General features: G+C 66.1%; 53 protein-coding genes (1 of these 53 running past the window's edge). 2 read left to right on the top strand and 51 right to left on the bottom strand.

Features of this window, described 5'->3' with window-relative positions; all coding sequences use genetic code 11:
* The 38 genes from ACTIIH_RS02390 to ACTIIH_RS02205 all read right to left on the bottom strand — a co-directional run.
* A protein-coding gene (locus tag ACTIIH_RS02390; protein ID WP_441450296.1) for a carboxyl transferase domain-containing protein crosses the window boundary here: on the bottom strand, positions 1 to 4 show its 5' portion. It extends 1,499 nt beyond the left edge of the window; the window shows 4 of its 1,503 coding nt (coding positions 1–4); the start codon lies at positions 2 to 4; the stop codon falls past the left edge of the window.
* A gap of 12 nt (positions 5 to 16) precedes the next feature.
* On the bottom strand, positions 17 to 1,222 hold the full coding sequence (locus ACTIIH_RS02385; RefSeq protein WP_101553484.1) for a CaiB/BaiF CoA transferase family protein: 1,206 nt from the start codon (positions 1,220 to 1,222) through the stop codon (positions 17 to 19).
* A 2-nt stretch (positions 1,223 to 1,224) separates the two neighbouring features.
* Positions 1,225 to 1,659, bottom strand: coding sequence for a PH domain-containing protein (locus ACTIIH_RS02380; protein WP_240811957.1), 435 nt, complete (start codon positions 1,657 to 1,659; stop codon positions 1,225 to 1,227).
* Positions 1,660 to 1,666: 7 nt separating this feature from the next.
* Positions 1,667 to 2,506 (bottom strand): ATP phosphoribosyltransferase, encoded by an 840-nt coding sequence (gene hisG, locus ACTIIH_RS02375; protein WP_101593429.1) that lies wholly within the window; start codon positions 2,504 to 2,506, stop codon positions 1,667 to 1,669.
* 53 nt (positions 2,507 to 2,559) lie between these two features.
* Positions 2,560 to 2,823: a phosphoribosyl-ATP diphosphatase gene (locus ACTIIH_RS02370; RefSeq protein ID WP_127364396.1), complete on the bottom strand. Its 264-nt coding sequence runs from the start codon at positions 2,821 to 2,823 to the stop codon at positions 2,560 to 2,562.
* Between the two features lie 94 nt (positions 2,824 to 2,917).
* Positions 2,918 to 3,583 (bottom strand): nicotinamide mononucleotide transporter family protein, encoded by a 666-nt coding sequence (locus ACTIIH_RS02365; protein WP_127364397.1) that lies wholly within the window; start codon positions 3,581 to 3,583, stop codon positions 2,918 to 2,920.
* Between the two features lie 50 nt (positions 3,584 to 3,633).
* Complete coding sequence (rpe, locus tag ACTIIH_RS02360) at positions 3,634 to 4,296, bottom strand: ribulose-phosphate 3-epimerase (protein WP_101553479.1); 663 nt, start codon at positions 4,294 to 4,296, stop codon at positions 3,634 to 3,636.
* Positions 4,297 to 4,299: 3 nt separating this feature from the next.
* Positions 4,300 to 5,814, bottom strand: a complete 1,515-nt coding sequence (locus tag ACTIIH_RS02355; RefSeq protein ID WP_441450295.1) for an RsmB/NOP family class I SAM-dependent RNA methyltransferase — start codon at positions 5,812 to 5,814, stop codon at positions 4,300 to 4,302.
* Positions 5,815 to 5,819: 5 nt separating this feature from the next.
* Complete coding sequence (fmt, locus tag ACTIIH_RS02350; protein WP_441450294.1) at positions 5,820 to 6,752, bottom strand: methionyl-tRNA formyltransferase; 933 nt, start codon at positions 6,750 to 6,752, stop codon at positions 5,820 to 5,822.
* 29 nt (positions 6,753 to 6,781) lie between these two features.
* Positions 6,782 to 8,836 carry a primosomal protein N' gene (locus ACTIIH_RS02345; protein WP_441450293.1) on the bottom strand — a complete coding sequence of 685 codons (2,055 nt, stop codon included), beginning with the start codon at positions 8,834 to 8,836 and terminating at the stop codon, positions 6,782 to 6,784.
* Between the two features lie 12 nt (positions 8,837 to 8,848).
* Positions 8,849 to 10,054, bottom strand: coding sequence for a methionine adenosyltransferase (gene metK / locus ACTIIH_RS02340; protein ID WP_441450292.1), 1,206 nt, complete (start codon positions 10,052 to 10,054; stop codon positions 8,849 to 8,851).
* Positions 10,051 to 11,331, bottom strand: coding sequence for a bifunctional phosphopantothenoylcysteine decarboxylase/phosphopantothenate--cysteine ligase CoaBC (gene coaBC, locus ACTIIH_RS02335; RefSeq protein WP_441450291.1), 1,281 nt, complete (start codon positions 11,329 to 11,331; stop codon positions 10,051 to 10,053). Before coaBC ends, metK begins: the two co-directional genes overlap by 4 nt.
* On the bottom strand, positions 11,328 to 11,663 hold the full coding sequence (rpoZ, locus tag ACTIIH_RS02330) for a DNA-directed RNA polymerase subunit omega (protein WP_227492527.1): 336 nt from the start codon (positions 11,661 to 11,663) through the stop codon (positions 11,328 to 11,330). Before rpoZ ends, coaBC begins: the two co-directional genes overlap by 4 nt.
* 12 nt (positions 11,664 to 11,675) lie before the next feature.
* Positions 11,676 to 12,239, bottom strand: coding sequence for a guanylate kinase (gene gmk, locus ACTIIH_RS02325; RefSeq protein ID WP_025777824.1), 564 nt, complete (start codon positions 12,237 to 12,239; stop codon positions 11,676 to 11,678).
* A 19-nt stretch (positions 12,240 to 12,258) separates the two neighbouring features.
* A complete protein-coding gene (mihF, locus tag ACTIIH_RS02320; RefSeq protein ID WP_025777825.1) occupies positions 12,259 to 12,570 on the bottom strand; it encodes an integration host factor, actinobacterial type in 312 nt (103 codons plus the stop codon).
* A 175-nt stretch (positions 12,571 to 12,745) separates the two neighbouring features.
* On the bottom strand, positions 12,746 to 13,591 hold the full coding sequence (gene pyrF, locus ACTIIH_RS02315) for an orotidine-5'-phosphate decarboxylase (protein ID WP_441090005.1): 846 nt from the start codon (positions 13,589 to 13,591) through the stop codon (positions 12,746 to 12,748).
* The gene (gene carB / locus ACTIIH_RS02310) at positions 13,591 to 16,866 is read right to left on the bottom strand and encodes a carbamoyl-phosphate synthase large subunit (RefSeq protein WP_441450290.1); all 3,276 of its coding nucleotides are present in this window, start codon (positions 16,864 to 16,866) and stop codon (positions 13,591 to 13,593) included. Before carB ends, pyrF begins: the two co-directional genes overlap by 1 nt.
* A 12-nt stretch (positions 16,867 to 16,878) precedes the next feature.
* Entirely contained in the window at positions 16,879 to 18,039 is a 1,161-nt protein-coding gene (carA, locus tag ACTIIH_RS02305; RefSeq protein WP_441450289.1) for a glutamine-hydrolyzing carbamoyl-phosphate synthase small subunit, read from the bottom strand.
* Complete coding sequence (locus tag ACTIIH_RS02300) at positions 18,036 to 18,530, bottom strand: PH-like domain-containing protein (RefSeq protein WP_441090008.1); 495 nt, start codon at positions 18,528 to 18,530, stop codon at positions 18,036 to 18,038. The genes carA and ACTIIH_RS02300 overlap by 4 nt, the downstream gene beginning before the upstream one ends.
* Entirely contained in the window at positions 18,515 to 19,828 is a 1,314-nt protein-coding gene (locus ACTIIH_RS02295; protein ID WP_441450288.1) for a dihydroorotase, read from the bottom strand. The genes ACTIIH_RS02300 and ACTIIH_RS02295 overlap by 16 nt, the downstream gene beginning before the upstream one ends.
* A complete protein-coding gene (locus ACTIIH_RS02290) occupies positions 19,821 to 20,801 on the bottom strand; it encodes an aspartate carbamoyltransferase catalytic subunit (RefSeq protein WP_441450287.1) in 981 nt (326 codons plus the stop codon). The genes ACTIIH_RS02295 and ACTIIH_RS02290 overlap by 8 nt, the downstream gene beginning before the upstream one ends.
* Positions 20,798 to 21,349, bottom strand: a complete 552-nt coding sequence (pyrR, locus tag ACTIIH_RS02285; RefSeq protein ID WP_441450286.1) for a bifunctional pyr operon transcriptional regulator/uracil phosphoribosyltransferase PyrR — start codon at positions 21,347 to 21,349, stop codon at positions 20,798 to 20,800. Before pyrR ends, ACTIIH_RS02290 begins: the two co-directional genes overlap by 4 nt.
* A 110-nt stretch (positions 21,350 to 21,459) precedes the next feature.
* A complete protein-coding gene (gene nusB, locus ACTIIH_RS02280) occupies positions 21,460 to 21,870 on the bottom strand; it encodes a transcription antitermination factor NusB (protein ID WP_441450285.1) in 411 nt (136 codons plus the stop codon).
* Complete coding sequence (gene efp, locus ACTIIH_RS02275) at positions 21,871 to 22,431, bottom strand: elongation factor P (RefSeq protein ID WP_025777834.1); 561 nt, start codon at positions 22,429 to 22,431, stop codon at positions 21,871 to 21,873.
* A 148-nt stretch (positions 22,432 to 22,579) separates the two neighbouring features.
* On the bottom strand, positions 22,580 to 23,701 hold the full coding sequence (aroB, locus tag ACTIIH_RS02270) for a 3-dehydroquinate synthase (protein WP_169252367.1): 1,122 nt from the start codon (positions 23,699 to 23,701) through the stop codon (positions 22,580 to 22,582).
* 171 nt (positions 23,702 to 23,872) lie between these two features.
* Positions 23,873 to 24,511: a shikimate kinase gene (locus tag ACTIIH_RS02265; RefSeq protein WP_441090013.1), complete on the bottom strand. Its 639-nt coding sequence runs from the start codon at positions 24,509 to 24,511 to the stop codon at positions 23,873 to 23,875.
* Positions 24,508 to 25,707, bottom strand: a complete 1,200-nt coding sequence (gene aroC / locus ACTIIH_RS02260; RefSeq protein WP_441090014.1) for a chorismate synthase — start codon at positions 25,705 to 25,707, stop codon at positions 24,508 to 24,510. Before aroC ends, ACTIIH_RS02265 begins: the two co-directional genes overlap by 4 nt.
* 10 nt (positions 25,708 to 25,717) lie before the next feature.
* A complete protein-coding gene (locus ACTIIH_RS02255; RefSeq protein ID WP_441090015.1) occupies positions 25,718 to 26,497 on the bottom strand; it encodes a prepilin peptidase in 780 nt (259 codons plus the stop codon).
* A 13-nt stretch (positions 26,498 to 26,510) separates the two neighbouring features.
* A complete protein-coding gene (locus tag ACTIIH_RS02250) occupies positions 26,511 to 27,431 on the bottom strand; it encodes a shikimate dehydrogenase family protein (RefSeq protein WP_441450284.1) in 921 nt (306 codons plus the stop codon).
* A gap of 3 nt (positions 27,432 to 27,434) precedes the next feature.
* A complete protein-coding gene (gene mltG / locus ACTIIH_RS02245; RefSeq protein WP_441450283.1) occupies positions 27,435 to 28,571 on the bottom strand; it encodes an endolytic transglycosylase MltG in 1,137 nt (378 codons plus the stop codon).
* Entirely contained in the window at positions 28,568 to 29,044 is a 477-nt protein-coding gene (ruvX, locus tag ACTIIH_RS02240; protein WP_441450282.1) for a Holliday junction resolvase RuvX, read from the bottom strand. Before ruvX ends, mltG begins: the two co-directional genes overlap by 4 nt.
* On the bottom strand, positions 29,041 to 31,695 hold the full coding sequence (alaS, locus tag ACTIIH_RS02235; RefSeq protein WP_441450281.1) for an alanine--tRNA ligase: 2,655 nt from the start codon (positions 31,693 to 31,695) through the stop codon (positions 29,041 to 29,043). Before alaS ends, ruvX begins: the two co-directional genes overlap by 4 nt.
* Positions 31,696 to 31,901: 206 nt before the next feature.
* Positions 31,902 to 32,543 (bottom strand): 30S ribosomal protein S4, encoded by a 642-nt coding sequence (rpsD, locus tag ACTIIH_RS02230; protein ID WP_441450280.1) that lies wholly within the window; start codon positions 32,541 to 32,543, stop codon positions 31,902 to 31,904.
* A gap of 273 nt (positions 32,544 to 32,816) precedes the next feature.
* On the bottom strand, positions 32,817 to 34,406 hold the full coding sequence (locus ACTIIH_RS02225; protein ID WP_441450279.1) for a cation:proton antiporter domain-containing protein: 1,590 nt from the start codon (positions 34,404 to 34,406) through the stop codon (positions 32,817 to 32,819).
* 66 nt (positions 34,407 to 34,472) lie between these two features.
* A complete protein-coding gene (locus tag ACTIIH_RS02220) occupies positions 34,473 to 35,876 on the bottom strand; it encodes a replication-associated recombination protein A (protein WP_441450278.1) in 1,404 nt (467 codons plus the stop codon).
* A complete protein-coding gene (gene aspS, locus ACTIIH_RS02215) occupies positions 35,873 to 37,657 on the bottom strand; it encodes an aspartate--tRNA ligase (RefSeq protein ID WP_441450277.1) in 1,785 nt (594 codons plus the stop codon). Before aspS ends, ACTIIH_RS02220 begins: the two co-directional genes overlap by 4 nt.
* Before the next feature lie 58 nt (positions 37,658 to 37,715).
* On the bottom strand, positions 37,716 to 39,050 hold the full coding sequence (gene hisS, locus ACTIIH_RS02210; RefSeq protein WP_441450276.1) for a histidine--tRNA ligase: 1,335 nt from the start codon (positions 39,048 to 39,050) through the stop codon (positions 37,716 to 37,718).
* 150 nt (positions 39,051 to 39,200) lie between these two features.
* Positions 39,201 to 39,845, bottom strand: a complete 645-nt coding sequence (locus ACTIIH_RS02205; protein ID WP_441090023.1) for an MBL fold metallo-hydrolase — start codon at positions 39,843 to 39,845, stop codon at positions 39,201 to 39,203.
* Positions 39,846 to 39,964: 119 nt separating this feature from the next.
* Between ACTIIH_RS02205 and ACTIIH_RS02200 the strand changes: the two genes are divergently transcribed.
* Together ACTIIH_RS02200 and ACTIIH_RS02195 are read left to right on the top strand one after the other, a co-directional pair.
* Positions 39,965 to 41,317, top strand: a complete 1,353-nt coding sequence (locus ACTIIH_RS02200; protein WP_441450275.1) for a DUF349 domain-containing protein — start codon at positions 39,965 to 39,967, stop codon at positions 41,315 to 41,317.
* Between the two features lie 120 nt (positions 41,318 to 41,437).
* Positions 41,438 to 41,992 carry a hypothetical protein gene (locus tag ACTIIH_RS02195; protein WP_441090025.1) on the top strand — a complete coding sequence of 185 codons (555 nt, stop codon included), beginning with the start codon at positions 41,438 to 41,440 and terminating at the stop codon, positions 41,990 to 41,992.
* Here the strand turns inward: ACTIIH_RS02195 and ACTIIH_RS02190 are convergent.
* From ACTIIH_RS02190 to ACTIIH_RS02130, 13 genes are all read right to left on the bottom strand, one after another.
* Positions 41,971 to 44,268, bottom strand: a complete 2,298-nt coding sequence (locus tag ACTIIH_RS02190; RefSeq protein WP_441090026.1) for a RelA/SpoT family protein — start codon at positions 44,266 to 44,268, stop codon at positions 41,971 to 41,973. The two genes, ACTIIH_RS02195 and ACTIIH_RS02190, sit on opposite strands and share 22 nt — an antisense overlap.
* A 20-nt stretch (positions 44,269 to 44,288) precedes the next feature.
* A complete protein-coding gene (secF, locus tag ACTIIH_RS02185) occupies positions 44,289 to 45,305 on the bottom strand; it encodes a protein translocase subunit SecF (RefSeq protein WP_441090027.1) in 1,017 nt (338 codons plus the stop codon).
* The gene (gene secD, locus ACTIIH_RS02180; RefSeq protein ID WP_441450274.1) at positions 45,302 to 47,446 is read right to left on the bottom strand and encodes a protein translocase subunit SecD; all 2,145 of its coding nucleotides are present in this window, start codon (positions 47,444 to 47,446) and stop codon (positions 45,302 to 45,304) included. Before secD ends, secF begins: the two co-directional genes overlap by 4 nt.
* 38 nt (positions 47,447 to 47,484) lie before the next feature.
* Positions 47,485 to 48,039: a preprotein translocase subunit YajC gene (yajC, locus tag ACTIIH_RS02175; protein WP_240811955.1), complete on the bottom strand. Its 555-nt coding sequence runs from the start codon at positions 48,037 to 48,039 to the stop codon at positions 47,485 to 47,487.
* A gap of 81 nt (positions 48,040 to 48,120) precedes the next feature.
* Positions 48,121 to 49,197, bottom strand: a complete 1,077-nt coding sequence (gene ruvB / locus ACTIIH_RS02170) for a Holliday junction branch migration DNA helicase RuvB (protein ID WP_101553447.1) — start codon at positions 49,195 to 49,197, stop codon at positions 48,121 to 48,123.
* Complete coding sequence (ruvA, locus tag ACTIIH_RS02165; RefSeq protein ID WP_441450273.1) at positions 49,194 to 49,790, bottom strand: Holliday junction branch migration protein RuvA; 597 nt, start codon at positions 49,788 to 49,790, stop codon at positions 49,194 to 49,196. Before ruvA ends, ruvB begins: the two co-directional genes overlap by 4 nt.
* Before the next feature lie 65 nt (positions 49,791 to 49,855).
* Positions 49,856 to 50,452: a crossover junction endodeoxyribonuclease RuvC gene (ruvC, locus tag ACTIIH_RS02160; protein WP_101553445.1), complete on the bottom strand. Its 597-nt coding sequence runs from the start codon at positions 50,450 to 50,452 to the stop codon at positions 49,856 to 49,858.
* Complete coding sequence (locus ACTIIH_RS02155) at positions 50,452 to 51,204, bottom strand: YebC/PmpR family DNA-binding transcriptional regulator (protein WP_101553444.1); 753 nt, start codon at positions 51,202 to 51,204, stop codon at positions 50,452 to 50,454. Before ACTIIH_RS02155 ends, ruvC begins: the two co-directional genes overlap by 1 nt.
* A 137-nt stretch (positions 51,205 to 51,341) precedes the next feature.
* Positions 51,342 to 51,821 (bottom strand): NUDIX hydrolase, encoded by a 480-nt coding sequence (locus ACTIIH_RS02150; protein ID WP_101553443.1) that lies wholly within the window; start codon positions 51,819 to 51,821, stop codon positions 51,342 to 51,344.
* A gap of 130 nt (positions 51,822 to 51,951) precedes the next feature.
* On the bottom strand, positions 51,952 to 53,994 hold the full coding sequence (locus ACTIIH_RS02145) for an alpha/beta hydrolase family protein (RefSeq protein WP_441450272.1): 2,043 nt from the start codon (positions 53,992 to 53,994) through the stop codon (positions 51,952 to 51,954).
* Positions 53,991 to 54,596 carry an HIT family protein gene (locus ACTIIH_RS02140; protein WP_025777862.1) on the bottom strand — a complete coding sequence of 202 codons (606 nt, stop codon included), beginning with the start codon at positions 54,594 to 54,596 and terminating at the stop codon, positions 53,991 to 53,993. The genes ACTIIH_RS02145 and ACTIIH_RS02140 overlap by 4 nt, the downstream gene beginning before the upstream one ends.
* A complete protein-coding gene (thrS, locus tag ACTIIH_RS02135; RefSeq protein ID WP_101553553.1) occupies positions 54,593 to 56,599 on the bottom strand; it encodes a threonine--tRNA ligase in 2,007 nt (668 codons plus the stop codon). Before thrS ends, ACTIIH_RS02140 begins: the two co-directional genes overlap by 4 nt.
* A gap of 195 nt (positions 56,600 to 56,794) precedes the next feature.
* Positions 56,795 to 57,671 (bottom strand): DUF4190 domain-containing protein (locus tag ACTIIH_RS02130; RefSeq protein ID WP_441450271.1); only part of this gene is annotated, 877 nt, incomplete at its 5' end.

The raw sequence follows: 57,671 nt of genomic DNA, 5'->3' as shown, positions 1-57,671 counted from the left end.
GCATGAGGTCTCCCCCTCAGTTTCCGTCGGCGAGCCACGCCACGATGGATTCCGCGTCTTCGTCGAGCAGCGGCGGGGCGTCGTGAGCGGTGCGGGTGGTTTCGACCTCACCGGAGGCGTCGGCGTCGAAGAAGCGCAGCGGCGGTCCGGGCAGGTCGATGTCGCCGAGCACCGGGTGGTCGACGGAGACCTTGAGTCCCTGGCTGAGTGCCTGGTCCCACTGGTAGACCTCGGGCAGGGTGCGCACCGTGCCGGACGGGATTCCCGCCTCGGTGAGTCTGTGCAGCAGATCGGCGGCGTCGTAGGCGGAGAAGCGGTCCTCGATGAGTTCGATGAGGGCGGGCCGGTTGGCCACGCGTGAGGCGTTGTCGGCCAAGCCCTCGGTGGCGGGATCGATGTCGAAGGCCGCACAGAACTTCTGCCACAGGTTCTCGTTGCCCACGGAGATCTGCACGGCGCCGTCGCGGCAGGTGAAGAGTCCGTACGGAGACAGCGACGGGTGGTGGTTGCCGCCCGGCTGCGGTTCCTGACCGGCCACGGTGGCACGGGTTCCCTGGAAGGCGTGGACGCCGACCATTCCGGCGATGAGCGAGGTGCGCACGACCTTGCCCTTGCCGGTGCGTTCGCGTTCGAGCAGGGCCGCCAGCACCCCGTACGAGCCGTAGATTCCGGCGAGCAGGTCGGCGATCGGCACACCCACGCGCTGCATGTCATCGGGCCCCGAGCCGGTCAGCGACATCAGTCCGGCTTCGCCCTGGGCGATCTGGTCGTAGCCTGCCCGGGAGGCTTCGGGGCCGTCATGGCCGAATCCGGTGATGGAGAGGATGACCAGGCGGGGGTTGATCTCCATGCAGCGGGCGGTGGAGAAGCCGAGGCGGTCGAGGACACCGGAGCGGAAGTTCTCGATGAGCACATCGGCGCGTGCGATGAGTCCGGTCAGGGTGTCTCTGCCCGTGTCGGATTTGAGGTCGAGGGCGATGGATTCCTTGTTGCGGTTGCACGAGAAGAAGTAGGTGGCCTGAGGGTTGTCCGCAGGCCCGACGAAGGGAGGTCCCCAGGACCGCGAATCATCGCCCTTGCCGGGGTTCTCGACCTTGATCACGCGCGCACCGAGGTCGCCGAACATCATTCCCGCATGAGGGCCTGCGAGGGCTCGGGAAAGGTCGACGACGGTATATCCGGTCAGGGGTCCCGCCGTGGTCTCGGGTGTCTCGTTCGCCATTCCTAGTCCTCCTTGAAGTGGGTGCGTCTCTTGATGAGCATACGCAATCGTGCGACCTCCGCATGGGCGCGGCGACCGTCTGCATGCTGGATCGCCATCACCGCACAGGTGGTGCCGTCGGTGAGATCCAACAGGGGCCACGGGTCATCGCCCTCGGGTGAGAACGTCACACCGAGGATCTGCCCCCAGTCGAGCCGCCGAGTGCGCACCATGTTCTTGACGACCAGGCCCTCCTCGGTGGGCCGAGCCTGGATGTCCGAGATGCGCAGCAGGGCGGCTCCGAAGAGAATGCCCAGCAGGTTCATCCATACCATGTCGAGCACTGTCCACGGTTCCCAGTCCACGACGAACAGCGCCACGGACAGGACCGCGAACCCTGCGGTCACGGCAACGGCACCGACGATGCTGATGATGCGCACCTGCCGAGGCCGGAACACGGCAAGATCAGATTCGGCAGGCGCCAATGTTCGTCACCAGAATCGCACGCGCCCCGACTCCGTAGAGACGGTCCATGACGTTGTTGACTTCCTTCGCTTCGACCATGACGCGCACTGCGACCCACCCGGTCTCCTGCAGCGGTGACACGGTCGGGGATTCGAGCCCCGGGGTCAGCGAGATCGCCTCGGGAACCAGGCGCTGTTCGATGTTGTAGTCGACGAGCACGTACTGGCGGGCGACCATGACCGATTCGAGGCGGCGTTTGAGCACGCCGATGCGGGATTCGGCGCCGGCGCGCTGGATGAGCACGCCTTCGGATTCGAGCAGCGGCTCGCCGAAGGTCTCGAGTCCCGCGGCCCGCAGAGTGGAACCGGTCTCGACGACATCGGCGATGGCGTCGGCGACTCCGAGCTGGATGGAGACCTCGATCGCTCCGTCGAGCTGCACGGTCGTTGCGGCGATGCCGCGCCGCTGCAGGTCGGCATCCACGAGATTCGGGAAGCTCGTGGCGATGCGGGCACCGGCCAGCTGGTCGGGCGAGGTGAAGGAGCCGGTGGTGCCGGCGTAGAAGAAGCGGGACGCGCCGAATCCGAGTCCGAGCACCTCATCGGCTTCGGCCTGCGACTCGAGCAGCAGGTCACGGCCGGTGATTCCGGCGTCGAGGATGCCGGAGCCGACGTAGATGGCGATGTCGCGGGGGCGCAGGTAGAAGAATTCGACTCCGTTGACCTCGTCCTGATGGACGAGTGTCTTGGTTCCGCGTCGAGTGGAGTATCCGGCCTCGCTGAGCATGTCAGAGGCGGCTTCGGACAGTGCGCCCTTGTTGGGCACGGCTACACGCAGCATGGGGTCCCTTTGGAGTTCGATGGCGGCGGGTCGGTCAGGTTCGTGAAAGGCACTTACAGGTGGGTGTTGACGTCGTCGAGGGTGAGCCCCTTGGCGATCATCATCACCTGCACGTGGTAGAGCAGCTGCGAGATCTCCTCGGCGAGCTCGTCGTTGGTTTCGTATTCGGCGGCCATCCACACTTCGGCGGCCTCTTCCACGACCTTCTTGCCGATCGCATGGACTCCGGCGTCGAGTTCGGCCACGGTCTTCGAACCGGCCGGTCGATCGAGGGATTTCTGCTGGAGTTCGGCGTAGAGAGAATCAAAGGTCTTCACCTCTCCAGCCTAATGCATGCCTCTCGACCGCAGCGTTCGGGGTCTCATGTTCCAAAACGCGGCAGTCAGCCGACGGCACTGCGGCCGCCGCCTCTCAGTCCTCGGGATCGCGGCCGATGTCGGTGGCCGGTCGGTGGGGTGCCGAGATCGTCTGGCGGGAGCGCTTCGACCAGTCGATGAGTCCGAGGATGACCATGACGAGGAAGAACAGGTACACGGCGCCGGAGAAGACGAGTCCCCCGGAGATCGCCAGCGGGATGCCGACGAGGTCGACGGCGAGCCAGACGAACCAGAATTCAACGATGGCCCGGCCCTGGGCGTACATGGCCACGATCGAGCCGATGAAGATGTACGCGTCGGGGTACGGGTTCCAGGACCATCCGCCCAGGGCGAGGACCCAGCCGAAGATTCCGGTGCCGATGACGAGAGCCGCGAGGAGGATCGCCCGCTCTTTCCAGGTGGCCCAGCGGACGAGGACTTCACCGGAGGCGGCCTTGGACTTCTTCCACTGGGTCCACCCCCAGATCGCGGCGACGATGATGACGACCTGTCGGGAGGCGTTGCCGCCGAGGCCGGCGGAGATGCTGGCGGAGAAGAGCAGGATGGAGCCGAGGATCTGCACCGGCCAGGACAGGATGTTCCGCCGCAGTGCCAGGACGACCGTGGCCAGCGCGCAGATGTTGCCGAACAGGTCGGAGTACGGCACGGGTTTGCCCAGCAGTTCGAATGCCGGGGTGTTCAACCAGTCGAACAGGTCCATCGCAGGCTCTCTTCAGGTGTGGGCCGCAGGCAGCATCCGGCCCGGATCGGTCAGTGGGTGTGTGCGGCGGCGAGAGTGCGCAGCTCGCTGATGGCCGCTGCGGCATCGTCGGCACCGTAGACGGCGGAGCCGGCGACGAGGACGTCGGCGCCGGCGTCGACGACGCGGTCGATCGTCGCCGCGGAGACTCCCCCGTCGACCTGCAGCCGGATCTCGAGTCCGGCAGCCGAGATCGCTTCGCGAGTCCGGGTGATCTTCGGCAGGCACACATCGAGGAACTTCTGCCCGCCGAATCCGGGTTCGACGGTCATGATGAGGATCTGATCGAACTCGCCGAGGAGGTCGATGTAGGGTTCGATCGGGGTGGCCGGTTTGAGAGCGAGGCTCGCCTTGGCTCCGAGGCGGCGCAGTTCCCGGGCGAGACGGACGGGCGCGGCAGCCGCCTCGGCGTGGAAGGTCACCGAGGCACAGCCGATCTCCGCGTACACGGGAGCGTTGCGATCGGCGTCGGCGATCATGAGGTGGGCGTCGAGTGGGATCGGCGAGATCGCCTGGATGCGTTCGACGACGGGCGGGCCGAAGGTGAGGTTCGGGACGAAATGGTTGTCCATGACGTCGATGTGGGCCATATCGGCGGTGCTGATCTTGTCGAGCTCACCGCGCAGATCGGCGAAGTCCGAGGACAGGATGGAAGGGTTGATGTCGATGGGCATGGGTCATTTCGCCTTTCGCAGGAGGGCCAGGAACATTCCGTCGCTGTTGTGGACGTGGGGCCAGAGCTGAGCGTATCGCCCGCCGGCCCGGCTCACCGAGGCGAACGACTCCGCCTCGGTGCCGGTGATCGCCGACAGCACGGCCGGGGTGTCGAGGATCTCCACGTCAGCGCTTCCCGACTTGGCTCGCAGGCGCAGCACTTCGTCGACGATGAGTACGGTCTCCGCGTAGTGCGGCGAACACGTCGAGTAGGCGACCACTCCCCCGGGCGCGCAGGCGTCGAGGGCTGCGGTCAGCAGTTCGCGCTGGAGTCCGGACAGGGCCGTGATGTCCTCGGGCCGTCGGCGGTAGCGGGCTTCGGGACGACGGCGCAGGGCCCCGAGTCCGGAGCAGGGCACGTCGACGAGGATTTTCGAGTAGGGGCCGCGGGCGTCGCGTCCGTCGCGGAGGGCCGCGGTGACGTTGCTCAGTGCCTTCGTCGAATCGCGGACGAGGTCGACGCGGTGCTCGCTGGAGTCGAAGGCCTCGAGGGTCAACGCTTCGCCGGCGGCTGCGGCTCCGAGGACGGCGGCCTTGCCTCCGGGGCCGGCGCACAGGTCGGCCCAGGTGCCGGCGGGTGCGTCGACCTCGGCCAGGGCGAGGGCGACGAGAGCAGACCCCTCGTCCTGGACGCGGGCGCGTCCGTCGGCCACGGCCGCGACGTCCCGGGGCACCGCGGTGTCCAAGCTGACGCCGATCGGCGACAGCGGAGTCGGGTCCCCAGGCAGTTCGGTGCGGTCGATGAGTCCGGGCAGGGCGGTCACACCGACCTTCGCCGGAGCATTGTCGGCGGCCAGCAGCGCTTCGAGTTCGGCGGCGTCGCGGCCGTGCCCCTTGAGCGCCTGGGTGAGCGCACGGACGACCCATTCGGGATGGGAATGTTCGATCGCCAGTCGGGTGGTCTCGTCAGCCCCGGCGGTGACACGGTCGAGCCACACGTCGGGTTCGGCTTCCGAGATGCGACGGAGCACAGCATTGACGAATCCGGCGGTCTTCGCAGCCGAGCGTTTGACCACGGCCACGGTCTCGGACAGTGCCGCATGGTTGGGAACCCGCATCGACAGCAGCTGATGGGCGCCGAGGCGCATCGCGGCCAGGGGTTCGGGATCGATCGTGTCGACGCTCCGGGATGAGGCGATCTCGATGACCGCATCATAGAACTTCTGCCGACGCAGGGCACCGTAGGTGAGTTCGGTCGTCAAGGCGGCGTCCTGAGCCCCCATATGGGTGCGGGCGAGTTTGGCCGGCAGCAGCAGGTTCGCGTAGGCGTCCTTCGTCGCCACATCGAGGAGGACTTCCCACGCGATGCGCCGCGGCAGGTGCTTGCCCATCCGTTCGCCCTGCGGTGCTCCGCGTTCCTGACCTGTCCGGTCCCGATCGCCTCTGCCGCGGCCGTGGCCGCCGCGTCGGTCGATGCCTCGGTGGCCGCCTCGGCCGCGGCTGCCGCCTCGGCGGTCTCTGTCTGCTGGCTCAGCCATGGCTCTTATGATTCCTCATCGGTATAGGGGTCGAAGGTCACGTCACCGCGGCCGCGCAGGAAGTCGGCCGCATTCATCCGGGGCTTGCCGAAGGGTTGGATCTGCTCGACCCGGACCCACCCGTCACCGCAGCAAAGCACCGGCTCCTGCTGCCAGGTGGTCAGTTCGCCGATCGCGCCGGAGGCTGTCACCTCGGGTGCAGGCGAGAGTCCGAAGAGCTTCGTCCTCTTGCCGTCGAGTTCCACCCACGGCCCCGGTGCGGGACTGGTTCCGCGGGCCCGGTCGATGACCTCAGCCGTGGATGCGGACAGGTCGAGGTGGGCGTCGGTGACGGTGATCTTCTCCGCATGGCTGGACTCACCGGTCTGCGGGGTCATCACGGCGGTGCCGGCGGCGAGATCGTCGAAGGCGGCGACGAGTTCGGGGGCCCCGCGGTGGGCATAGTCGTCGAGGGCCTCGGCGACGTCCGCGTGGTCGAGCGGCAGTTCCAACCGGCGCAGCACCGGCCCGGTGTCCATGCCGGTATCGATGCGGAACACGCTGATTCCGCTGGTGGTCTCACCGTTGATGAGTGCCCGCTGAACGGGAGCGGCCCCGCGGTGGGCCGGCAGCAGGGAGAAGTGGAGGTTGAACCAGCCGAGGCTGGCCGTGTCCAGTGCGGAGGGTCCGGCGATGGCTCCGAAGGCGACGACGGCGACGGCGTCGACATCGAGTGCCCGCAGCTGGGAGATGACGTCTCCGCGCAGACGAGCGGCTTCGATGACGGGCAGTCCGAGTTCGAGAGCGCGGGTCTTCACCGGTGACGGGGTGAGGACTCTCTTCCGTCCGACGGGCGCATCGGGTCGGGTGAGCACCGCACGGATGCGGTGGTCCGAGACGGCCAAGGCCTCGAGGGCAGGAACTGCGACATCCGGGGTGCCGGCGAAGACGATATCCACGACTTGGATTCTACTGGTTCGCCGCGCGGTCACAGCGACCGGGGATCATCGATGCGCACTCGCACCAGCGGCTGCTTCTTGGCCGAGCGGGACGCGATGATCTCGGTCACTTTCGTCCCGACGCGGTCTCCGGCGGAGAACGGGTAGGCGCTGACGCTGCGCTGACCGTCCGCGGCGTCCTCACGCAGGAGTTCCTCGACCTCGCCGATCTGCTTGAGCACCTCGTCGATGTCGGCGCCGGCTCCCGTGAGTTCGAGGATCCGTCGGTAGGGCGGGAAGCCGAGGGCCTTCCGGTCGCTCAGCTGTCGTGACATGAAGGTCGTGGGGTCGAAGGCGGTCAGGGTCTGCCGGATGAGTTCGTCTTCGTCGCCGAGGTAGACGACTCCCCCGTCATCGCGGGAGCGCACGAGTGAGGCGGCACGCAGTCGGCGTGCCACGCTTTCGTCGATCGAGCGCATCCAGGGTCCCGGCCACAGCGAATCCAGAAGGATCGCCGCGGCAAAGCCGCCGAGCACATAGGGTTCGGCTCCGGTCGTGGCCACCACGAGGCGCGGGGTCTCGTCGAGGACCGTGGTGATGTGATCGCCTCCGGATTCGACGATCTCGACATCCGGCAGTGCACGGGCGAGCTCTTCGACGGTGCGGGCCCGGCCGCGCACGATCGATCTCACCTGGTTCGAACGGCAACGCAGGCAGCTGAAGGTCTCCGAGTGATAGCCGCAGGTCCGGCAGGCGAAGGGACCGACCTCCGACTGAGTGGTCAGCGTCGCCTGACATTGCGGGCAGCGGGCGACTTCCTGGCAACGGGCACAGGCGAAGACCGGATAGTACCCGGATCGCGGCACCTGCACGAGCACCGGACCGGGCACTCCCCCGTCCCGGGGACGCGGACGCAGCGCCGTGCGCATGATCTGCCAGGCGCGGCTGGGGATCCGCTGCCAGGCGAAGGGGTCCCGATCCTCGTCGGGGACGAAGACGACCGGGGCGGCATGCCGTCTGGCGGGACCGACCGGAGTGACGTCGGCCAGCCAGCCGATCTCGACGAGGCGCTGGACTTCGGCGCTGCGGTCGGTGGAGACGAAGAGCAGTTCCGTGTCCTCGATCGTCGACCGCAGCAGGCAGACCTCCCTGGCGTGCGGGTACGGGGCGTGCTGATCGAGATAGTTGAGGTTCGCGTCGTCGGTGCAGATGATGAGCCCCAGGTCCGCGACGGGGGCGAAGGCCGCCGCACGCGTGCCGATCGTGATCCGCGTGTGTCCGAGCAGTCCGCGCAGCCAGGCCTGCCAGCGCAGCTCCGGTGATGTCTCGGCGCTGAGTACCGAGACCTCCGCGATCCCGGCCTGGGTCAGCGCCGAATGGAGCACGGCGAGCTCACGATGGTCGGGCACGAGCCAGAGCACGGACCGGCCGGCCCCGAGGACCGTCCGCGCAGCATCGAGTCCGGCACGGATCCAGCTGAGTCCCGGCGTCGGCCCGGGTGTGCACGCCATGGCCCGGCGCCGAGGCGGCCCGGAATCATCGCCGGCCCTCGGCTCCTCCCCCGCCGTAAGAACCCACTCGCCGAGGCGACCGAGCAGCTGCGGATCATCCGCTGAACCGTCGTTCGGGCTCAGTACAGGATGGTCGGTCGCCGCATCGGACTCGTTCACAGCCGTCCCGGTCTTCTCGTCCTTGAGCACGGCTTTCTCGCCGCGAGCGTGGCGCGGAGGAATGGCCAGGCGCAGCACATCGGCCAGCGTACCGCCGTAGCGACGAGCGACCGCTTCGCTCAACGCGAGCAGATTCTCACTGAGAACTTGGACGGGTCCGCTGATCCGTTGGATCGTCGCCAACGGCCCGACGTGGTCCGAGGATTCGACGCGTTCGAGCAGATAGCCGTCACGCAGCTTCCCGGCGAACTTCACGCGCACGCGTACACCGGGCAGGGCCGCCTCGGCGAGCTTGTACGGGACCGCATAGTCGAAGGTCCGCGCAAGGTGCGGGACGGGATGGTCGATGAGCACGCGGGCGACCGGATCGGTCGGGGCCAGGGGCACCTGGCCCTCGGCCGAGGTTCCGGTGTCGATCGGGAGGGGTTCGTCCACGCCGACGGCAGACTAGTTGGAGGACACGGCGCGCAGCAGATCCTCGGCGCGGTCCGTGACCTCCCAGGTGAAGTCGGGCAGTTCGCGGCCGAAGTGGCCGTAGGTCGAGGTCTGCGAGTAGATCGGGCGCAGCAGATCGAGTTCGGCGATGATCATCGCCGGGCGGAGGTCGAAGACCTCGCGGATGGCCCGTGAAATCGCGTTCGGATCGACTTTCTCCGTCCCGAATGTCTCGACGTACAGGCCCATCGGGTCGACTCGGCCGATCGCATAGGACACCTGCACTTCGGCCCGGTCTGCCAGACCGGCGGCGACGACGTTCTTCGCCACCCAGCGCATCGCGTAGGCCGCGGAACGGTCGACCTTCGAAGGATCCTTGCCGGAGAACGCGCCGCCTCCGTGACGGGAGAACCCGCCGTAGGTGTCGACGATGATCTTCCGACCGGTCAGACCGGCATCGCCCATCGGCCCGCCCGTGACGAAGGGACCGGCGGGGTTGATGTGGATGTTCGCGCCAGAGACGTCGAGACCGGTGTCGGCGATCACCGGATCGATGACGAGTTCCTTGATCTCCGTGCGCAGCTGGGACTGGCTGGTCTCCGCCGAGTGTTGGGTGGAGACGACGACGTTCTCGATCGACACTGCCTCGTCGCCGTCATAGCCCAGCGTCAGCTGCGTCTTCCCATCGGGACGCAGGTAGTCGAGCCGACCGGACTTGCGCACTGCAGAGAGCTGCTCGGCCATCCGGGAGGCCAGGTGGATGGGCAGCGGCATGAGGACATCGGTGGAGTTGTCGGCATAGCCGAACATCAGTCCCTGATCTCCGGCTCCGAGGCTCGTGCCGTGGTCGGAGGATTCGACAGCCTCACGGAAGTCCAGCGGGTTGGTCACACCGGAGTGGATGTCCGTGGACTGGCTGCCGATGGACACGGAGACTCCGCAGGAGTGTCCGTCGAAGCCGGTGTCCGAGGAGTCGTAGCCGATCCCCGTGATGAGGCTGCGCACGATGCCGGCGACATCGGCGTAGGCGGCCGTATTCACCTCACCCGCGACGTGGACGAGTCCGGTGGTGACCATGGTTTCCACGGCCACTTTGGCGTTGGGGTCCTGCCGAAGCAGATCGTCGAGCACCGCATCGCTGATCTGGTCGCAGATCTTGTCGGGATGTCCCTCGGTGACGGACTCGGATGAGAAGAAACGCAGATTTGTGTGTGTCACGTTGTCGATTCTACGTGGGTGATTTGGTCGGAGACGGCCGCAATGACCTTTTGTGAAACATGGTCCTTCGACCCGTGGAATTCCTCACCGACGACGATGTCGCCGCGATCGGAGGAGATGATCTGGACCATGGTGTCATCGTGGCCGAAGGCGCGGTCGTCCGAGACGTCGTTGAACACGAGCAGGTCGACGCCTTTGCGCTCGAACTTGGCTCGAGCGTAGTCGAGCGCGGTCGTGTCGGAGTCACCGGTCTCGGCGGCGAATCCGACGATGATCTGACGGCGGAGACCGGTCTGCCCAGAGCGCTCGGCGACGAGTCCGCGCAGGATGTCCGGGTTCTGCGTCAGGCGCAGGGTCAGACCGTCGTCTCCGGACTTCTTCATCTTCGAGTCCGCGGTCTCGGCGGGCCGGTAGTCGGCGACGGCGGCGGCCATGATGATGGCAGCGGCGCGCACCTGGGCGGCATGCATCGCCTCCTGCAGCTCCAGAGTGGATTCGACCGGGGTGACCGTGATGTCAGCGGGCAGTCCCGACAGCATACCGGTGTCGATGTTCGCAGCGACGAGTTCGACGGATGCGCCCGCGGCACGCGCGGCCTTCGCCAGGGCGATGCCCTGTTTGCCTGAGGAGCGGTTGCCGAGGAAGCGCACGGGGTCGAGTGGCTCCCGGGTGCCGCCCGCGCTGATGACGATGCGGCGACCGGTCAGAGCACCGCTGGGGCGGTTGAGCGCGTCTGCCGAGTCGTCGGCGGTGCCGTCCTTGACCGAGAGCGCGAAGTCGACGATCTCTTCGGGTTCGGGCAGTCGTCCGGGACCGGAGTCGGGTCCGGTGAGGCGCCCGACAGCAGGATCGAGGACATGGACACCGCGCGAGCGCAGGGTCGCGATATTGGCGACTGTGGCGGGATTGAGCCACATCTCCGTGTGCATGGCCGGAGCCACGACGACCTCGGCGGTCGTGGTGAGCACGGAGGCGGTGAGCAGATCATCGGCTCGGCCGGCGGCGATCTTCGCGATCAGATCGGCGGTCGCCGGGGCGATGATGACGAGTTCGGCGTCCTGTCCGATGCGCACGTGGTTGACGGTGTCGATCTCGTCGAAGACATCGGTGGTCACGGTCTGGCCGGACAGGGCCTCAAGAGTGGGGGCACCGATGAATTTCAGTGCGTTGGCCGTCGGAACGACCTTGACGCTGTGGTCGAGCTCCCGGAGTCGCCGGATGATGTGTGCCGCCTTGTACGCGGCGATCCCACCGGCGACGCCGAGTACGATTCTCACTGGTCGCTGAAGTCGATCGCGCCGTCGTTGCTCACAGGAGCGGTGGCTTCGGCCTCGGGTGCGGCCTGGATGAAGTCGGCTTCGGAGACCTCGCGAGCGACGATCTTCGACTCGTTGACCTCACGCAGAGCGATCGACAGGGGCTTCTCGTTGGTGCCGGGCGTGACGAGCGGACCGACGTTCTCGAGCAGTCCCTCCTGCAGCTGGGCGTAGTACGAGTTGATCTGACGGGCGCGCTTTGCCGCGATCGAGACCAGTTCGTACTTCGAACCGGTCACGCTCAGCAGATCGTCGATCGGAGGGTTGGTGATGCCTTCAGGCTGTGCGGGCAAGGAGATTCCCATCTAATCGGAAGTGGCTATACCCATCAATGATAGGAGTTCTTCGGCCGCAGTGCGAACGTGGTCGTTGACGATGGTCACGTCGAACTCCGATTCGGCGGCCAATTCGCGTTTCGCGGTGGCCAGTCGCCGCTCCTGCTCCTCTTCGGTTTCGGTGCCGCGGCCGGTCAGTCGGGAGACGAGTTCTTCCCAGCTGGGCGGGGCGAGGAAGACGAAGCGGGCATCGGGCATCTTCTCTTTGACCTGACGGGCTCCCTGCAGGTCGATCTCGAGCAGTGCGGGAATCCCCTGGTCGAGCTTCTCCTCCACCGGAGCCGAAGGCGTGCCGTAGCGGTGGCGTCCGTGGACGACGGCATATTCGAGCAGGCGATCCTCGGCGATGAGAGCGTCGAAGGCGTCGTCGGTGAGGAAGTGATAATGGACACCATCGATCTCACCGGGGCGCCGGGGGCGGGTCGTGGCCGACACGGAGAACCAGACCTCGGGGTGGTTCTGCCGAATATAGGTGCTGATGGTGCCTTTTCCGACGGCGGTCGGACCCGCGAGGACGGTGAGTCGATTATTCACAGATCTGAGGTTGTCACACTCAGGAATATTTCTCCAACAGGGCGGACTTCTGGTGCACACCCAGACCTTTGATCCGCCGGGAGGTGGCGATGCCGACCTCTTCCATGGCGGCTTCGGCTCGCCGGTCGCCGACTCCGGGCAGAGCCCTGAGCAGATCGAGCACACGCATCTTCGCCAGTGCTTCGTCGTCTGCTGCCTTCTTGAGCACGGCCGCGAGATCGGTATCGCCGGTCTTGAGCGCCGACTTCACTTCGGCTCGTGCCTGACGTGCCTTGAACGCTTTGTCCAACGCAGCGGAACGCTGTTGCGGGGTCAACGGTTCGAGTGCCACTTTGTCTCCTCTGTCACCATGAACGGGCAGGTAGGGAAGTTGTCTCAGTCTAAGACACAATCCCTGCCGAGAGGCGATATGAGCAGAAATTTGTGGCGTGGCGAGCCGGAATCCGCCCACCGCCGGAACGCCGAATCCGGTGTTCGGACCGCCCTCGCAAAACGAACACCGGTGCTCAGTCCGCTGCCGTCAGGTCACGGTTGAGTGCGGCTGCGGCGTCGGCCAATCCGTCGGGGCCGGCACCGAGCACCGCCCGGGAGGCGGTGGCGAGCACCCGTCCCGATTCCAGGGCCCGGTCGCCGAAGACGGCGCGCAGTTCAGCCAGACCCGCGCCCTGCGCACCGACGCCGGGAGCGAGGATCGGTCCCCCGCAGTAGGTGGGATCGAATCCCAGGTCCGCTGCTGCGGTGCCGATTGTCGCTCCGACGACGAGTCCGAACGAACCGAGCCCCTCGGCCGAGTCCAGTGCCTGAGCATTGCGCTGCCGGACTCGGGACACGATCGCTGCGGCCACCGATTCGCCGTCTCGCACGGCATGCTGGACCTCCGCCCCTTCCGGATTCGAGGTCAGCGCGAGGACGAAGACGCCCTTGCCGTGAGCGGCCGCGAGTTCGAACGCCGGCTCCAGGGCTCCGAACCCGAGGTAGGGCGAGACCGTGATCGAGTCCGCGGCCAGCGCCGAGGCGGGGTCGAGGTAGGCCCTCGCGTAGGCACCCATGGTCGAGCCGATGTCACCGCGTTTGATGTCGAGGACGGTGAGCAGACCGGCGTCTTTGGCCGCGGCCAGGGTCTCTTCGAGAGCGGCGATTCCTGCGGAGCCGTACTGTTCGAAGAACGCGGACTGCGGTTTCACGGCTGCCACCGATCCCTTGAGCTGCCCGACCGTACGAAGGGCGAACTCGCGGACGCCTGCAGCACTGGCCGGCAGCCCCCAGGAGGCCAGCAGATGCTCGTGCGGGTCGATGCCCACACACAGCGGTCCATGCTCGTCCATGGCGGCTGCCAGTCGGGTGCCGAACATCAGGCGCTCCAGTCCTGCAGGCTGCGCACATCGAACTTCGAGTCGCGGATGACTTCAAGGGAGGTCACGGCGGCGGCGAATTCGGCGAGCGTGGTGATCAGCGGCACGGAGTTGGCGGTCGCCGCGGCGCGGATCTCGTATCCGTCGGCGCGTTCCTGCCGACCCGACGGCACGTTGATGACCATGTCGATGGTGCCCGCGGTGAGGTAGTCGATGACCGTGCGGTCTTCGGCATCGGCCTCGAAGTGCTTGTGCACCTGCGTGGTCTTGATCCCGTAGCGGGAGAGCACAGCCGCGGTGCCGGTGGTCGCGACGACGTCGAAGCCCATGTCGACGAGCTCCTTGACCGGCAGCACCATGGCGCGCTTGTCCCGATCGGCTACCGACACGAACACGGTGCCCGAGGTCGGCAGCTTCACGGACGACCCGAGCAGCCCCTTCGCGAAGGCGGTCGGGAAGTTGTGGTCGATGCCCATGACCTCACCGGTCGAGCGCATCTCGGGACCGAGGACCGAGTCGACGATCTTGCCTTCGACGGTGGTGAACCGTCGGAACGGCAGGACCGCCTCCTTGACGGCGATCGGATGGTCCAGCGGCAGGGTCGAGCCGTCGCCCTCTGCTGCCAGCAGATCGCCGCGCAGATCCTCGATCGTCCGGCCCACGGCGATGAGCGCCGCGGCCTTGGCCAGCTGGGTCGACGTCGCCTTCGAGACGAACGGCACGGTCCGCGAGGCACGTGGGTTGGCTTCGATGACGTGGAGGACGTCCGCGGCGATGGCGAACTGGATGTTGAGCAGTCCGCGCACGCCCACACCCTCGGCGATGGCCTTCGTGCCCTGGCGTACGCGCTCGAGCACGTCCTCGCCCAGAGTCAGCGAGGGCAGAACGCAGGCGGAGTCGCCGGAGTGGATTCCGGCTTCCTCGATGTGCTCCATGATTCCGCCGATGTAGACCTCGTTGCCGTCGTAGAGGGCGTCGACGTCGATCTCGATGGCGTCTTCGAGGAACCGGTCGACGAGGACCGGACGATCGGTCGAGATCTCCGTGGCGCTGGCCATGTAGTCGAGCAGCTGCGTGCGATCGTAGACGATCTGCATTCCGCGTCCGCCGAGAACGTAGGAGGGCCGCACGAGCACCGGGTAGCCGATATTCTCGGCGATCGCTGCCGCTTCCGCAGAGGTCACCGCGGTGCCGTGCTTGGGCGCGGTGAGTCCGGCCCTCTCCAGCACGGTTCCGAACTCTCCGCGGTCCTCGGCCAGGTCGATGGCTTCGGGTTGGGTGCCGAGCACCGGCACGCCTGCGGCCTTGAGCTTATCGGCCAGGCCCAGCGGTGTCTGTCCGCCGAGAGTGCACACGACGCCGAGGACCTCGCCGGCGGCGAGTTCGGCGTGGTAGACCTCCATGACGTCTTCGAACGTCAGGGGTTCGAAGTACAGACGATCGGCGGTGTCGTAGTCGGTCGACACGGTCTCCGGATTGCAGTTGACCATGATCGTCTCGTAGTCGGCGGACCCGATCGCCATGGTCGCGTGCACGCACGAGTAGTCGAACTCGATGCCCTGGCCGATGCGGTTCGGGCCCGAGCCGAGAATGATCACGGCCGGGCGGTCGCGGCTCATGACCTCGGTCTCGGAGTCGTAGCTCGAGTAGTGGTAGGGAGTCTTCGCTTCGAATTCTCCGGCGCAGGTGTCGACGGTTTTGAACACCGGGCGCACGCGCAGTGCGTGGCGGATGCCGGTGACGACGCTCGTGTCGAGGCTGCGCAGTCCTCCGATCTGCTCGTCGGAGAAGCCGTGGTTCTTCGCGACCCGCAGGACGTGCTCGTCGAGTTCGTCGGCGTCGCGCACATAGGCGGCCACCTCGTTGATGAGTTGGATCTGGTCGAGGTACCAGGGGTCGATCTCGCAGGCGTCGAAGACCTCCGCCGCGCTCAGCCCGGCGGCGAGTCCGCGCTGGACCGAGTGGATGCGGTCAGCGGTGGCGTGCGAGATCGCTTCGAGGACGGATTCGCGGACGTCGTCGTCGGAGACGTCGGGCAGGTCGGTCCAGCTGAACGCGGAGTCCTTCTGCTCGAGTGAGCGCATCGCCTTCTGCAGTGCGGTGGTGAAGTTGCGGCCCAGCGCCATGACTTCGCCGACGGATTTCATCGTCGTCGTCAGGGTCGGATCCGCGGCCGGGAACTTCTCGAAGGTGAAGCGCGGGATCTTCACGACCACATAGTCCAGGGTCGGTTCGAAGCTTGCCGGGGTGACCTTCGTGATGTCGTTGGGGATCTCGTCGAGCGAGTAGCCGACGGCGAGCTTCGCAGCCATCTTCGCGATCGGGAAACCGGTGGCCTTCGACGCCAGCGCCGAGGACCGGGACACGCGTGGGTTCATCTCGATGGTGATGATGCGTCCGGTCTTGGGATCGACGGCGAACTGGATGTTGCAGCCGCCGGTGTCCACGCCGACGGCGCGGATGATCGCGATGCCGATATCGCGCATCGACTGGTATTCCCGGTCGGTCAGCGTCAGTGCCGGAGCCACGGTGATCGAGTCGCCGGTGTGCACGCCGACCGGGTCGACGTTCTCGATCGAGCACACGACCACGACATTGTCTTTGTTGTCGCGCATGAGCTCGAGTTCGTATTCCTTCCACCCGAGGATCGATTCCTCGAGCAGCACTTCGTGGGTGATGGAATCGGACAGGCCGGCGCCGGCGATGCGGCGCAGATCGGCTTCGTCGTAGGCCATGCCCGAGCCGAGGCCGCCCATGGTGAACGAGGGGCGGACGACGACCGGGTAGTTGAGCTCCTCGGCGGCGGCCAGGGCTTCGTCGAGGGTGTGGCAGATGGCGGATCTGGCCACTTCGGCACCGCAGGCCTCTGCGATGTCTTTGAACTTCTGACGGTCCTCGCCGCGCTGGATGGCGTCGACGTCGGCACCGATGAGTTCGACGCCGTACTTCTCGAGCACTCCGGCGTCGTGCAGCGCAATGGCCGCGTTGAGTGCGGTCTGTCCGCCCAGGGTGGGCAGGAGCGCATCGGGGCGCTCCTTCTCGATGATCGTCTCGATGACGTCCGGATCGATCGGTTCGACATACGTGGCGTCGGCGATGTCCGGGTCGGTCATGATGGTCGCCGGGTTCGAGTTGATGAGGATGACGCGCAGGCCCTCGGAACGCAGCACGCGGCAGGCTTGGGTGCCCGAATAGTCGAATTCGCAGGCCTGGCCGATGACGATGGGGCCGGAGCCGATAACGAGGACGGATGTGAGGTCGTGTCTCAGTGGCATTGGGTGTTCTCCTTAGGCCAGGGCAGCCGAATCGGCCTGGGAAGCGGACATGAGGTCGACGAAGCGATCGAACAGGTAGCTCGAATCGTGCGGGCCGGCCGCAGCCTCGGGGTGGAATTGGACGGAGAAGGCGGGAAGGTCGAGGCAGGCGAGTCCCTCGACAACATCGTCGTTGAGGCACACATGGGACACAGTCACCCGGCCGTAATCGGCCTTGTGCGGGGCGATGGTCTCACCTGTCAGCGGAGCGTCGACGGCGAAGCCGTGGTTCTGCGAGGTGATTTCGACCTTGCCCGTGATCCGGTCCATCACGGGCACGTTGATGCCGCGGTGGCCGAAGGGCAGCTTATAGGTGCCGAAGCCCAGTGCCCGACCGAGCAGCTGGTTGCCGAAGCAGATGCCGAAGAACGGCATGCCTGCATCGAGCACGGCGCGCAGCAGTTCGACCTGGTCGTCTGCGGTGGCGGGGTCGCCGGGGCCGTTGGAGAAGAAGACTCCGTCCACGCCGAGTGCCCGGATCTGCTCGAAGCTGATCGTCGACGGCAGCACATGGACGTCGATTCCGCGTTCGGACAGTCGCTCGGGGGTCATCGATTTGATGCCGAGGTCGACGGCGGCGACACTGAACCTCTTCTCCCCGCGGGCGGGGATGAGGGTGGGTTCGGTGATCGAGACCTCGTCGACGAGGTTGGCTCCGGCCATCTGCGGGGAGGCCTGGACGCGGGCGAGGAGTTCGGACTCGGGCGCCTCGGCAGCGGGGCCGGAGAAGATGCCCACGCGCATGGCTCCCTTGTCGCGCAGGTGGCGGGTCAGGGCTCGGGTGTCGACGTCGGAGATGCCGACGATCCCGGACTCGGTCAGCCAGTCGACGAGGTCGCCTTCGGATCGCCAGTTCGACGAGATCCGGGAGGCGTCGCGGACGACGTAGCCGGCCGCCCAGATCCTGGCGGATTCGTCATCGGTGCGGTTGACGCCGGTGTTGCCGATGTGCGGAGCGGCCTGGATGATGATCTGCCTGTGGTAGGACGGGTCGGTCAGCGTCTCCTGGTAGCCGGACATGGCGGTGACGAACACGGCCTCACCGGTGGTCTCGCCGAGTTGTCCGTAGGCGGATCCGTGGAAGGTTCGGCCGTCTTCGAGGACGAGGACAGCGGGGGTGGTGGAAAAGCTCATTGTGCCTCTTCGATCATTTCGCGGATGCGGTCGACGGTGGGGGTGGTGGATGCGGCGTAGCGGGCGCGGAAGCCCGTGTCGACGAGGGTGTCGCCGAGGTGCCACGTGATGCGGATGATGCCTCCGCGTTCGACGAATTTGCCGATCATCCCGTTCGTGGTGTCCACGGAGACGATGTCTCGGCGCGGGATGAGGAAGTCTTCGCGTCCGGCCAGGTCCATGATCACTCCCCCGTCGGTGACGACGAGTTCCCCGGTGGTGCGGATGCCCAGGCCGTGGACGGCGACGCGTTCGAGCGGATGGCCGGCTTTCGTCGTCGACACATAGGAGCCTTCGACGGGCTCGGCGACGGCTTTGATGCCCATATGGGGCTTCGGCGGGGTGACGACTTCCGCCTGGGCCTGTTTGCGTCGGCTCCATCCCCAGGCGATCGCGACGATCACGATGACGATGACTGCGGCGACGATGAGTGTGCCTACTGTGGTGTCCATGTTGCTCCTGCCGGGTGGGGTGTGGTCAGTGCCCCTGCGGCCAAGACCCGGTGGCCGTAGAAGAAGGTGTCGGTGACCTGCGTGGTCACTTCGACGCCGGCGAAAGGGTTGTTGCGTCCCTTCGTGGCGTGGTCGGCGGGTTGGATGCGGTGCGGTGCGGCCGGGTCGACGAGGACGATGTTCGCGCTCGCCCCGACTTCGAGGCTGCCGTGCCCGGAGGCTCCGGTGATCCGTGCAGGGGCCGACGACATCACACGGGCCACATCCCCGAAGTCGAAGTCGTGGTCTGCCATTGCGGCGACGACGATGGACAGCGCGGATTCCATCCCGACCATGCCCATGGCCGCGGCGGTCCATTCGCTGCACTTGTGTTCGGCGGTGTGCGGGGCGTGGTCGGTGCCGACGACGTCGATCGTGCCGTCTGCCAGAGCAGTCCGGAGCGCCTGGACGTCACGGTCGGTGCGCAGCGGCGGGTTGACCTTGTACACGGGGTCGAAGGTGCGTACGAGTTCGTCGGTGAGCATGAGATGGTGCGGTGTCACCTCGGCGGTCACGGCGATCCCCCGGGCCTTGGCCCACCGGATGAGGTCGACGCTGCCGGCGGTGGAGACGTGGCAGATGTGCAGCCGGGATCCGACGTGTTCGGCCAGGAGCACATCACGGGCGATGATCGACTCCTCGGCCACGGCGGGCCAGCCGGGCAGTCCGAGTTCGGCCGAGACCGTTCCCTCGTTCATCTGTGCGCCCTCGGTCAGGCGCGGTTCCTGTGCGTGCTGGGCGATGATCCCGTCGAAGGTCTTGACGTATTCGAGGGCTCGGCGCATGAGCAGCGGATCGGAGACGCAGATGCCGTCGTCGGAGAACATGCGCACGCGGGCGCCCGAACGTGCCATGGCGCCCAATTCGGCGAGCTGACGGCCCTCGAGGCCGGTGGTCACGGCGCCGACGGGCACGACTTCGGTGAATCCGGCGGCGCGGCCGAGGCGGTGGACCTGTTCGACGACTCCTGCCGTGTCGGCCACGGGCGCGGTGTTGGCCATGGCGTGGACGCAGGTGTAGCCGCCCGACGCCGCCGATCGGGACCCTGTGAGCACGGTCTCGGCGTCCTCTTTGCCGGGTTCGCGCAGGTGGGTGTGCATGTCGACGAGGCCGGGCAGAGCCACGAGGCCCGCGGCCTCGACGGTCTCGTGATCGTCTGTGCCCAGAAGCTCGGGGTCGACGATGCGTCCGTGACGGATCGCGATATCTGCGACTCCGCGTCCGAGGACGTCGGCTCCGCGGATGAGGTAATCAGTCATTGGTCTCCTCCTGACCGGTCAGCAGACGGTAGAGGACCGCCATGCGCACGCTCACTCCGTTCTCGACCTGGTCGAGGACGAGGGCGCGGGGTGAATCCGCTGCGGCAGCGGAGATCTCGAAACCGCGGTTCATGGGGCCCGGGTGCATGATGAAGGTCGAGGTCGGCAGTGTGGCCAGACGGGCAGCGCTCAGTCCCCACAAGCGGGCGTATTCGCGTTCGTTGGGGAAGAAGGACTCGTGCATCCGCTCGTGCTGGACCCGCAGCATCATCACGGCGGCGAAGTCCACCGCGCTCAGGGCCGAATCGAAGTCGAAGTGGACGGTCACCGGCCAGTCCTCCACTCCCCACGGCAGCAGGGTGGGCGGGGCGATGAGGTGGACATCCGCGCCGAGGCGGGCGAGCAGGTGCACATTCGAGCGGGCCACACGGGAATGCAGGATATCCCCGACGATGGCGACTTTCGCTCCGTCGAGTCCCTGACCGCGCGGTCCCCCGGCCACCGGCCCCGAGGCGGGAACTCCGGCCAGTGCCCGACGCAGGGTGAACGCGTCGAGGAGCGCCTGGGTGGGGTGTTCGTGGGTGCCGTCGCCGGCGTTGACGACGGGGACGTCGATCCACCCGGTATGGGCGAGGCGGTGGGCGGTGCCAGCTCCGGAATGGCGGACGACTATGGCATCGGGGCCCATCGCCGAGATCGTCTGGATGGTGTCCTGGAGGCTTTCGCCCTTCGACACGGAGGAGCCCTTGGCGGAGAAGTTGAGCACATCGGCCGAGAGCCGTTTGGCTGCGGCTTCGAAGGACAGGCGTGTGCGTGTGGAGTCCTCGAAGAAGAGGTTGACCACCGTGCGTCCGCGCAGCACGGGCAGCTTCTTGACTTCGCGTTCGGAGACCAGCGTCATCTCCTCGGCGATGTCGAGGATGCCGATGGCGTCGTCTCGGCTGAGCGTCGCGGTATCGAGCAGATGCTTCATTCGCGGCCCCCCGAGATGCTCACGGAATCGTCTCCGTCGATTTCGGTCAGGGAGACATTGACGCGTTCGCTGCTCGATGTCGGCAGGTTCTTGCCGACATGGTCGGCACGGATCGGCAGGTCGCGGTGGCCGCGGTCGACGAGAACGGCGAGCCGGACCTTGCCGGGCCGGCCGACATCGGCGAGGGCGTCGAGGGCGGCACGGATCGTGCGCCCGGAGAAGAGCACATCGTCGACGAGGACGACGGTCTTCGCATCGATTCCCGCGGCCGGGATGGAGGTGGGTTCGGGTGTCCGGTAGGAGCCGCCGCGCAGATCGTCGCGGTACATCGTGATGTCGAGGCTGCCGGCGAGTTCGCCTGCGGTCTCGGGCCGACCGGAGATGGAGGCGATCGCCTCGGCGAGTCGGTGGGCGAGCGGGACTCCGCGGCGCGGGATCCCTAAGAGGACGAGGTCGTCGCTGCCCTTGTTGGATTCGATGATCTCATGGGCGATGCGTGTGATCGCCCGCGAGATATCGGGGGCGTCCAGCACTGTTCGCTGTGTCATATTTCCCCTTCTCCGCCTCTCCGGACGGTGGTTAAAGGAGTGGTTCGATTCGATTGTAGTCCCGGTGGGGTGCCCACCGGCGGGCGGGTCCGGAGTGCGGACCCGCCGCCTCAGATGAGTGTCGGTTTGACGTCGAGGATGCGGGAGAGCAGCCCGGAGACGAAACCAGGTGAGTCATCTGTGGAGAACTGTCTGGCCAGCGACACGGCTTCGTCGATGGCCACCTTGTCGGGGACCTCGTCGTTGAACAGCATCTCCCAGGTTCCGATCTCGAGCAGAGACCGGTCGACGGCCGGCATCCGGTCCAGGGTCCAGCCTTCTGAGTAGGTGGAGAGGATCTCATCGATCTCCGCCTGCTTCTCGCTGATGCCCGTGACGATCTCGACCGCGTATTCCTTCATCGGGTAGTCGGGATCGTTCGACCGCAGGGTGACGAGTTCGTCCATAGCCAGTCGACGCTGCCCGGCTTCGAAGAGCAGCTCGAGAGCCCGGCGACGGGCTCGGGTACGTGCGGATGCCACTTACTTGACGCGACCGAGGTAGTCGCCGCTGCGGGTGTCGACTTTGACCTTCACGCCCTCTTCGAGGAACAGGGGCACCTGGATCTCGTAGCCGGTCTCAAGAGTCGCCGGCTTCGATCCGCCGGTCGAACGGTCGCCCTGGAGTCCGGGTTCGGTGTGGGTGATGGTCAGCTCGACCGAGGGCGGCAGCTCCACCGACAGCGGGGTGCCTTCGTGGAAGGAGATCTGCAGATCCTGGTTCTCGAGCATGTAGTTCGCGGCGTCGCCGACGAGCTCTGCGGAGATGTTGACCTGGTCGTAGTCCTTGGCGTCCATGAACACGTAGTCGGTGCCGTCATGGTAGAGGTACTGCATATCGCGGCGGTCGACATTCGCGGTCTCGACCTTGGTGCCGGCGTTGAAGGTCTTGTCGATGATCTTGCCGGAGATGACGTTCTTCAGCTTGGTGCGGACGAAGGCCGGTCCTTTTCCGGGCTTGACGTGCTGGAATTCGAGCACCTGCCACAGCTGGTTGTCGAGGTTGAGCACAAGGCCGTTCTTCAGGTCGTTCGTTGTCGCCACTAATTCGTCCTTCTTCGGTTCAGTCCTGATCACCGAATGGTGATCGCAGTCGGCACGGCGCGCCGCCCAGCCCCGCGGTCCGGGGTCGACGAATGCGCCACTGGGCAAGTCTAGCAAGCTTCAGCGGGACGCTTCCATTTGGGCGGGGTCAGTCGAGGCCGAGTCCGATGCCGAGGGGGACCGTCGGCGAATCCTCACCGATCTCCTGGTAGGCGGTGAAGAGGATGGAGGCATCGGGGATCTCGACGGTGCTCGGTTCGCCGATGTCGCTGAGCAGAACCATCCGCAGCATCGCTCCGCGAGCTTTCTTGTCCCGCTTCATCGTGTCCAGCAGCTGCGGCCAGACGTCGGAGCGGTACCCCACGGGCAGTCCGAGCTTGCCGAGCAGTTCGCGGTGGAGGTCGACGACTTCGTAGGGCAGGCTCTTGATCATCGACGCCACCTCGGCGGCGAAGACCATGCCCACCGACACGGCGGCACCGTGACGCCACTGGTAGCGCTCCTTGTGTTCGATCGCATGGCCGAGGGTGTGACCGTAGTTGAGTATCTCCCGGCGTCCGGATTCCTTGAAGTCTCCGGAGACGACCTCGGCCTTGACCCGGATGGAGCGTTCGATGAGCTCGCGCAGCACGGGTCCGTGCACATCGGCGATCTCGTCCTTCGAATGGTTCGACACGAGGTCGAGGATCGCGGGGTCGGCGATGAATCCGGTCTTGACCACTTCGGCGAGTCCGGTGAACAGTTCGTTCTCCGGAAGCGTCCCGAGCGTGTCGAGGTCGACGAGGACTCCGGCGGGTGCGTGGAAGGAGCCGACGAGGTTCTTGCCTTCGGCGGTGTTGATCCCGGTCTTGCCGCCGACGGAGGCATCGACCATCCCCAGCACGGTGGTGGGGATGTGGATGACCGTGATTCCGCGCAGCCAGGTGGCGGCGACGAATCCGCCGAGGTCGCTCACTGCTCCCCCGCCGACGGTGACGATCGCGTCGGTGCGGGTGAAGTCGGACTGGCCGAGGACCTGCCAGCAGAAGGCGGCGACCTGGACGTGCTTGGCCTCTTCGGCATCGGGAATCTCCGCGGCCACGGCTTCGAGGCCGGCCGCGGCGAGGTCGTCGCGAACGGTCTCACCGGTCGTCCGCAGGGCGCGGGGATGGATGACGAGGACCTTCTCGACGCGATTTCCGAGCAGCTCGGGCAGTTCGCCGAGCAGTCCCTGGCCGACGAGGACGGGGTAGTTCCCGCCGGCGTCCACATTGATGCGTGTGAGGCTCATTCGTCCGTCTTCCTGATCGTTCATCGTCTTCTCTCAAGGCTCGGCCGCCCGGTGAGTGCTCGGAGTCGAGGCACGGCTTCCGTGGGCCGGATCCAGCCTAGCTCTCACCGGTGCCCGCCGGCGAAACGGGTGACCGATGTGGTCGCAGACGTCTCACCGCCGAGGCTGTGCTCAGCGCTGTTGACCGGAGCCGTCGTCGTCGGGATCGGCGTACTTCGCGTACTCTTCGGCTCGCTGCAGACCGGTGAGGACGTCGACGACTCGATTGACCACCGTCGACGGCGGTGAGTTCGACGCTTGGACCCGGAAGGTCGCGACCTGCTCGTAGAGCGGTTCACGTTCGTTGACCAAGGCCAGCCAGTTCTCCACCGGGCTGCCGGCACCGCGCAACAGCGGTCGGTGCGGGGCGGTCAGTCGCTGTGCCACGGTGTCGACATCGATATCGATGTGCACGACTTTGATCGCCGGGTGTCGCAGCTGAGCACGGGTGCCGGGGTTGAGGATCGCTCCTCCGCCCAGGGACACGATGCCCGGACGGTCGAGCAGACGACGCAGTGCTCTGCGCACGACCTCGCGTTCGATGCGTCGGAAGTGATCTTCGCCGCGTTCGACGAAGATCTCCGAGATGACCCCGTACTTGTCGACGATGTTCGCGTCCGTGTCCGTCAGCGGCAGGCCGAGCCGGTCGGCGAGAAGCCGACCGATCGTCGACTTCCCTGCCGCCGGCGGACCGGAGAGCACGATGCGCGAGAGCGCGGCGGGGACCGGTTCCAGGGGCGGGACCGGCTTGGGCAGCGGGGGGTGGTTCATCGTCCGATGCGGAGGTTCTCCGGAATGGCCGCGACATAGGCGTCCAGGTTCCGCTTCGTCTCGGCAACGGAGTCTCCGCCGAACTTCTCGACGACCGCCTCGGCGAGCACGAGTGCCACCATGGCTTCGGCGACGACGCCGGAGGCAGGCACCGCGCAGACGTCGGAGCGCTGATGGTTCGCCTTCGCGGCCTCCCCGGACTCGACGTCGACCGTGGCCAGGGCGCGCGGGACTGTCGCGATCGGTTTCATTCCCGCTCGCACGCGCAGCGGACCGCCCGTGGACATGCCTCCTTCGGTGCCGCCGGCGCGGTTGCTCGTGCGGCGGAATCCGTCGGGCCCGACTTCCAACTCATCGTGGGCCCGCGAGCCGGGACGCTTCGTGGTGAGGAACCCGTCTCCGACCTCGACTCCCTTGATCGCCTGAATGCCCATGAGGGCACCGGCCAGGCGAGAGTCGAGACGCCGGTCCCAATGCACATGGGAGCCCAGCCCCGGAGGCAGGTCGTAGGCGAGGACTTCGACGACTCCGCCCAAGGTGTCCCCGGCCTTCTTCGCCGCGTCGATCTCGGTGACCATCGCCGCCGAGAGATCGGCGTCGAAGCAGCGGACAGGATCGGCATCCAGGGCGTCGACATCGGCCGCGGTCGGCAGTGCGGGCAGTGCATCGGCGGAGTGTTCGGCACCGCCGATGGCCACGGTATGGGAGACGAGGGTGATGCCCAGTTCGCCGAGGAACTTCGCGGCGACAGTGCCCAGCGCCACACGCATCGCGGTCTCACGCGCCGAAGCGCGCTCCAACACGGGACGAGCCTCCTCGAAGCCGTACTTCTGCATGCCGACGATATCGGCATGCCCCGGACGCGGTCGGGTCAGCGGGGCGTTGCGCGCCAGCCCCTCGAGCTCGGAGGCGTCGACGGGGTCCGGGCTCATCACGGACTCCCATTTCGGCCATTCGGTGTTGCCGACCTCGATCGCCACGGGTGAGCCCAAGGTCTGCCCGTGACGGACACCGCCGAGGAGACGCACCTCGTCGGCTTCGAACTTCATCCGCGCACCGCGGCCATAGCCGAGTCGGCGGCGAGCCAAGCTCGCACGAATATCGTCCCTGGTGATCGGTACATGGGCGGGAAGCCCTTCAATGATCCCGGTCAGCGCTTCGCCGTGGGATTCGCCTGCAGTCAGCCATCTCAACATTCCACCGATTCTACAAAAGTATCGGGGCGAACAGGCACCCGAGCCACATGCCGGAAAGCATCGCCGGTCCGAAGGCGATGGTCACCCCGCGGACCCGACCGGCTCGGACCGCAGCGGTGAGCGCCCAGATCCCGCTGATGAGCATCATGGCGACCAGCACGAGCGCAGGTGCCCACGGGTCGAAGAGACCGGCGACGGCGAAGACGATGAACGCGAGCTTGACGTCCCCGAGCCCCATCGATCGCACCCGCAGCACACGCCCCACCAGGTGCAGTGCTGTGAAGAAGACGAGGGCAAGGAGTCCGGCGAAGAATGACGAGAACCACATCGGCAGGTCGCCGAGCACGGAGCCGGTGATGATGAGTCCCAGGGCCAGCAGCGACACGGGGATGACGATCCGATCGGGCAGTCTGCGTACGATGACATCCGCGGTGGCGAGGAACGGTGTGGCGCCGGAGACGAGGCCCACCAGCAGTGCGGAGACGATGCGATCGGCCGAGTTCGGCTCAGCCGGGGCGAACGTTGTCCCGCTCAGCGGCGCATATGCGCTCCACCCGGTATCCGGTGGTGCGAGCACGGTGAGGGTGAAGACGACGGCGGCGACTGCGGCGATGACGAGTCCGACCACCAGCGGACCCGGCCCTCGAGCCCATCTGGAGGCGTGCCACCGCTGCAGGTGTGCGGAGTCGTTGAGCCAGGTCTGCGGAGTTGCCGCGAGGCTGAGCCCGCCGGCCAGAGCGGTCAGCACCGTGACACCGATGGTCATCGCGTGCAGCACTCCGGTGTCCATCTCGATACCCGGTTCAGGCCTGGACCGGGGCGGGTGGGCCCTCGAGTGCTGCGTACATGGCCGACGCGACCCGCGCGGTCAGGTCGTCTGCTGCCGGCAGGTCGTCCGACGTCGGCAGGGTCTCCGCCGTGGTTGGGTCGTCGGCCCTGGCCGCGGCGAGGAACATCTCGAACTGGGCGACGGCCTGTTCGACGAGCATGGCGGTTCCGGCGACGGGGCGCAGACCGTGCGCGGCGGCCGCGGCGAGGAAGGCCGAATCGGCGGCGTAGGCGACGTCGAGGACGATGGCACCGGGGGCGAAGGAATCGTCCCAGATCGGGTCGGGGGCCGCCTCGGCGGGCAGGGTGGAGATGACGATCGCCGACGGACCGATCCGGCTCAGATCCCCCACCGAGGCGCTCAATCCGATCCGTTCGGCCAGATCGAGAACCCGCCGGGCACGGTCCGGGTTGCGCACGCGGAAGTCCACGTGTGCGATCCCGAGATCCCGGCAGGCCACGAGCGCCGAGGCGGCCGTGGCTCCGGCGCCGAGGATCGTCGCCCGACCGGCTCCCGCACCACCGGCCCCGGCCGGTCCCGAATCCCTGTGCGGGGCGATCGCCCGCACGATGCCGCGCACGTCGGTGTTGGCCACCTGCACCCGACCGCTGCGCCGGATGAGGGTGTTGCCGGCCGCTGTCAGTACGGCCGTCTCATCGATGTCCCATCCGCGGACGGCTGCGAGTGTGACGAGACGGTCTTTCAACGGCATCGTCACAGAGAACCCGATGTGCTCGGGGTGGGAGTCGAGGAACCCCTCGAGCTCGTCGGCGGTGAGTTCGAATCGGGAGTATTCGCTGGTCTCCATGTGCAGCGCCGCGAAGGCGGCACGGTGCAGCAGCGGGGACTTCGAATGTGCGATCGGCGAGCCGAGCACTGCGGCGAGGATCCTCACCGGCTATCCGTTGTCCTTCCTGTGCTCGCGCAGCCATTTGCGGTAGATCTCGACGTTCTTCTTATGGTCCTCGTAGTTGTCGGCGAACTTCGTCTCCCCCGTGTCCGGATTCGTCGCGACGAAGAACTGCCAATCGCCGTCGGCGGGTTCGAGCGCTGCTTCGACCGCTCCCCGGCTCGGCGAGTTGATGGGCCCGGGAGGCAGACCCTTCTTCTTGTACGTGTTGTACGGCGAGTCCGACTGGCGTTCCTCCTCCGTCGTCGTCAGGTCGGATCGGGCGCCGTGGATATAGGCCACGGTCGCATCCGATTGGAGCAGTCCCCCGGTCTTCGATTTCTCGGAGATGCGGTTGAGGAATGTCCTGGCCACCTTCGATCGCACCTCGGGGTCTCCTGGGGATTCCTTCTCCACGAGGCTGGCCAGCGTGAGGATGCGGTTGGCGTCCTTGCTCTCGATTCCCAGTTCGTCGAGTTCGGTCTCGGTCTTGTCGACCATCTCCTGGACGATGTCCTCTGCGGTCTTCTGCTTGTTGAGGTCATACGTCGCCGGATACAGGTAGCCTTCGAGGCTCGGGGCCTCGATATCGAGTCCGTAGTCCTTCGGGGTCTTGTCGTCGATGGCTTTGTCGACCTCATCGGCGTTCATCCCCGACTCGATCATGATCGCCTTGATCTCTTCGACCTGTTTGCCTTCGGCGACCGTGATCTTCGGCGGGGCGATGGGGTTGATGAGCGCTTCGACCGCGGCCTCCGAGCTCATCTTCTCCCGCATCGTCCAGGTTCCTGCCTGAATGGTCGCCTCACGGCGTTCGATCTCGTCGAGGAAGGGTTCGGAATTCATAATGACCCCGGCTTCGACGAGCTGGTTGGCCACGGTGCGGGCGGAGGAGCCGGGAGCGATATCGATCGAAACCTCGCTCGTTCCCTGACCTTCATAGTCGCCTTTGGGGCCGAACAGGTCGTCGAAGACTCCACCGGCCGCGCGCACACCGAAGAATCCTCCGATGCCGAAGACGAGGATGCAGATGATCACGATCGTCGTCGTCCGCCGCCGACGCAGCATTCTGCGCCGTTTCTTCGCGCGGATCTCTGCGCGGGAGAGTCCTTCGTCAGTCGAGAACTCTTCGGTGATCGGGCTCATACGTCGTTCTCCTCGTCGGGCATCTCACGGCCGGCGGGGACACCGGTGTTGTGTTCGTACTCGAGGGCGTTCTGGAGGATGATCACGGCGGCTTGGGCATCGACGATCTCGCGTCTCTGGCGTGACGATTTCCCGGCTGCGGCGAGAGCCTGGTGGGCCTCGACGGTGGTGAATCGTTCGTCGACGAGACGGACAGGTGTGCCGGTGGCCGCGGCGATCCTGCGGGCGAATTCCAACGCCGAGGCGGCTGCGGCGCGGGCGGCGCCGTCGAGGGACTTCGGGTCACCCACCAGGAGTTCGATGGGATCGTATTCGTCGACGATGTCGCGCAGCTGCCGCAGCGCCGCCGGTTCGTCCGCTCGACGAACGACGGTGAGCGGGGTGGCCAGAATCCCATCGGGGTCGCTGGAGGCGACACCGATCCGCACGGAACCGATGTCGAGACCCAGCCGGCGACCTCGGCGGAAACTCACTGGATGGCTGCCTTGACCGCCGCGATGGCTGACGGGATCGCCGCGGGGTTGCTGCCCCCGCCCTGGGCGAGGTCGGGCTTGCCGCCGCCTCCGCCGCCGAGTTCACTGCAGGCCAGAGACACGAGCTTGCCGGCCTGCAGACCGGCGGCGCGGGCCGCCTCGGTGGTGGCGATGACGACGACGGGCTTTCCGCTGCTGACTCCGATGCCGACGATCACGGCCTGACGGTCGGCGACCCGGTTGCGCAGGTCGGTGACCAGTGTGCGGAGGTCTCCGGCATTGGCGATGTCGCCGACTTCGGCCTGGACGAACAGCGTCTGGCCCACGGTCTGCGCCTCATCGAGGAACTTGCCCGACGAGGACAGCAGCTGCTGGGCGCCCAGTCGGGCGATCTCCTTCTCAGCGTCCTTGAGCCGGCTCATCAGGTCGGACACGCGTGATGTGACATCGGTGCCAGGGACCTTGAGCATCTCCGACAGGGAGGACACGATGGTCCGCTCGGCGGCCAGGGACCGGAAGGCGTCCATGCCGACAGCGGCTTCGATGCGCCGGACTCCCGAGCCCACGGATGCTTCGGAGAGCACGGAGATCGGGCCGACTTCGGCGGAGGCGCCGACGTGGGTGCCGCCGCAGAGCTCGCGCGAGAAGGGTCCGCCGATGTCGACGACGCGCACGACGTTCGGGTACTTCTCGCCGAAGAGCGCCATGGCACCGGACTTCTTCGCGTCGTCGAAGGACATGTATTCGGTGCCGACTTCGTAGTTCGAGCGCACTGCCAGGTTCGCGACCTCTTCGATCTCGGCCCGCATCTGAGTGCTGGGGGCTTCGGGGAACGAGTAGTCGAAGCGCACGTATCCGGGCTGATTGAGCGAACCGGCCTGCACGGCGTGGCTGCCGAGGATCTCCCGCAGCGCAGCGTGGACGAGGTGGGTGGCGGTGTGGGCCTGTGCGCCTTGGAACCGGTGGTCGTGGTCGACGGCGGCGAGCACTTCGTCGCCGACGCGCAGCTCTCCGTCGATGACCTCGACCCGGTGTGCGGGCAGTCCCTTGACCGGATTCTGCACGTCGCTGACCCGGGCGGTGAAGCCATGGCCGGAGATGAGGCCGACGTCGGCGCGCTGACCGCCGGACTCGGCGTAGAACGGGGTCAGGTCGAGGACGACGTCGCCGCTCTGACCAGCGGTGAGCACTTCGACGGCGACCCCATCGACGACGATTCCTCGCACGCGGGAGTCGGACTCGAGTCGGTCATAGCCGACGAATTCGCTGGCACCTTCGTCGAGCAGCGCCGAATAGGCGGACAGGTCGGTGTGGCCGCCGCCCTTCTTCGCCTTGGCGTCGGCCTTGGCGCGGGTGCGCTGTTCACTCATCAGTTCGCGGAACCCGGCCTCGTCGACGCTCAGTCCGGCTTCGGAGGCCATCTCGAGAGTGAGGTCGATGGGGAACCCGTGGGTGTCGTGGAGGGCGAAGGCGATGTCTCCGCTGATGGTGTTGTCTCCGCCGCCCAGCGACTGTGCGGCATTGGCGAACAGCTGGGTGCCGGATTCGAGGGTGCGCAGGAAGGCCTTCTCCTCGGCGTAGGCGACCCGGGAGATGCGGTCGAAGTCGGTTTCGAGCTCCGGGTAGGACAGCTTCATGGCCTGCATGGACACGGGCAGCAGCTCGGGCAGGACTTCTTCCTTGACTCCGAGCAGGCGCATGGCGCGCACGGCACGGCGCAGCAGCCGACGGAGGATGTAGCCGCGGCCTTCGTTGCCGGGACGGACCCCGTCGCCGATGATGATCAGTGCCGAACGGACATGGTCGGCGACGACGCGCAGCTGCACATCGGCGTACTCGTCCTCGCCGTAGGTCCGACCGGCCAGACGACTGGCGGCCTCGATGACGGGGAAGACCTCGTCGATCTCGTACATGTTCTCCACGCCCTGGAGCAGGAAGGCGACGCGTTCGAGTCCCATGCCGGTATCGATGTTCTTCGCAGGCAGCTCGCCGGCCACGTCGAAGTCGACCTTCGAGCGAACCTCGGAGAGTTCGAACTCCATGAACACGAGGTTCCAGATCTCGATGTAGCGGTCTTCGTCGGCCACGGGTCCGCCGTCGACGCCGTAGGCGGGGCCGCGGTCGAAGTAGATCTCCGAGCAGTAGCCTCCAGGGCCGGGCTGGCCGGTGTGCCAGTAGTTGTCCTCATTGTCGCGCAGCTGGATGCGCTCACGGGGAACGGAGGTCTCCTCGAGCCACATGTCGATGGTCTCTGCATCGTCCTCGTGCACTGTCGCCCACAGCAGCTCCGGGTCGAAGCCGAGACCGCCCTCGGCGACGGGGGTCGTCAGCAGTCCCCAGGCGAACTTGATGGCATCGCGCTTGAAGTAGTCGCCGAAGGAGAAGTTGCCGTTCATCTGGAAGAAGGTGCCGTGACGGGTCGTCTTGCCGACCTCTTCGATGTCGCCGGTGCGCACGCATTTCTGGACGCTGGTGGCACGGTTGAACGGGGCTGGCTCCCTGCCGGTGAGGTAGGGAATGAACTGGACCATTCCCGCGATGTTGAACAGGATGGACGGATCGGAGCTGATCACCGACGCCGAGGGGACCACGGTGTGCCCGTTCGCTTCGAAGTAGTCCAACCAGCGTTGTTTGATCTCTGCCGTCTTCAATCCAAGGCCTTTCAGATATTGCCTGTGGTCCGCCCGGCGGATGAGCCCGGCGCGACACTTACTCGTGCGTACCCGCACTTAACAGGGTCTAGTTTAATGGCTCCGTCGCAATATGCGATGTGGCGCGGCGCGCCGTGAATGCACGACTGCCCGGAACCGTGCGGTCCCGGGCAGTCGCGGCGGCGCAATGCGCTGTGGTCAGCAGATCAGCGCGAGTAGAACTCGACGACGAGCTGCACGTCACAGGTGATCGGCACCTCTTCGCGCTTCGGGGTGCGCAGCAGGGTTGCCTGCAGGCCCTCGAGGTTCACGTTGAGGTAGCCCGGCGTTGCGGGCAGGACGTCCTTGTGACCACCGGCGGCGGCGACCTGGAACGGATCCATCGAAGCCGAACGCTCGTGCACCTGGATGGTCTGGCCTTCCTTCACGCGGAAGGAGGGACGGTCCACGCGCTGTCCGTCGACAGTGATGTGACGGTGGACGACGAACTGACGGGCCTGGGCCATGGTGCGGGCGAAGCCCGAGCGCAGGACGAGGGCGTCGAGACGCGATTCGAGGAGCTCGACCATCGTCTCACCGGTCAGACCGGGCAGACGATTGGCTTCCTTGTAGGTCTTGAGCATCTGGGCCTCGCGGATGCCGTACTGCGCGCGCAGACGCTGCTTCTCCTTGAGGCGGACCGAGTAGTCGCTGTCGTTGCGACGGCGGGCGCGGCCGTGCTCACCTGGAGGGTACGGGCGACGCTCGAAGTACTTCTCGGCCTTGGGTGTCAGAGCAATGCCGAGGGCGCGCGAGAGGCGCGTCATGCGGCGATTACGTGCTGGTGCTGGCACTGTCTTACCTTTCATCAATGTGTTCTGCCGCGGTGGGCCCGGCAGGGTTCTCGCCCCGAACGCGACTGTTGTTTCCCCGGATGGGAAAGAGGGATTGAGCGTCGAGATCCGCTCGCACCGACCGCCTTTAGGGTGCAGGCACAACAGCTGTCAATCTTAGCGGGTGCGGGGCGACTGTCGCAAAGCGGATCGGCGCACTCGCGCCTGTGATCTTCCCGACTGATGTCGACGATCCGACTGATTCCGACGATCCTACCCAGCCGAACGAGCTATCGGTGTTCCCTGCGGTCATTGTCGGCAGCCGTCTTCGTGACTGTCGATGGCGGCATCGGCCACGGCGACTCCGGACCCGCCGTAGATGTTGATCACCGCGTGAACCCCGGCACGAACGAAATGTTCGGACTGATCGGGGCGTTGGGCGACCGCGGCGATGGTCCCGGGGAACCCGGCGATGCGCAGCTGCTCGAGGGCGAAGGTGTTCGAATCGTGCAGCGCCATCGCCAGCACGACAGTGTGGGCGCTGCCGCCGACCACGAGGCGGTGCCAGAACTCGTGGTCGGTGGCATCGCCTTCGAGCACCGTGAACCCGTCGGCGCGCAGAGCCTCGACGACGGCGAGGTCGTTGTCGACGCCGATGACGCTCCGGTCGCCGCGCTCGACGAAGCGCTCGTAGGCGCCGCGGCCGATGCGGCCCATGCCGAGGACGACGATTTCCGCGTCCCCGGTGTCCAACGGCCGGTCACTCGCCCGCAGCCGGTCCTCGTTCTCATCCGGCAGAATCGCATCGAGCTCAGCCACGATCGGAAGGCTGTAGGCATTGGCCAGGGAGGATCCGATCATACCCAGGGCCACGGCGAGGGCGATGATGGTCAGCCAATTGTCCTCGAAGAGCCCGTTGTCGACGCCGACGGCGACGACGATGAGTGCGAATTCGGAGAAGTTGCTCAGAGCCAGGCTGGTGCGCACGCTCGTGCGGTTGCGCAGACCGAAGAGCCGTCCCATGAGGTAGAAGCTCGCGAATTTGAACGGCAGCAGGACGACGCACAGGGCCAGCGCCATGAACAGATCCGACCAGGTGGGCACCGCCTGGAGCCCGATGACGACGAAGAATCCGACGAGGAAGAGCTCCTTGACGCTCAGCAGCGACTTCGACAACTCCCCGGCACGCGGGTGGGTGGAGAAGAACAGCCCGAGCACCAAGGCTCCGAGGTCGCCGTGGACGCCGACGGATTCGAAGGCGACGTAGCCGGGTCCCAAGGCCATGACGACGCCGAAGAGGACGAGCAGCTCACCGCGCCCGACGCGGTCGAGGATCCGACGCAGCACCCAGACCGCGGGAACGAGCAGGACGAGGGCGAACGCCCATAGGCTCGGCGGCTCTTCGCCTGCGATCGAGATGAAGGCGACCGCCGCGAGGTCCTGGAAGACGAGGATCGCGATGGCGATCTGACCGTAGTAGGACCCGTCGTCGGAGCGGTCTTCGAGCACTTTGACCACGAGCACCGTGGAGGAGAACGAGAGGGCGAATCCGAGCAGCGCCAAGGTGCCGACTCCCCCGCCGACGCTGACGAGGCCGATAGCGGCGGCGGCTCCGATCGTCCCAGCGCCGAGGAGGACCACAGTGATCATGTGCAGGGCAGCGGTGCCGTGGGCCTCGGGTTGGAGCAGGGAGCGCAGATCGAACTTCAGTCCGATGGTGAACAGGAGCAGAACCACTCCGATGTCCGAGACCTGCTGCAGTCCCGCGAACGCGGTGAAGCCGAAGACGTGCAGACCGAAACCGGCGGCGAGGAATCCCACGAGCGGAGGGATGCGCAGCTCATGGGCGATCAGCCCCAGCGCGAGCGCGGCGGCGATGGTGATGACGATGTCCGCCATGCCGTCCTCCTCGCTCGGCGCCGCCCGCGACGGCTCAGCCCGCCACCGCGTCTGTCACCTAAGTTATCAGGGCCGCAGGAGTCTGCGGAGGTTCTCCAGCCTGTCGGCCATGGACCGTTCCATTCCGTTGCCCGTCGGGGTGTAGTAGCACTTTCCGCGCAGGGTCTCCGGCAGATACTCCTGATCGGCGACCCCGTGCGGATAGTCGTGCGAGTATTTGTAGCCGTCGCCGTGGCCGAGTTCTTTTGCCCCCGGGTAGTGGGCGTCGCGCAGATGCATCGGCACCTGCCCGGCGAATCCGTTCTTCACATCGGCGATCGCGGCGTCCAGGGCGCGGTAGCTCGCGTTCGACTTCGGGGCCAGCGCGAGGTAGGTGACCGCTTCGGCCAGCGGGATCCGTCCTTCGGGCATGCCGATGTTGGCAACCGCCGTCGAGGCGGCCACGGCGATGGGCAGCGCCTGCGGATCGGCCATGCCGATGTCCTCGGCCGCGGAGATGACGACGCGACGGGCGATGAAGCGCGGGTCCTCACCGGCGACGATCATCCGCGCGAGATAGTGCAGGGCCGCGTCGACGTCGGAGCCGCGGATGGATTTGATGAACGCGGAAATCACGTCGTAGTGCTGGTCGCCGTTCCTGTCGTAGCGCAGAACGGTTTCGCTGCTCGCCTCCGCGCAGGCGGATTCGGTGATCGCGATCGGTTCGTCGCCCGACTCCTCCGACTGCGCGGCGGCGATTCCGGCGGCGGCTTCGAGGACGGTCAGTGATCGGCGGGCGTCGGCTCCGGCGATGCGGACGATGAAATTCCGGGCCTCCTCGGTGAGGGTGAACTGTCCGGCCAGCCCGCGATCGGATTCGATGGCACGGTCGAGCAGCTTGCCGACCGCCTCGTCGTCGAGCGGACGCAGGGTGAGCATGAGCGACCGCGACAGCAGGGGCGAGATGACCGAGAACGACGGATTCTCCGTGGTAGCGGCCACGAGCACGACGAGCCGGTTCTCCACCGCCGGCAGCAGGGCATCCTGCTGAGCCTTTGAGAATCGGTGGATCTCGTCGAGGAAGAGCACGGTGGTCCGTGAGTACATCTCCCGTTCCCGGCGGGCGTTCTCGATCACCTGGCGCACGTCCTTGACGCCCGCGGTGATCGCGGAGAGTTCGACGAAGGTGCGGCCCGGGGCATGCGAGATGACATGGGCCAGCGTGGTCTTGCCGACTCCGGGCGGACCCCACAGGATCACCGAGGAGGCTCCCGCCCGGTCTCCCCCGCTGGCTTCGACGAGTTGGTTGAGAGGGGAACCGGGGAAGGTCAGGTGCTCCTGACCGACGACCTCGTCCAGGGTCCGCGGACGCATCCGCACGGCCAGGGGATCCAGGGCCCGCCCCGCGGAGGTTCCGGAGGAACCGGCGAAGCCCGGACCCGGTGTTTCCTGGTCCGGGCCGTCGGTGAACAGATTGGGTTCTTGGCTCATCGGGCCTCGGCGTCGTCTTCCGGTTCGAAGTCGACTCCGGCCTCGGCGCGCTGGGCGTCGGTGATCGGGGCAGGTGCCTGGGTCAGCGGATCGAATCCGCCGCCGGACTTCGGGAAGGCGATGACTTCACGGATCGAGTCGACGCCGGCCAGCAGGGACACGATGCGGTCCCAGCCGAAGGCGATGCCGCCGTGCGGGGGTGCGCCGAACTTGAAGGCTTCGAGGAGGAAGCCGAACTTCTCCTCAGCCTCTTCGGCGGAGATGCCCATGATCGAAAAGACGCGTTCCTGGACGTCCTTGCGGTGGATGCGGATCGAGCCGCCGCCGATCTCGTTGCCGTTGCAGACGATGTCGTAGGCGTAGGCCAGGGCCGCGCCCGGGTCCTCTTCGAGAGTGTCGAGGAATTCGGGCTTCGGAGCGGTGAAGGCGTGGTGGACGGCGGTCCACTGTCCGCCGCCGACGGCGACGTCTCCGGCAGCCTGAGCCTCGGCGGCCGATTCGAACAGGGGCGCGTCGACGACCCACACGAACGCCCAGTCGCCGTCCTTGATCAGACCCGTGCGTTCGGCGATCTCGTTGCGGGCGGCACCGAGGAGGGCACGGGAGGAGGTTGCCTCACCTGCGGCGAAGAAGATCGCATCGCCCGGCTGCGCCCCGGCTGCCTCCGCGAGTCCCGCCTTCTCCTCATCGGAGATGTTCTTGGCCACCGGACCCGACAGGGTGCCGTCTTCGCCGATGAGCACATAGGCCAGGCCCTTCGCCCCGCGCTGCTTGGCCCAGTCCTGCCAGCCGTCGAGCTGACGTCTGGGCAGCGAACCGCCGCCGGGGTAGGCGACGGAGCCGACATAGGGCGACTGGAAGACGCGGAACGGGGTGTCGGCGAAGAATTCGGTGAGGTTGTGCAGTTCGAGGCCGAAGCGCAGGTCCGGCTTGTCCGAACCGTACTTCTCCATCGCCTCGTGGTAGGTGATGTGCGGGATCGGTGTGGTGATGTCGTAGCCGATGAGCTTCCACAGCGCGGTGAGGATCTCTTCAGCCAGCGCGATGATGTCCTCCTGCTCGACGAAGGAGGCTTCGATGTCGAGCTGGGTGAACTCGGGCTGACGGTCGGCGCGGAAGTCCTCGTCGCGGTAGCAGCGGGCGATCTGGTAGTAGCGTTCCATGCCGGCGACCTGAAGCAGCTGCTTGAACAGCTGCGGGGACTGCGGCAGGGCGTACCAGGAGCCGGGCTTGAGGCGGGCCGGGACGAGGAAGTCGCGGGCGCCTTCCGGAGTCGACTTCGTCAGGGTCGGAGTCTCGACCTCGACGAAGCTGTGGGCGTCGAGGACGGATCGTGCGGCCTTGTTGACATCGGAGCGCAGACGGATCATCTTGGCCGGGCCCGAACGGCGCAGGTCGAGGTACCGGTAGCGCAGCCGGGTCTCTTCGCCCACGGCACCGGAATCCTCGGCATGGTCGGAGACCTGGAACGGCAGGGCCGCTGCTTCGGAGAGCACCTCGACGGTGGTGTCGATGACCTCGATCTCGCCTGTGGGCAGGTTCGGGTTGGTGTTGCCGTCGGGGCGCACCGAGACGGTTCCGGTGGCCTTGACGACGGTTTCGTTGCGCAGCTGGTGGGCATCGTCCTCACGGACGACGACCTGCACGATTCCCGAAGCGTCACGCAGATCGATGAAGGCGACACCTCCGTGATCGCGACGACGATCGACCCACCCTGTGAGGGTGACGGTTTCTCCTGCGTTCGCGGCTCGCAGGCTTCCGGCTTCGTGGCTTCGCAGCACCTAGGGCTCCTTTGTGATGTTGTGGTCTAGCGCCTGATCAATGATAGTCGCCCTGCGCTCAGCTCTGGTACACGCGTGGCCAGAGGTCGTCGTCTGCCGGAGTCCATGTGTCCGGGTCCGCCGTGGTCTGCTCCCCCGAGCGGATGTCCTTGACCTCGTGGCCGGACTCACCGTCGGTGAACCAGACGAACGGAATCTCGCGGCGTTCGGCGTAGCGGATCTGCTTGCCGAATTTCGCCGCGCTAGGCGAGACCTCGCACGGGATGTCCCGGGACCGCAGCTGCGCGGCCACGGCGTCGGCATCAGCCCGTCGGGCCTCCTCGGTGACGGCGATGACCACAGCCGAGGGGGTCCCGCGGGTGGCGCGGATCTGTGATTCCTCGCCGAGGATGAACGCCATGAGGCGGGAGACGCCGATGGACATGCCCACCCCGGGATAGTTCTTCTTGCCCACGGTCACGAGCGAATCGTAGCGACCGCCGGAGGACACGGAGCCGAGCTCTTCGTGGCCGATCAGCTGGGTCTCATAGACCGCTCCGGTGTAGTAGTCGAGGCCGCGGGCGATCTTGAGCTGGGCGACGACGACTCCGGGTGCGCGAACGGCTGCGGCGCGCAGCAGCGTCGTCAGCGATTCGAGTCCGGCCTCGAGCAGGGGGTGGTCGACACCGAGGGCACGCACCTCGTCCGCGAAGTCCGGGGAGTCGGATTCGATGGCAGCCAACTCCAGGCACAGCCGCTGCTGCTCCTCATCGGCGCCCGCTTCGGCAGCCAGCAGCTTCGCCACTTCGGCGGGGCCGATCTTGTCGTATTTGTCGAGGCAGCGCAGCACGGCTTGGACGTTCGTCAGTCCGATTCCGCGGGCGAAGCCTTCGAGCAGCCTGCGGTCGTTGACGACGATCTTGATTCCGGGCACGCCGAGCGGGGCGAGACGGGAGAACGCATCGGCCACGGCCAAGGGGATCTCGACCTCGAAGTGTCCGGGCAGCTCCCCATCAGCGATGACGTCGATATCGGCCTGGATGAACTCACGGTACCGACCGGCCTGCGGACGTTCGCCCCGCCAGACGGGCTGAACGCGGGCGGCTTTGAACGGAAAGGTCAGGTCGTTTGCATTGTCGGCGATATAACGGGCCAGGGGCACCGTGAGGTCGAAGTGGAGTCCGAGCGGGTTGCGTTCGGCACCTTCGGAGTGAAGGCGGGAGACGGCGAAGATCTCCTTGTCGATCTCTCCGTCCTTGGCCAACTGGCTGATCGGTTCGACGGCGCGATGGTTGAGGGCGGAGAACCCGTGCAGGGCGAAGGTGTGTTCGAGCGTGTCGATGATGGCCTTCTCGATCACCCGTTCGGCCGGGAGTCGTTCCGGGAATCCGGACAGACGGGCTGACTTCGCCATGGTGCTCCTTGCTTTCGGTGTGGATGCGGCGCCGAGAGGCGCCGCTGAATCGGATGGTATGTGGATCGGGTGGGGTCGACTGCGACTTCGCGGCCGCGAAGGACAGGAGGATCCGAGGCGTCGGTCGCTCAGTCCTCAGAACATCAGTCGTCAGAAGAACGGGTTCGTCGCGAGTTCCGTGCTCACGCGAGACGCCGGGCCGTGCCCAGGATAGATCGGCACGTCCGGGAGCGCGGCGAATGTCCGCAGCGACTCCCGCATGGCCTGCGGGTCTCCCCCGGGCAGGTCGACGCGGCCGATGGCCCCGGCGAAGACGACGTCACCGGTGAAGACGACCTCGTCCGAGCCGTCGGTCACGCGCAGCAGCATGGACCCTTCTGTGTGGCCGGGTGCGGCGACCGCCGTGACGGTCAGTCCGGCGATCTCGACGCTGTGCCCGTCGGTGATGTCGGTCGCGACCGGTGCATTCCAGTCCTGAACGAGCGGGGCCAGCATTGCCGCGAACTGCGGGTTGAGCGTCGTCGCCGGGGATTCCAGACGGTACCGGTCGGCGGCGCCGAGGTGGACGGGCACGTCCCAGCGCGCAAGCACGTTGGTCAGGCCCAGAATATGGTCGGGGTGGCCGTGGGTGAGGAAGATGGCCCGCGGCTCCAGTCCCTCCTCCCTCAGCAGCTTCTCGAGGCCGGGGGCACAGTCGTATCCGGAGTCGATGAGAATGCAGTCGCTGGAGCCCTCTGCGCGCACGGCATAGCAGTTGACGTCGAGGAATTCGGCGTTGGTCGAGAACACATCCATGTGCAAAGTCTATCTACACGCTCGCCGATGGTTATGCTGGGATAACGTCTATCCCACAATCGAGTGATCGGCGGGTGGAATGACCTGCCGGTTCGACCGATGGAAACAAGGTGAGAACCATGTCGACCCCGACACCGAAGCCGACCCCCCGTCCGTCGTCGCTGCCGCGTCCGCAGGCGGCACAGGTGGTCAATGCCAGCCATATCGACCACGACGCCGAGGTGGCTCGCGCGGTGACTCATGGTCGTGCCGATGCGGACGGCAATGTGTTCGTCACCACTCCCGAGGGCGAACGGGCCGTCGGTCAGTACCCGGACGCCACTGCGGACGAGGCGCTCGAGTACTTCGCGAAGAAGTACGTCGAACTCGCCGAGAGCGCGGTCCTGCTGCGCAATCGTCTCTCCGCCGGCGCTCCCGGCCGTGAGGTCGTCTCGGCGGCGAAGTCGCTGCAGGAGTCGCTGCCGGAAGCCAACGTCGTTGGTGATCTCAAGGGGCTCAGCGCTACTCTCGACACTCTCATCTCCGATGCCGAGGCCACGGAGTCCCGGCAGGCTGCCCGGGCCCAGGCAGCCAAGCTGGCAGCCGCCGAGGACCGTGAGGCTCTTGTCGTGGAGGCCGAGACTCTGGCCAAGCAGGAGCCGTCGAAGATCCAGTGGAAGCAGTCGGGTGCGCGTCTGCGTGAGCTCTTCGCCCAGTGGAAGGACATGCAGCGCAGCGGACCGCGTCTGCCGCGTGCCGTCGATCAGGAGCTGTGGGGCCGGTTCTCCCAGGCCAGGAACACCTTCGAGCACAAGCGCAAGGAGTTCTTCGCCGAACTCGACAAGGTCAATGCCGAAGGCAAAAGGATCAAGGAGAAGATCGTCGCCGAGGCGGAATCGCTGTCGGCTTCGACCGATTTCCGCACCGTGTCCCAGAAGTACAAGGACCTGATGAGCCAGTGGAAGCGCGCCCCGCGTGCGTCGCGGAAGGACGATGACGCGCTGTGGGCCCGGTTCCGGGCGGCACAGGACGTGTTCTTCTCCGCCCGTGATGCGGAGAACGCCGCCCTGGATGAGGAGTTCAAGGGCAACCTCGTCGTCAAGGAAGAGCTGCTGAAGAAGGCTCAGGCGCTGCTGCCGATCACCGATCCGGTGGCGGCCAAGCGCGAGTTGCGCACCATCCAGGACCAGTGGGAGGACGCGGGAAAGGTTCCTCGCGCCGATATCTCCCGGATGGAGAACGGACTGCGCGATGTCGAACGTGCACTCGCCGACGCAGAGGAGGCCGCGTGGCAGCGCAGCAACCCGGAGACGAAGGCCCGCACCTCGGGTGCGCTGAGCCAGCTCGACGAGTCGATCGTCGACCTGGAGAGGAAGCTCGAGGCCGCGAAGTCCGGCGGCGATGAGAAGACCGTCGCCGCGGCCCAGGAGGCTCTTGACGCTCGCCGCGCCTGGCGGGATCAGCTCGCCCAGACCGCCGCAGAACTCGACTGAGACCGCAACTCGACTGGGGCTTGGGCACTCGTCCACAGCTTCTGACGTTCGAGTCAGCACCTGTCCACAGGCGCTCACCGAAGTCTTGTCTACGCCTCCACATCCGACGATAGTTCGGGTATGGAGGCGTTGTTTCATCTGCGGGACTTCGGGTACGAGCAGCTCACCGAGCTCACCCTCGACGGGCTGCTCATCCGACTGACCGAATCGACATGGGTGCGCAAGGGCGCCATCCTCTCACCCGCAGAGCGGATGGCCGCCCTGCATTCGCTCATCCCGCCCGGACTCGCGCTCTCCCACGACAGCGCCTGGTGGGTGCACCGCGGACTCGGCAGAGCTCCCGCTCCGCTGAGCTTCATCACGCTGCCCAGACGCCGGTGGATCGCCGATGACGGTTTCGACGTCCACGAGACGAATCTGGCGCAGGATGACTGGTGCCTCATCGACGAGCTGCCGATCACCACGGAGGAACGCACGCTCTACGATCTGCTCTTCCCCCATTTCCGGAACTGGTCGGCGGAGTCGCCGCGGGCGCTCAAGGGCATCATCGCGGAGATCCCCAGCGGTCTGCGTCAGCGTCTCCGGGACTACCTCACCGAGGTGGCCCGTCGACCGTTCGTCGCCCAGATGCGCGAGGCCTTGGACCGGGAGGGTCAGCCGCCGGAGATGCGGTAGACGTCGAAGACGCCTTCGACCTTGCGCACGGCCGAGAGCACGGTGTCCAGGTGGCTGGCGTCGCTCATCTCGAAGACGAACTTCGACTGTGCCACACGAGCCCTGGAGGTGCCGACCGACGCCGACAGGATATTCACATGGGTCTCGGTGAGCACCTTGGTGATGTCGGAGAGGAGACCGGCGCGGTCGAGGGCCTCGACCTGGATCTGGACGAGGTAGATTCCGCTCGTCTTCTCGCCCCAGGACACCTCGACCATGCGTTCGGGCTCCCGTTTGAGTGAGGTGACGTTCGGGCAGTCGACGCGATGGACGGAGACGCCCGAACCGCGGGTGACGAAGCCGAGGATCTCGTCTCCCGGCACCGGGGTGCAGCATCGGGCGAGCTTGACGAGCACATCGTCGACGCCTTTGACGATGACGCCTTCCGACGAGGAATGATGTCCCGAGGACTGGCCGGTGCGGTTGCGCGGCTCCGGCGGCAGCACGACCGACTCGTCGTCCTCCCCGACCTCTTTGGCCAGCAGATCAACGACGTGCTGAGCCGAAGACACGCCGTTGCCGATCGCGGCATAGAGGGCGCTGACATCGGGCAGACGCATCTCCGTGGCGACGACTTGGAGGGCCTCCTGGCTCATCAGCGACGCGGCGGAGATCGTATGGCGGCGCATCGCCCGGGCAAGCTGTTCGCGACCGTTCTCGATCGCCTCTTCGCGGCGCTCCTTCGAGAACCACTGACGGATCTTGCTGCGGGCACGCGGGCTCTTGACGAAGCCGAGCCAGTCACGGCTGGGCCCGGCATTCTCATCCTTCGAGGTGAATACCTCGACAGAATCCCCGTTCTTCAGCTCCGTGTCCAAGGCGACGAGGCGACCGTTGACGCGGGCGCCCATCGTCTTGTGTCCGACCTCGGTGTGCACGGCGTAGGCGAAGTCGATGGGGGTGGCTCCCGCCGGCAGGCTCATCACCTCGCCCTTGGGGGTGAAGACGTAGACCTCCTTCGAGTTCACCTCGTAGCGGAGGCTGTCGAGGAATTCGTCGGGATCGGAGACCTCGCGCTGCCAGTCCAGGAGTTGTCGCAGCCAGGCGGCGTCGTCGACCTCTCCGGCGTCGGAGACCTTCACAGAGCGGGCGGTGTTCGAGGTCACGGCCTTCGAGGACTTATTCAGATCCTTGTACTTCCAGTGAGCGGCGACGCCGAATTCTGCGCGACGGTCCATCTCGTGGGTCCGGATCTGAATCTCGACGGGTTTGCCGGCTGGCCCGATCACCGTGGTGTGCAGGCTCTGGTACATGTTGTACTTCGGCATCGCGATATAGTCCTTGAACCGTCCGGGAACCGGGTTCCACCGGGCGTGGACGATGCCGAGGGTGGCGTAGCATTCGCGCACGGATTCGACGAGGACGCGGACCCCGACGAGATCGTAGATGTCTGCGAATTCGTGTCCGCGCACGACCATCTTCTGATAGATCGAGTAGTAGTGCTTGGGCCGACCGGTGATGGAGGCATCGATCCCGGATTCCTTGAGTTCGCCCTGGAGCTCCTCGGAGACCGTGGCCAGATACTTCTCACGTTCGGGAGCCCTGTCGGCGACGAGTCGGACCACTTCGTCGTAGACCTTGGGATGGAGAACCTGGAAGGACAGGTCCTCGAGCTCCCATTTGATCGTATTCATGCCCAAGCGGTGTGCCAACGGGGCGAAGATGTCGAGGGTCTCGCGGGCCTTCTTCGTGCTCGACGAGGCCGGGACGAATCGCCAGGTGCGCGCGTTGTGCAGGCGGTCCGCGAGCTTGATGACGAGGACGCGGATGTCCTTGGCCATCGCCACGATCATCTTGCGCACGGTCTCGGACTGCGCGGCCTGCCCGTACGTGAGCTTGTCGAGCTTCGTCACCCCGTCGACCATGGCTGCGACCTCGGAACCGAATTCCTCGGTGAGTTCGTCGAGCGAATACGAGGTGTCTTCGACCGTGTCGTGCAGCAGAGCTGCGGCGAGTGTGACCGGCAGCATGCCGATCTCCGCGAGGATCGTCGCCACCGCGATGGGATGGGTGATATAGGCATCACCGGACTTGCGGGTCTGCCCGCGGTGGGCCTCCTCAGCGACCTTGTAGGCCCTGACGACGAGGTCGATGTCCGCCTTCGGATGGTTCGACTGCAGGGCCCGGATCATCGGGCCGAGCACTCGCGGGTAACCAGGGTTGTTCTGCGCCCTCGCCGCCCACCAGGCTAAGCGGGAGATGCCTCGCGGACGGCGCGAATCAGCCGACGATGCCACACCATCTCCTCTCTCGGGAATCAGACTTCGGCGTGAGTCACCGGTGGGACGTCTGCTCCCCCATTCTTCAAGCGTAGTTCACGCACGGCCTCCTCCTGTGCCTTGACCGCCGGTTCATTTGCGCGGAGGAGGGCGTAGAGGGGGCTCGCGACGAACAGCGTCGAAGCGGCTGCCACTATAGTACCGATGAACAGGGACAGCGAGATATCGACCAGTGTTCCAGCGCCGAGGAGGAACACGCCGATGAAAAGGATGGAGGCGATCGGAAGCACCGACACCACTGAGGTGTTGATCGAGCGCACGGTCGTCTGATTCACGCCGAGGTTGACGAGTTCTGAGAACTTGAGGTTCCGCTTCTCCTCGAATCTCGTCGTGTTCTCTCGGATCTTATCGAAGACCACCACCGTGTCATAGAGCGAGAAGCTGAGCACAGTGAGGAAGCCGATGATGGCCTCCGGGGTGACTTCGAAGCCGGTGGCCGAGTAGATGCCCATGGTCACGATCATCACGACGAAGAGGCCGACGATCGCCGCGAGCGACATCTTCCAGGTGCGGAAGTACAGGGCCATGACGACGAGGGCGATGGCCACGAAGATGACGAGTGCGCGGATCATCTTCGACGTCACGTCCTGACCCCATTCGGGTCCGACGAACGTCGAGGTGACGTCTTCGACCTTCACGTCGTAGCCCGCGACGAGAGCGTCGCGGACTTCCTGCATCTGCGGGTCGGTGAGCTGGTTCGTCTCGATCTGGACGGCCGTGTCACTGGTCGGCGTCAGGCGCGGCTCGACCCCGGAGACCACCTCGTTGATGATCCCTTCGCCCTTGGCCGCCGAGGTATCGGTGACGTGGTCGACCTGGAACTGCGAACCGCCCTTGAAGGCGATGCCGAAGTTGAAGCCGAAGATGAGCGGGACGAGCAGGGACAGGAGGACGAGGACTCCGGAGATGGCCAGCCACAGCTTCGCCTTGCCGACGAAGGGGATCGATGATTCGCCGCTGTGCAGGCGGTTGCCCCAGGCAAAGAACCGTTTCACTTGTCAGCCTCCTTGCCGTCGTCAGCCGTCGAGTCTGTGACGGCATCGTCTTCCTCGGCCCGTCGGGCCGCGGCCTTCCGCTCGGCGATGGTCATTCCGCCCGCCGCGGCAGCGGACTTCGCCGGTTTCGATTCGGCGGTCTTCGACTTCGCGGCCGTGGACGCCTTCGACTCGTCGGTCGTGATCTCCTCCGACTCGGACGCGGCCGCGGTGGTTGTGTCGGAACCGTTCTCGGCTGTCATCCCGGCCTTGCGCATCCGTGCCTTCTCGCGCCGCTTGGCCTCGGGGGTCTTGTCCTTGTCATCGATGGACAGATTGAGCGCTCCACGATAGGCGGCGGGCTTGACCCCGAGCAGACGCGGATCCATTCCGGACATCGGGTGGCCCTCGCCGAAGAACTTCGTGCGGGCCAGGAACTGCAGCATCGGGTGGGTGAACAGGAAGACGACGAGCACGTCGATGATCACGGTCAGACCCAGGGTGAAGGCGAAGCCTCGCACCGAGCCGACAGCCAGGATGTAGAGAATGACCGCGGCGAGCATGTTCACTGCCTTCGAGGCGTAGATCGTGCGCTTGGCACGGTCCCAGCCGACCTCGACCGCGGAGAGCAGATTGCGACCGCTGCGCAGTTCGTCTCGGACACGTTCGAAGTAGACGATGAACGAGTCCGCCGCCATGCCGATTCCGATGATGATACCGGCGACACCGGCCAGGGACAGTCGGTAGCCGTACCTCCACGACGCCAACAGCAGCAGCAGGTAGGTGAGCACACCGGCGACGACGAGGCTCGAAACGGTGACGAGGCCGAGCACTCGGTACTGCAGCAGCGAGTACACGACGACGAGCAGGAGTCCGACGAGTCCGGTGAGCAGACCGATCTTGAGGTAGTTCGATCCCAGGGTCGGCGAGATCTGGTCCTCACTCTGGACCTGGAAGCTCAGCGGCAGCGAACCGTTCTTGAGCTGATTGGCCAGAGTCTGTGCCTCGTCGAGAGTGAAATTGCCGGTGATCTGAGCGTTGCCGTCGGTGATCACCGCGTTCGAGGAGGGAGCCGAGAGCACCAGGCCGTCGAGCTCGATAGCGAACTGGTTGTACGGCTGCTGTTTGCCGGTGATGTCCGAGGTGATCTGCTTGAAGATCTCACGCCCGGTCGAATCGAAGGAGAGGTTGACGGCAGGATTGTTGGTCTGCACGCCGTTGGCTCCCGCGGCATAGCCCGCGTTCGCATCGGCAAGGTGATCACCGGAGAGTTCGACGGGCCCGAGGATGTACTTGGCCTGTCCGTCTTCGGAGCACGAGACGACCGGTTCGTCCGAGGGCTGCTGCTGCCCGCCCGTCCGATTCTTCTTGTTCGTGCAGTCGAGCTCCGAGTATTCCTTGATGATTGTGTCGGTCTGCCATTCGGAGGCGTCCTTCTCGGGATCGAAGAGAGGCCGCGGTGTCGAGTCGGTGACCTTCGAGCCCCCGCTCGAGCCGCTGCCTTCTCCGGACTTCTCCGCGTCCTTGCTCTCCGACTCCGAGGACTTCGTCTCCTCTGTGGACTCGTCCGTCTTCGTCGCCGAGCCGCCGGCCTCGACGACATCGCCGCCGCCGGACGGAGCCTGATCCTCTCCCTGTCCGTCGCCCTGTGAGTCGGCGCCGGTGAGATCCTCGAGGCGTTTGCGCTCTTCGTCGCTCAGCCCGTCATCGGCGCCCGACTCCTCGCCGCTGCTCTCCTGCTCCTTCTGGATCTGCTCCTGTGAACGCGGGTCACCGACCAGCGCCACACGACGGAACACGAGCTGAGCCGACGAACGCACGAGGTTGCGTGTCTCCTCGTCGGGGTTGCCCGGGAGGTTGACGACGATGTTGCGGTCACCCTGCGTCGAGATCTCGGCTTCGGAGACACCGGTCGAGTCGACGCGCTGACGGATGATCGCCACGGCCTGGTCGAGCTGCTCCTTGCTGATGTCCGTGCCCTCGGACACCTGTGGTTCCAGGATGATCGAGGTTCCGCCCTCGAGGTCGAGCGCGAGCTTCGGAGTCGTCGTGGCATTCGACCAGATGACCCCGCCGGCGATGATTGCGGCCAGGGCCACAGTGATGATGGCCAGCCACAGGAAGCGCAAACCAGGGCGTGGTTTTTCTTCGATATCGGACACGTTTCAGCTTTCAGTCGGGAGCAGAGGGCGAGAACGGATCAGTTCTTCTTGTCGGTATCCGAGTCCGTCGAATCCGTGGAAGCGTCATCCGCAGCGGCGGAATCGGCATCGGTCTCTGCGGCCTCAGCGTCGACGTCCTCGGTCTCCGCAGCAGATTCCTCAGTGCTGATGTCCTCAGCAGCCTCGTCATCCGCCGTGTCCTTCTCGGCGCGCTTGCGTTCGTTCATGGCGTCGAGCTCAGCATCGGTGATGGCCGGCTTCTCGTCATCGGCGGCGGCATCGACATCGGCATCAGCGGCGGGCGTGTCGGCGGCGGGCGCGTCGACCGGCGCTGCGGCCTGGTTGTTCTCGATCTGGCCGATCGCCTGGCGGTGCACGCGCAGGACCGTACCTGGTCCCGATTCGATGGTCACCTGGTTGTTCTCTTCGTCGATGGAGAGCACGGTGCCGAAGACACCGAAGGTCGTCATCACGGTTGCGCCGGGCACGAGACCCGATTTGATCTGCTCCGCACGCGCTTTCTGCTTACGCCGAGAATTGAACAGGAAAAAGATCAGCAGCGCGGCAAGCGCAAGAGGGATCAGCAAATCCACAGATATCAGCCTTTCATATGAATGAATCAGTGAACCAGCTTAGTTCGTCCTCACCTCTCATAGCGAACTCAAATGCGCGGTTCAGAACTCATAGTTTGCTGGGATCTGCATTTTCAGGTGATTCCAGGCGGCCGAGGTGGCCACCCGTCCCCGTGGGGTGCGGCTGATCAGCCCTTCCCGCACGAGGTACGGCTCGGACACGGTTTCGACGGTGTCGGCTTCTTCGCCCACGGATACAGCGAGGGTTCCCAGCCCGACCGGGCCTCCGCCGAAGCGCTGGCACAGCACCTGCAGAACCGAGCGGTCGAGTCGGTCGAGACCGAGTTCGTCGACCTCGTAGACGCGCAGGGCGTTGGTGGCGGCTTCCTCGTCGATGATTCCGCTCCCGCGCACCTGTGCCCAGTCGCGGACGCGGCGCAGCAGTCGATTCGCGATTCGCGGGGTGCCCCGCGAACGTGTGGAGATCTCTTCGAGCCCGGCGAGCTCGGATTCGATGCCGAGCATCCGGGCCGAACGCCTGAGAACCGTGAGCAGGTCGGCGCTCGAATAGAAGTCGAGCAGGGCGGTGAAGCCGAAGCGGTCGCGCAGCGGCGCCGGAAGCAGACCGGACCGGGTCGTGGCGCCGACGAGAGTGAACTGCGGGAGATCGAGCGGAATGGCGGTCGCGCCGGGTCCTTTGCCGACGATGACATCGACTCGGAAGTCCTCCATCGCCACATAGAGCATCTCCTCCGCGGCACGGGCCATCCGGTGGATCTCATCGATGAAGAGGACTTCGCCTTCCTCGAGGGAGGACAGGATCGCTGCGAGGTCGCCGGCATGCTGGACGGCAGGGCCGGAGGTCACCCGCAGGCTCGCGTTCATCTCATGGGCGATGATCATTGCCAGAGTGGTCTTGCCGAGCCCGGGAGGACCGGAGAGCAGCACATGGTCGGGAGCCTTCTGCCTGGCCTTCGCGGCGTCGAGGACGAGGGAGAGCTGCTCACGCACCTGCGGCTGGCCGATGAAGTCGGCCAGGCCCTTCGGGCGCAGCGCCGCCTCGGCATCGCGTTCGGCCGTCTCGGCGCGTCCGGAGACGAGCCTGTCCTGTTCGGCTCCGGTCAAGTCTTGGTCGCCGAAGTCAACCTCGTAGGAGTCACGGTCGAAGGAGCTCGTCATTTCTTCGCACCCAGGACCTTCAGTGCGGCCTTGAGGATCACGGAGGTGCCGGCGTCAGCACCGGTCTCCTTGACGACCTCGGCGACGACCTCCTCGGCCTGCGCTTCCTTCCACCCCAGTCCCACGAGGGCGTCGACGACCTGCTGGTTCCCACCGCCGAATGACAGGGTCGGCCCGGGAGCGGCAGCGGTGAGCTTCGGCAGCTTGTTCTCGAGTTCGAGGATGATGCGTGAGGCGCCCTTCTTCCCGATTCCGGGCACGCGGGTGAGCGCATTGGCGTCCTGAGTCGTGATCGCGGCAGCGAGCTCGTCGGGTCCCATCACCGACAGGATCGCCATCGCCAGGCGCGGGCCGATTCCGGAGATCGACAGCAGCACTTCGAAGGTATGGTTCTCGTCTTCGGTGGTGAAGCCGAACAGCGTCATCGAGTCTTCGCGCACCACGAGGCTGGTGACCAGTTCGATCTCGGCGCCGTGCCGGGTGCCTGCCAGGGTGTCGGGGGTGACGTGGACCTTGCGGCCGACACCATAGGTGAGAACGACGAGGTGGTCAGCTGCGATCCGATGCACCGTACCGCTGAGGAAACTGATCACGGACAGCCTTTCTTAAGGGGAACACGTGTACGAATCCAGGTTAGCAGGCGCCCTCTGCCCCATGCTCACTTGGCGCGCCGCATAGCCTCGGCCCACTGCTTCTGGGCCTTCGTCAGTCCGCTGCCCTGCCGGCCACCGGCCTTGCGTTCGGTGAGGTCCTTGTTCTGCCCCGGCGTCGATTGGGCCGACAGAGCCCCGCGCCAGGAATGGCAGATCGCGATCGCCAGAGCGTCCGCGGCGTCGGCGGGCTTCGGCGGTGCCTCGAGCCCGAGGATCCGTGTCACCATCGAGGTGACCTGCTTCTTGTCCGCACGTCCCGAACCGGTGATCGCGGCCTTGACCTCCGACGGGGTGTGCATGGCCACGGGCAGTCCGCGGCGGGCCGCCAGCCCCATCGTCAGTCCCGATGCCTGGGCGGTGCCCATGATCGTGGAGACATCGTTGCGGGCGAAGACGCGTTCGATGGCGACGACATCGGGACGGTACGTGTCCAACCAGGTGTCGAACGCCTCGGCGATGGCGCCGAGGCGCAGGTCGACGGAATCGGCCGAGGGGGTCCGCAGGACGTCGACGGCGACCATCGTCGCCTTCCGGGCGGGCAGGGTGTCGATGACACCGAGCCCGCACCGGGTCAGTCCGGGGTCAACGCCGAGGATGCGCATCAGGCATCGAGTTCGGCGAGGACCTCATCGCTGACATCGGCGTTCGAGTAGACGTTCTGGACCTCGTCGCTGTCTTCGAGCGCGTCGATGAGGGTGAAGACCTTCTGCGCGGTCTCTGCGTCGAGGCTGACCTCGAGTTCGGGTACGAAAGAGGCTTCGGCCGAATCGTAGTCGATCCCGGCGTCGACGAGAGCGGTGCGCACGGCCACGAGGTCGGTGGCCTCGCAGATGATCTCGAACTTCTCGCCGACTTCCTTGACCTCTTCGGCCCCGGCGTCCATGGTCGCCAGCAGGATGGCCTCTTCGTCGGTCTCCTCGGCGCCCACGGTGATGACGCCCTTGCGGTTGAAGTTGTACGTCACCGAACCGGGGTCGGCCATCGACCCGCCGTTGCGGGTCACGGCCACGCGCACCTCGGAGGCGGCCCGGTTGCGGTTGTCGGTGAGACACTCGATGAGCAGAGCCACACCGCCGGCGGCGTAGCCTTCGTACATGATCGTCTCGTAGTTGACTCCGGAGCCGTCAAGGCCGCCGCCGCGCTTGACCGCGCGGGTGATGTTGTCGGCGGGAACGGAGTTCTTCTTCGCCTTCTGGATCGCGTCGAACAGCGTCGGGTTGCCGTCGGGGTCGGGTCCACCGTTGCGAGCGGCAACCTCGATGTTCTTGATCAGCTTGGCGAAGAGTTTGCCGCGCTTGGCATCGATGGCAGCCTTCTTGTGTTTAGTCGTTGCCCATTTGGAATGACCTGACACTGGTGTTCCTTCCTGTAGTTACAGCCTCTCAAGTCTATACGCTGATCGCCGGGACCCATGCAGACGGCTGTGGGCGATTCCGTGCGGCCTCACGTCGGCGACTCCGTGCGGACTCGCCTCGGTGCGCAGTCGCGGGTTCAGTCGATGACCAGCGGCACGTCGGGAATGGACCCGGCGGTGGACAGGTCGATGAGGCCGAGCAGATTCTTCGGATAGATCGTCTCCGTCGTGGCCAGGAGCTCCTCCCGGGTCCACCAGCGGAATTCGAGCAGGCTGCGTTTCTCGATGTCCGTCCAGACCGCGTCTTCGAGTTCGATGTCCTCGGTGGTGCGGAAGGCGAAATAGGTTTCGACCTGGCGCAGTGACTTCTCCGTGAATTCGAAGACCTCGTCACGAGTGGCCAAGGGGCCGATGAGTTCGTGGGGTTCGCATTCGATCCCGGTCTCCTCGGCCAGTTCCCGGGCCGCCGTCTGCGCGGCCGATTCGCCGAGTTCGGAACCTCCGCCGCAGGTCATCCACCACTGGTGGCTGGGGGTCAGCAGGTCTTGGGCCCGGATCAGGAGGACCTCGTCGCGCTCATTGAGTAAAACGACCCGTGAGGCTTTACGAGGTTTCATGTTTCTCCAGTGGTCGGCGGCGAAGGGAGGCAAGTGTTTGCAGAATAATGACGCTGGGGGATTTCGGCAAGAGCACGACAGCGGCCCTGAGAACGATATCGGCTCTGCGCGTTCCCCACCAACTCGACGTTCACGAGGCGGAGTCGGCCGCGGAGACGGCACCAGGTTCAGCCTCGCCCGAGCGATGTCGCTCACCCTCCGGCCGGGTCCGCTCCCCGCCGCTGAGGTACCGGTCCCACCAGTCGAGGATGGCTTCGAAACGCTGCCGGCGGTGGCGGGGCTGCCCGGCCCGGGAGAGCTCGTGGTTCTCGCCGGGGAAGATGAGCATCTCGGTGTCGACTCCGGCTCGCTGCAGGGCCGCGTAGTACTGCTGTGCCTGTTCCAGCGGGCAGCGCAGATCGAGTTCCGAATGCATCACCAGAGTCGGTGTGCCGACCTGTGGGGCGTGGGCCAGGGGCGATTGGGCCGCGATGGCCTCTCGGCTGCGGCTCGTGTACTCCTCGGTGAAGAAGCGCCCGATGTCGGAGGTCCCGACGAAGCTGTCGGGATCGAGGTAGCCGCGTTCGACGATGGCTGCGTCGAAGCGATGGTCCGCGGCGATCGTCATGGCTGTGAGATATCCCCCATACGATCCGCCCTGGATGCCCAGCCGGCTGCGGTCGAGGGTGGGATCGGATTCGAGGGCGTGGTCGAGGACGGCGAGCACATCGGCCATCGCCGGAGCCGCCATATCGCCTTGGACGGCGGTCCCCCAGCTGCGGGTGCGGCCGCCGGATCCGCGCGGGTTCGAATACACGACGGCATATCCTGCGGAGGTGAGCACCTGGGTCTCGTCGAACCACGAATGCGTGTACTGGGCGAAGGGCCCGCCGTGGATGTTGAGGATGACGGGGAAGGGTCCCTCCCCGTGCGGTTTGGCCAGCCAGCCGGTGATCGTCCCGGAAACGCCTGGCACCCGCAGCACCTGGGGTTCGACGGAGTTCGCCGGTGCCGGATGCTCCTTGACGATGACCGTCTCACCCGTCACCGAGGCGGCCCCGGAGTCCGCGCGGGCGTCGAGACCGATCCGGCCGAGGACGGCCGGAGAGTGTGGAGTCGATCCGGTGAAGACGAGGGTCTCCTCGTCGAGGTCGAAGCCGTTGACGACGGTGGTGTCGTCGGTGAGGAAGTCGAGGTCGTCGAGGGCGACCTGTGCGGCGTCGAGGCCGATGCGAACGATCCGGGTGGCTCCGTCGGTGTCGACGGCGGCGACGACCGCTCCCCCGTGGATCTGCGGCCGGATCGGCGCCAGGGCCACGGTCTCCGGGTCGGTCAGCCGCCTCGTGGAGCCGGTCGTCATGTCGTGGAGGAAGAGTCCGGGCATCTGCCCGACGAAGTCGAGTTCGTCCCGGCTCAGAGCGTTGCCGAGCAGCAGCACCCGTTCGGTGTCGATCCACATGTGCAGACTCAGACTCATCGGCGGCAGGTCGAGCGGGTGCGACTCCTCGCGGCCGAGCAGCCACACGGTGCTGCGCAGGTCGGGTCGGCCCCGATCGGGTTCGGCTGCCGCGATCACGCTCGCCCAGTGACCGCCCGGGGAGAACTGGGGGTCGTGGACGTCGGTGTCCGGAGTGGTCAGCAGCGTCGACAGCGGGACCTCGGAGGCCCCCCGCAGGCCGACGGTGCCGAGTCCGGGTTCGGCGAGGTCGACGAGGAAGGCACGGGCCGGGCGGTCGTTCGTATAGCCGAGTCCGTTGGCCAGGTAGGACGCCGTGGTGATCCGGCGTGGGGCCTCTTCGGACGCCGGAACGGCCACGTCGAGGCCGTAGCGGCCGGGTTCGGCGACACGGGCGACGTAGAGCGCCCTGGCGCTGGAGTCGTCGAGAGCGAATTCGGACACCCCGAGGTGGTTGTCCGTGATCTGGTGTGCCGTCTCCAGGCTGTCGCCGACGTAGAGCTGCGGGGCGGCCTTCTTCTCCGCGCTCAGATATCCCGACCAGTTCGGGCCGCACTGCGGGTCCGAGTCCGACCAAGAGTGTGTCAGCCGTCTGGAGCGGTCGCCACTCAAGGCGAACAGCTGGGCGAGGTAGCTGTTGGTCTCGAGGTCGGGTCGCCGGATCGTGATGACGGTGTCGCTGCCGCGCAGCATGGGCGAGGAGTACTCGGCGAGGGTGCCGAGGTCTTCAGGATTCATCTGTTCCATTCCTTTTGCAGCCGTGCCTGCACATCGGCGTGCACCTGCGGCAGGGCCTTGGTCTGAGCGATCACGGGCAGGAAGTTCGCGTCTCCGCCCCAGCGCGGGACGACGTGCTGGTGCAGGTGGGCGGCGATTCCCGCGCCGGCCACCGGTCCCTGATTCATGCCCAGGTTGAAACCGTGGGGTCCGGACACGGCCCGGATCACGCGCATCGCCTGCTGCGTGAAACCGGCGAGTTCGACGGTCTCGTCTTGGCTCAGGTCCGTGTAGTCGGCGACGTGACGGTAGGGGCAGATGAGCAGATGGCCCGGGTTGTACGGGTAGAGGTTGAGCACCGCGTACACGTGCTGACCGCGGGCGACGATGAGTCCGTCCGCGTCGGTCTTCGACGGTGCCGTGCAGAACGGACATTCGTCGGCTCGATCGTCCTTGGGTTTGTCCTGACCGTCGATGTAGACCATCCGGTGCGGGGTCCACAGGCGTTGGAATCCGTCGGGTTCCCCGGGGAACCCGGCGGCGGCCTCGGCGCAGGGAATTCCCTCACCGAGGCGGCCGCCCGAGTGATCCTGAGCGGTTCGGTCCTCGTCGCCTCCGCTCATACCTGGGCCTTGGTCTCGATCGTGTCGAGGATCCGTCGCACCGCCTCGGCGACGGGCACGCCGTTCTCCTGTTCACCGCTGCGGAAGCGGAAGGACACGGCACCGGCGTCGCGGTCCTCTCCTCCGGCGATGAGAGTGAAGGGCACCTTCGACTTCGACGCGTTGCGGATCTTCTTCGGGAACCGGTCGTCGCTGTCGTCGATCTCGACGCGGACTCCGGCGGCACGCAGCTGGTCGGCCACCTCGGCGAGGTAGTCGTTGAACTCATCGGCCACGGGGATGCAGGTCACCTGCACGGGCGCCAGCCACACGGGGAAGGCTCCGGCGTAGTGTTCGGTGAGCACGCCGAGGAAGCGTTCGATGGACCCGAACTTCGCGGAGTGGATCATCACCGGCTGTTTGCGGGAGCCGTCGGCGGCGACGTATTCGAGGCCGAAGCGCTCGGGCTGGTTGAAGTCGAGCTGGACGGTCGACATCTGCCAGGTGCGGCCGATGGCGTCGCGGGCCTGGACGGAGATCTTCGGGCCGTAGAAGGCCGCGCCGCCCGGATCGGGGACGAGTTCGAGTCCGGTCTCCTGGGCGACCTCCTCGAGCACGCTGGTGGCTTCGGCCCACTGTTCGTCGGAGCCGATGAACTTATCCGCCTTCTTCCCGTCCTCATCGCGGGTGGAGAGCTCGAGGTAGAAGTCGTCGAGGCCGAAGTCGCGCAGGAGGCTGAGCACGAAGCCCAGCAGATGGCGGATCTCCTTCCCGGCGTCTTCCTGGGCGACGTAGGAGTGCGAATCGTCCTGGGTCAGGGCGCGGACGCGAGTGAGGCCGTGGATGACACCGGAGGCCTCATCGCGGTAGACGGTGCCGAACTCGAACAGGCGCAGGGGCAGGTCTCGATAGGACCGGCCGCGGGACCGGTAGATGAGGTTGTGCATCGGGCAGTTCATGGCCTTGAGCCGGTACGGTGTGCCCTCCTTGACGACCTGGTCGGACTCGTCGCGGACCTCGTCGACCGACATCGCCGGGAACATGTTCTCGCCGTAGTAAGGCAGGTGGCCCGACGTGTAGTAGAGGGTCTCTTTCGAGATGTGCGGGGTGCCGACGTATTCGAAGCCCTCAGCGATGTGACGGGCGCGGACGTAGTCCTCCATCTCCCGTTTGATGACGCCGCCCTTGGGGTGGAAGACGGGCAGACCGGAGCCGAGCTCCTCGGGGAAGGAGAACAGGTCCATTTCGGCGCCGAGTTTGCGATGGTCGCGACGTTCGGCCTCGGCAATGCGGTCCTGGTAGGCCTTGAGGTCGTCCTTCGAAGCCCAGGCGGTGCCGTAGACGCGCTGCAGGCTCGCATTCGCCTGGTCGCCGCGCCAGTAGGCGGCCGAGGATCGGGTGATGGCGAAGCCGTTGCCGATGAGCTTGGTGTTGGGCAGGTGGGGACCGCGGCACAGGTCCTGCCACACGACTTCCCCCTTGCGGTCGACGTTCTCGTAGACGGTGAGTTCACCGCCGCCGACCTCCACGGAGGTCTCTTCGTCGCCGCCTTTGCCTTTGTCGTCGATGAGCTCGAGCTTGAACGGTTCGTTCGCCATCCGCTCCCGTGCCTCGTCCTCGGTGACGACGACGCGGTTGAAGGTCTGGCCGGACTTGACGATCTGGGCGGCCTTCTTCTGGATCGCCTTGAGATCCTCAGGGGTGAAGGGCTCGGCGACGTCGAAGTCGAAGTAGTAGCCGTCGGTGATGTAGGGACCGATGCCGAGTTTGGTTCCCGGGAAGAGCTCCTGAACGGCCTGAGCGGTGACGTGACCGGTCGAGTGGCGCAGGATATCGAGTCCGGCATCGGAGTCGATGGTGATCGGGGCGATCCGATCGCCTGCCTGCAGCTCGCGGCTGAGGTCGGCGGGTTCGCCGTTCAGCCACATGGCAACGACCGTGCGGTCGGTGGAGAAGATCTCCGTTCCGGTCAGCCCCTCTGTGAAAGGAATGCTTTCGCCCGCGCAGTCAATGCTGTCTGCCACTGATTTCTCCGTTCGTTCCGTGTTCATTCGAGCAGCCCGTTCGGTGGGCGACTCACCCTCAGATTCTAGTACCAATTCGGTTGCGACAAATCAGTTGGGTGACAGTCCGAAGACTGCCACCCATACTGAGTCCGGCGACCCCTGCAGCCGAGCGTTCAGGACCGTCTGGGCCCTGTCACCTCGGGAAACAGAGTGTCACTGCTTGTAGAACTCGAAGTCCTTGCCCTTGCCGAGGTCGTCGACGAGTTCGAGCTTGAGGTGCATCCCATCGATTTCGGCCGTGGGGGCAGCGAAGGCGAATTCATAGGTCGTTTCGCCGCCGGCGGGAACCGGATCGGTGAAGGCCAGGGAGCCCTTGTAGTTTCCGCCGTCGAAGACGTCGTCGTATTCCGTGCTGCCGCCGTCGTTGGCGGACAGGTTCGTGAGAGTCATCTCCAGGTCGGAATTCGAGTTGTTCTTCACGGTCATCGTCACGATGGCGATCTCGCCATTGGTCGATTCGGCGCCTGAGGCGTACTCGCCTGCGGTGCCCTCGCGGACGTTGATCTGTGCAGTGACGTCGGTGCCGATCTCGACCTCTCCGGCCTGAGCGGGTGCGGCGTCGCCTCCATCCGAGCCATCGGAGCCCTGGCTGGGATCCTGTCCGGCCCCCTGGCTGGGATCCTGTCCGGCCCCCTGACTGGGATCGGCGGGTGCTGCCGAGCTGGCGGCCTCGTCAATGGCTTTGCCGAGCATTCCGAGTCCGAGAATGGTGAAGATCACCACGACGATGGAGATGAGAATCGACAGCCCACCGAGGATGATGCCGGTGATGTTGAGGCCCTTGTTGCTGGCGAGGCCCTTCTTGACAGCGGAGAGTCCGACGAAGCCGAAGATCACCGCGGCGATGCCGAAGAGCGCGCCGCCGCCGAACACGAAGGCGCCGAGGACGCCGACGATGCCGCCGATGAGAGCGAGGATGCCCCAGATGTTCTTCGACGTGTTCCCGCCGCCGCCCGGCGGGTACTGACCGTAGGAGGCGTTCGGGTTGGCCGGGATGAACTGATCGGAGGAACCGTCTGCACCTGCGTAG

Origin of the sequence: Brevibacterium sp. (assembly GCF_052105255.1) — a bacterium.
Lineage (GTDB): Bacteria > Actinomycetota > Actinomycetes > Actinomycetales > Brevibacteriaceae > Brevibacterium > Brevibacterium linens_B.
The sequence above is the reverse complement of the archived record's forward strand: the minus strand, read 5'-3'. Positions and strand labels throughout refer to the sequence as shown.

Coding starts and splice junctions, on each gene's coding strand:
- carB (WP_441450290.1), bottom strand. CDS start 16,866: ATGCCACTGAGACACGACCTCACATCCGTCCTCGTTATCGGCTCCGGC.
- ACTIIH_RS02220 (WP_441450278.1), bottom strand. CDS start 35,876: ATGAGCCAAGAACCCAATCTGTTCACCGACGGCCCGGACCAGGAAACA.
- ACTIIH_RS02140 (WP_025777862.1), bottom strand. CDS start 54,596: ATGAGCGGAGGCGACGAGGACCGAACCGCTCAGGATCACTCGGGCGGC.
- aroB (WP_169252367.1), bottom strand. CDS start 23,701: ATGAGCCTCACACGCATCAATGTGGACGCCGGCGGGAACTACCCCGTC.
- ACTIIH_RS02355 (WP_441450295.1), bottom strand. CDS start 5,814: ATGGCTGAGCCAGCAGACAGAGACCGCCGAGGCGGCAGCCGCGGCCGA.
- hisG (WP_101593429.1), bottom strand. CDS start 2,506: ATGCTGCGTGTAGCCGTGCCCAACAAGGGCGCACTGTCCGAAGCCGCC.
- mltG (WP_441450283.1), bottom strand. CDS start 28,571: ATGAGCCCGATCACCGAAGAGTTCTCGACTGACGAAGGACTCTCCCGC.
- ACTIIH_RS02385 (WP_101553484.1), bottom strand. CDS start 1,222: ATGGCGAACGAGACACCCGAGACCACGGCGGGACCCCTGACCGGATAT.
- ACTIIH_RS02300 (WP_441090008.1), bottom strand. CDS start 18,530: ATGGACACCACAGTAGGCACACTCATCGTCGCCGCAGTCATCGTCATC.
- hisS (WP_441450276.1), bottom strand. CDS start 39,050: ATGGCGAAGTCAGCCCGTCTGTCCGGATTCCCGGAACGACTCCCGGCC.
- ACTIIH_RS02365 (WP_127364397.1), bottom strand. CDS start 3,583: ATGGACCTGTTCGACTGGTTGAACACCCCGGCATTCGAACTGCTGGGC.
- ACTIIH_RS02150 (WP_101553443.1), bottom strand. CDS start 51,821: ATGAAACCTCGTAAAGCCTCACGGGTCGTTTTACTCAATGAGCGCGAC.
- carA (WP_441450289.1), bottom strand. CDS start 18,039: ATGAGCTTTTCCACCACCCCCGCTGTCCTCGTCCTCGAAGACGGCCGA.
- aroC (WP_441090014.1), bottom strand. CDS start 25,707: ATGTTGAGATGGCTGACTGCAGGCGAATCCCACGGCGAAGCGCTGACC.
- rpsD (WP_441450280.1), bottom strand. CDS start 32,543: ATGAAAGGTAAGACAGTGCCAGCACCAGCACGTAATCGCCGCATGACG.
- ACTIIH_RS02205 (WP_441090023.1), bottom strand. CDS start 39,845: ATGGATGTGTTCTCGACCAACGCCGAATTCCTCGACGTCAACTGCTAT.
- rpe (WP_101553479.1), bottom strand. CDS start 4,296: ATGCCCATCGACATCAACCCTTCCATCCTGTCCTCGGACTTCGCCGAT.
- ruvB (WP_101553447.1), bottom strand. CDS start 49,197: ATGACGAGCTCCTTCGACCGTGACTCCTACGAGGTTGACTTCGGCGAC.
- pyrR (WP_441450286.1), bottom strand. CDS start 21,349: ATGACACAGCGAACAGTGCTGGACGCCCCCGATATCTCGCGGGCGATC.
- ACTIIH_RS02255 (WP_441090015.1), bottom strand. CDS start 26,497: ATGGACACCGGAGTGCTGCACGCGATGACCATCGGTGTCACGGTGCTG.
- ruvC (WP_101553445.1), bottom strand. CDS start 50,452: ATGCGCATCCTCGGCGTTGACCCCGGACTGACCCGGTGCGGGCTCGGT.
- pyrF (WP_441090005.1), bottom strand. CDS start 13,591: ATGTTCGGCACCCGACTGGCAGCCGCCATGGACGAGCATGGACCGCTG.
- ACTIIH_RS02195 (WP_441090025.1), top strand. CDS start 41,438: ATGGAGGCGTTGTTTCATCTGCGGGACTTCGGGTACGAGCAGCTCACC.
- ACTIIH_RS02145 (WP_441450272.1), bottom strand. CDS start 53,994: ATGAATCCTGAAGACCTCGGCACCCTCGCCGAGTACTCCTCGCCCATG.
- ACTIIH_RS02295 (WP_441450288.1), bottom strand. CDS start 19,828: ATGACTGATTACCTCATCCGCGGAGCCGACGTCCTCGGACGCGGAGTC.
- ACTIIH_RS02200 (WP_441450275.1), top strand. CDS start 39,965: ATGTCGACCCCGACACCGAAGCCGACCCCCCGTCCGTCGTCGCTGCCG.
- ACTIIH_RS02265 (WP_441090013.1), bottom strand. CDS start 24,511: ATGAACCACCCCCCGCTGCCCAAGCCGGTCCCGCCCCTGGAACCGGTC.
- ACTIIH_RS02225 (WP_441450279.1), bottom strand. CDS start 34,406: ATGGCGGACATCGTCATCACCATCGCCGCCGCGCTCGCGCTGGGGCTG.
- ACTIIH_RS02290 (WP_441450287.1), bottom strand. CDS start 20,801: ATGAAGCATCTGCTCGATACCGCGACGCTCAGCCGAGACGACGCCATC.